60 protein-coding genes (2 of these 60 running past the window's edge) are annotated in these 57671 nt (G+C 49.7%); 14 read left to right on the forward strand and 46 right to left on the reverse strand.

The window, feature by feature from the left end:
- From rpsD to rpsJ, 26 genes are all read right to left on the reverse strand, one after another.
- Positions 1-573 carry the 5' portion of a 30S ribosomal protein S4 gene (rpsD, locus tag GV64_RS21855; protein ID WP_020582393.1) on the reverse strand. 48 nt of this gene lie to the left of the window's left edge, so only the first 573 of its 621 coding nucleotides appear in the window; the start codon lies at positions 571-573; the stop codon falls past the left edge of the window.
- 15 nt (positions 574-588) lie between these two features.
- Entirely contained in the window at positions 589-978 is a 390-nt protein-coding gene (gene rpsK, locus GV64_RS21860; RefSeq protein WP_020582394.1) for a 30S ribosomal protein S11, read from the reverse strand.
- A 63-nt stretch (positions 979-1041) separates the two neighbouring features.
- Entirely contained in the window at positions 1042-1398 is a 357-nt protein-coding gene (gene rpsM, locus GV64_RS21865; protein ID WP_020582395.1) for a 30S ribosomal protein S13, read from the reverse strand.
- A gap of 348 nt (positions 1399-1746) precedes the next feature.
- Positions 1747-1860 (reverse strand): 50S ribosomal protein L36, encoded by a 114-nt coding sequence (gene rpmJ, locus GV64_RS24520; RefSeq protein WP_081622108.1) that lies wholly within the window; start codon positions 1858-1860, stop codon positions 1747-1749.
- Between the two features lie 31 nt (positions 1861-1891).
- Complete coding sequence (gene secY / locus GV64_RS21870) at positions 1892-3214, reverse strand: preprotein translocase subunit SecY (protein ID WP_020582396.1); 1323 nt, start codon at positions 3212-3214, stop codon at positions 1892-1894.
- Positions 3215-3649, reverse strand: a complete 435-nt coding sequence (gene rplO, locus GV64_RS21875) for a 50S ribosomal protein L15 (protein ID WP_020582397.1) — start codon at positions 3647-3649, stop codon at positions 3215-3217.
- Position 3650: 1 nt separating this feature from the next.
- Positions 3651-3836, reverse strand: coding sequence for a 50S ribosomal protein L30 (gene rpmD / locus GV64_RS21880; RefSeq protein WP_020582398.1), 186 nt, complete (start codon positions 3834-3836; stop codon positions 3651-3653).
- 3 nt (positions 3837-3839) lie between these two features.
- A complete protein-coding gene (rpsE, locus tag GV64_RS21885; protein WP_020582399.1) occupies positions 3840-4349 on the reverse strand; it encodes a 30S ribosomal protein S5 in 510 nt (169 codons plus the stop codon).
- Between the two features lie 11 nt (positions 4350-4360).
- Entirely contained in the window at positions 4361-4711 is a 351-nt protein-coding gene (gene rplR / locus GV64_RS21890; protein ID WP_020582400.1) for a 50S ribosomal protein L18, read from the reverse strand.
- Positions 4712-4725: 14 nt separating this feature from the next.
- On the reverse strand, positions 4726-5259 hold the full coding sequence (gene rplF / locus GV64_RS21895) for a 50S ribosomal protein L6 (RefSeq protein ID WP_020582401.1): 534 nt from the start codon (positions 5257-5259) through the stop codon (positions 4726-4728).
- 12 nt (positions 5260-5271) lie between these two features.
- A complete protein-coding gene (rpsH, locus tag GV64_RS21900; protein WP_020582402.1) occupies positions 5272-5664 on the reverse strand; it encodes a 30S ribosomal protein S8 in 393 nt (130 codons plus the stop codon).
- Between the two features lie 29 nt (positions 5665-5693).
- Positions 5694-5999 (reverse strand): 30S ribosomal protein S14, encoded by a 306-nt coding sequence (gene rpsN / locus GV64_RS21905; RefSeq protein ID WP_020582403.1) that lies wholly within the window; start codon positions 5997-5999, stop codon positions 5694-5696.
- A gap of 16 nt (positions 6000-6015) precedes the next feature.
- A complete protein-coding gene (gene rplE, locus GV64_RS21910; RefSeq protein ID WP_020582404.1) occupies positions 6016-6555 on the reverse strand; it encodes a 50S ribosomal protein L5 in 540 nt (179 codons plus the stop codon).
- Between the two features lie 10 nt (positions 6556-6565).
- Positions 6566-6883, reverse strand: coding sequence for a 50S ribosomal protein L24 (gene rplX, locus GV64_RS21915; RefSeq protein WP_020582405.1), 318 nt, complete (start codon positions 6881-6883; stop codon positions 6566-6568).
- Positions 6884-6895: 12 nt separating this feature from the next.
- On the reverse strand, positions 6896-7264 hold the full coding sequence (rplN, locus tag GV64_RS21920) for a 50S ribosomal protein L14 (protein ID WP_020582406.1): 369 nt from the start codon (positions 7262-7264) through the stop codon (positions 6896-6898).
- 127 nt (positions 7265-7391) lie between these two features.
- Positions 7392-7655: a 30S ribosomal protein S17 gene (gene rpsQ / locus GV64_RS21925; protein ID WP_020582407.1), complete on the reverse strand. Its 264-nt coding sequence runs from the start codon at positions 7653-7655 to the stop codon at positions 7392-7394.
- Position 7656: 1 nt separating this feature from the next.
- A complete protein-coding gene (rpmC, locus tag GV64_RS21930; protein ID WP_020582408.1) occupies positions 7657-7848 on the reverse strand; it encodes a 50S ribosomal protein L29 in 192 nt (63 codons plus the stop codon).
- Positions 7848-8261 carry a 50S ribosomal protein L16 gene (gene rplP / locus GV64_RS21935; RefSeq protein WP_020582409.1) on the reverse strand — a complete coding sequence of 138 codons (414 nt, stop codon included), beginning with the start codon at positions 8259-8261 and terminating at the stop codon, positions 7848-7850. The genes rpmC and rplP overlap by 1 nt, the downstream gene beginning before the upstream one ends.
- 11 nt (positions 8262-8272) lie before the next feature.
- Positions 8273-8974 carry a 30S ribosomal protein S3 gene (gene rpsC / locus GV64_RS21940; protein WP_020582410.1) on the reverse strand — a complete coding sequence of 234 codons (702 nt, stop codon included), beginning with the start codon at positions 8972-8974 and terminating at the stop codon, positions 8273-8275.
- An 11-nt stretch (positions 8975-8985) separates the two neighbouring features.
- Complete coding sequence (gene rplV / locus GV64_RS21945) at positions 8986-9321, reverse strand: 50S ribosomal protein L22 (RefSeq protein WP_020582411.1); 336 nt, start codon at positions 9319-9321, stop codon at positions 8986-8988.
- 12 nt (positions 9322-9333) lie between these two features.
- Entirely contained in the window at positions 9334-9612 is a 279-nt protein-coding gene (gene rpsS, locus GV64_RS21950) for a 30S ribosomal protein S19 (protein WP_020582412.1), read from the reverse strand.
- Positions 9613-9630: 18 nt separating this feature from the next.
- Complete coding sequence (rplB, locus tag GV64_RS21955) at positions 9631-10458, reverse strand: 50S ribosomal protein L2 (RefSeq protein WP_020582413.1); 828 nt, start codon at positions 10456-10458, stop codon at positions 9631-9633.
- 11 nt (positions 10459-10469) lie between these two features.
- Entirely contained in the window at positions 10470-10766 is a 297-nt protein-coding gene (gene rplW / locus GV64_RS21960) for a 50S ribosomal protein L23 (RefSeq protein ID WP_020582414.1), read from the reverse strand.
- Entirely contained in the window at positions 10763-11365 is a 603-nt protein-coding gene (rplD, locus tag GV64_RS21965; protein ID WP_034844459.1) for a 50S ribosomal protein L4, read from the reverse strand. Before rplD ends, rplW begins: the two co-directional genes overlap by 4 nt.
- Before the next feature lie 12 nt (positions 11366-11377).
- A complete protein-coding gene (rplC, locus tag GV64_RS21970) occupies positions 11378-12025 on the reverse strand; it encodes a 50S ribosomal protein L3 (RefSeq protein WP_033402997.1) in 648 nt (215 codons plus the stop codon).
- A 103-nt stretch (positions 12026-12128) separates the two neighbouring features.
- A complete protein-coding gene (rpsJ, locus tag GV64_RS21975) occupies positions 12129-12464 on the reverse strand; it encodes a 30S ribosomal protein S10 (RefSeq protein ID WP_020582417.1) in 336 nt (111 codons plus the stop codon).
- Between the two features lie 634 nt (positions 12465-13098).
- Here rpsJ and mbhE point away from each other — a divergent pair.
- The 7 genes from mbhE to mnhG are packed head-to-tail and all read left to right on the forward strand — an operon-like array spanning position 13099 to position 18764.
- Positions 13099-15369 (forward strand): hydrogen gas-evolving membrane-bound hydrogenase subunit E, encoded by a 2271-nt coding sequence (mbhE, locus tag GV64_RS24050; RefSeq protein ID WP_201772508.1) that lies wholly within the window; start codon positions 13099-13101, stop codon positions 15367-15369.
- On the forward strand, positions 15369-15761 hold the full coding sequence (locus GV64_RS25665) for an MnhB domain-containing protein (protein WP_201772509.1): 393 nt from the start codon (positions 15369-15371) through the stop codon (positions 15759-15761). Before mbhE ends, GV64_RS25665 begins: the two co-directional genes overlap by 1 nt.
- The gene (locus GV64_RS21985; protein WP_020582418.1) at positions 15761-16114 is read left to right on the forward strand and encodes a Na+/H+ antiporter subunit C; all 354 of its coding nucleotides are present in this window, start codon (positions 15761-15763) and stop codon (positions 16112-16114) included. Before GV64_RS25665 ends, GV64_RS21985 begins: the two co-directional genes overlap by 1 nt.
- Positions 16111-17667 carry a proton-conducting transporter transmembrane domain-containing protein gene (locus GV64_RS21990; protein ID WP_020582419.1) on the forward strand — a complete coding sequence of 519 codons (1557 nt, stop codon included), beginning with the start codon at positions 16111-16113 and terminating at the stop codon, positions 17665-17667. Before GV64_RS21985 ends, GV64_RS21990 begins: the two co-directional genes overlap by 4 nt.
- The gene (locus tag GV64_RS21995) at positions 17664-18140 is read left to right on the forward strand and encodes a Na+/H+ antiporter subunit E (RefSeq protein ID WP_020582420.1); all 477 of its coding nucleotides are present in this window, start codon (positions 17664-17666) and stop codon (positions 18138-18140) included. The genes GV64_RS21990 and GV64_RS21995 overlap by 4 nt, the downstream gene beginning before the upstream one ends.
- A complete protein-coding gene (locus GV64_RS22000; protein WP_020582421.1) occupies positions 18133-18462 on the forward strand; it encodes a cation:proton antiporter in 330 nt (109 codons plus the stop codon). The genes GV64_RS21995 and GV64_RS22000 overlap by 8 nt, the downstream gene beginning before the upstream one ends.
- The gene (mnhG, locus tag GV64_RS22005; RefSeq protein ID WP_020582422.1) at positions 18459-18764 is read left to right on the forward strand and encodes a monovalent cation/H(+) antiporter subunit G; all 306 of its coding nucleotides are present in this window, start codon (positions 18459-18461) and stop codon (positions 18762-18764) included. Before GV64_RS22000 ends, mnhG begins: the two co-directional genes overlap by 4 nt.
- Positions 18765-18880: 116 nt before the next feature.
- Here the strand turns inward: mnhG and GV64_RS22010 are convergent, their stop codons facing one another.
- From GV64_RS22010 to GV64_RS22050, 8 genes are all read right to left on the reverse strand, one after another.
- Positions 18881-19981, reverse strand: coding sequence for a hypothetical protein (locus tag GV64_RS22010; protein WP_152554157.1), 1101 nt, complete (start codon positions 19979-19981; stop codon positions 18881-18883).
- A gap of 245 nt (positions 19982-20226) precedes the next feature.
- Positions 20227-22455 carry a 4-alpha-glucanotransferase gene (gene malQ / locus GV64_RS22020; protein WP_020582425.1) on the reverse strand — a complete coding sequence of 743 codons (2229 nt, stop codon included), beginning with the start codon at positions 22453-22455 and terminating at the stop codon, positions 20227-20229.
- A 77-nt stretch (positions 22456-22532) separates the two neighbouring features.
- A complete protein-coding gene (locus tag GV64_RS22025) occupies positions 22533-23663 on the reverse strand; it encodes an ABC transporter ATP-binding protein (protein WP_020582426.1) in 1131 nt (376 codons plus the stop codon).
- A gap of 255 nt (positions 23664-23918) precedes the next feature.
- Entirely contained in the window at positions 23919-24809 is an 891-nt protein-coding gene (malG, locus tag GV64_RS22030; protein ID WP_020581752.1) for a maltose ABC transporter permease MalG, read from the reverse strand.
- Between the two features lie 10 nt (positions 24810-24819).
- Positions 24820-26373, reverse strand: coding sequence for a maltose ABC transporter permease MalF (malF, locus tag GV64_RS22035; RefSeq protein WP_020581753.1), 1554 nt, complete (start codon positions 26371-26373; stop codon positions 24820-24822).
- An 85-nt stretch (positions 26374-26458) separates the two neighbouring features.
- Positions 26459-27652: a maltose/maltodextrin ABC transporter substrate-binding protein MalE gene (gene malE, locus GV64_RS22040; protein ID WP_020581754.1), complete on the reverse strand. Its 1194-nt coding sequence runs from the start codon at positions 27650-27652 to the stop codon at positions 26459-26461.
- A 313-nt stretch (positions 27653-27965) separates the two neighbouring features.
- Entirely contained in the window at positions 27966-28985 is a 1020-nt protein-coding gene (locus GV64_RS22045) for a LacI family DNA-binding transcriptional regulator (RefSeq protein ID WP_160171823.1), read from the reverse strand.
- A gap of 143 nt (positions 28986-29128) precedes the next feature.
- Entirely contained in the window at positions 29129-30499 is a 1371-nt protein-coding gene (locus GV64_RS22050) for a maltoporin (RefSeq protein WP_020581756.1), read from the reverse strand.
- A 448-nt stretch (positions 30500-30947) separates the two neighbouring features.
- Here GV64_RS22050 and GV64_RS22055 point away from each other — a divergent pair, with 448 nt between their 5' ends.
- From GV64_RS22055 to GV64_RS22065, 3 genes are all read left to right on the forward strand, one after another.
- Positions 30948-31997, forward strand: a complete 1050-nt coding sequence (locus GV64_RS22055) for a MalM family protein (RefSeq protein ID WP_157236955.1) — start codon at positions 30948-30950, stop codon at positions 31995-31997.
- Positions 31998-32109: 112 nt separating this feature from the next.
- A complete protein-coding gene (locus GV64_RS22060; protein ID WP_020581758.1) occupies positions 32110-34548 on the forward strand; it encodes a glycogen/starch/alpha-glucan phosphorylase in 2439 nt (812 codons plus the stop codon).
- Positions 34549-34676: 128 nt separating this feature from the next.
- The gene (locus GV64_RS22065) at positions 34677-35129 is read left to right on the forward strand and encodes a ferritin-like domain-containing protein (RefSeq protein WP_020581759.1); all 453 of its coding nucleotides are present in this window, start codon (positions 34677-34679) and stop codon (positions 35127-35129) included.
- A gap of 468 nt (positions 35130-35597) precedes the next feature.
- Here the strand turns inward: GV64_RS22065 and GV64_RS22070 are convergent, their stop codons facing one another.
- Complete coding sequence (locus tag GV64_RS22070) at positions 35598-36305, reverse strand: SapC family protein (protein ID WP_020581760.1); 708 nt, start codon at positions 36303-36305, stop codon at positions 35598-35600.
- A 277-nt stretch (positions 36306-36582) separates the two neighbouring features.
- On the opposite strand from GV64_RS22070, the gene GV64_RS22075 reads away from it, so the two are divergent.
- Complete coding sequence (locus tag GV64_RS22075) at positions 36583-37245, forward strand: class I SAM-dependent methyltransferase (protein ID WP_026258155.1); 663 nt, start codon at positions 36583-36585, stop codon at positions 37243-37245.
- 67 nt (positions 37246-37312) lie between these two features.
- Here the strand turns inward: GV64_RS22075 and GV64_RS22080 are convergent, their stop codons facing one another.
- The 5 genes from GV64_RS22080 to rpsL form a co-directional block, all read right to left on the reverse strand.
- Positions 37313-37741, reverse strand: a complete 429-nt coding sequence (locus GV64_RS22080) for a GNAT family N-acetyltransferase (protein ID WP_020581762.1) — start codon at positions 37739-37741, stop codon at positions 37313-37315.
- 84 nt (positions 37742-37825) lie between these two features.
- Complete coding sequence (gene tuf / locus GV64_RS22085) at positions 37826-39022, reverse strand: elongation factor Tu (RefSeq protein WP_020581763.1); 1197 nt, start codon at positions 39020-39022, stop codon at positions 37826-37828.
- Between the two features lie 161 nt (positions 39023-39183).
- Positions 39184-41286 carry an elongation factor G gene (gene fusA, locus GV64_RS22090; protein ID WP_020581764.1) on the reverse strand — a complete coding sequence of 701 codons (2103 nt, stop codon included), beginning with the start codon at positions 41284-41286 and terminating at the stop codon, positions 39184-39186.
- Positions 41287-41304: 18 nt separating this feature from the next.
- Entirely contained in the window at positions 41305-41775 is a 471-nt protein-coding gene (gene rpsG / locus GV64_RS22095) for a 30S ribosomal protein S7 (protein WP_026258156.1), read from the reverse strand.
- 179 nt (positions 41776-41954) lie between these two features.
- Entirely contained in the window at positions 41955-42329 is a 375-nt protein-coding gene (gene rpsL / locus GV64_RS22100) for a 30S ribosomal protein S12 (protein ID WP_020581766.1), read from the reverse strand.
- A gap of 538 nt (positions 42330-42867) precedes the next feature.
- Between rpsL and glpX the strand changes: the two genes are divergently transcribed.
- Positions 42868-43878 carry a class II fructose-bisphosphatase gene (glpX, locus tag GV64_RS22105; protein ID WP_020581767.1) on the forward strand — a complete coding sequence of 337 codons (1011 nt, stop codon included), beginning with the start codon at positions 42868-42870 and terminating at the stop codon, positions 43876-43878.
- A gap of 92 nt (positions 43879-43970) precedes the next feature.
- Entirely contained in the window at positions 43971-44234 is a 264-nt protein-coding gene (locus GV64_RS22110) for a YihD family protein (protein WP_020581768.1), read from the forward strand.
- 107 nt (positions 44235-44341) lie between these two features.
- On the opposite strand, the gene GV64_RS22115 is transcribed toward GV64_RS22110, so the two are convergent.
- Entirely contained in the window at positions 44342-45799 is a 1458-nt protein-coding gene (locus tag GV64_RS22115; RefSeq protein ID WP_020581769.1) for a protein kinase family protein, read from the reverse strand.
- 162 nt (positions 45800-45961) lie between these two features.
- On the opposite strand from GV64_RS22115, the gene GV64_RS22120 reads away from it, so the two are divergent.
- Positions 45962-46357, forward strand: coding sequence for a hypothetical protein (locus GV64_RS22120; RefSeq protein WP_020581770.1), 396 nt, complete (start codon positions 45962-45964; stop codon positions 46355-46357).
- Positions 46358-46523: 166 nt separating this feature from the next.
- Here GV64_RS22120 and GV64_RS22125 read toward each other — a convergent pair whose 3' ends face one another.
- The 5 genes from GV64_RS22125 to GV64_RS24930 all read right to left on the reverse strand — a co-directional run.
- A complete protein-coding gene (locus GV64_RS22125; protein ID WP_020581771.1) occupies positions 46524-47282 on the reverse strand; it encodes a TlyA family RNA methyltransferase in 759 nt (252 codons plus the stop codon).
- Positions 47283-47336: 54 nt separating this feature from the next.
- Complete coding sequence (locus GV64_RS22130) at positions 47337-48515, reverse strand: hypothetical protein (protein ID WP_020581772.1); 1179 nt, start codon at positions 48513-48515, stop codon at positions 47337-47339.
- A 274-nt stretch (positions 48516-48789) separates the two neighbouring features.
- Positions 48790-53001 carry a DNA-directed RNA polymerase subunit beta' gene (gene rpoC / locus GV64_RS22135; protein WP_020581773.1) on the reverse strand — a complete coding sequence of 1404 codons (4212 nt, stop codon included), beginning with the start codon at positions 52999-53001 and terminating at the stop codon, positions 48790-48792.
- 87 nt (positions 53002-53088) lie between these two features.
- Positions 53089-57165, reverse strand: a complete 4077-nt coding sequence (gene rpoB / locus GV64_RS22140; protein WP_020581774.1) for a DNA-directed RNA polymerase subunit beta — start codon at positions 57163-57165, stop codon at positions 53089-53091.
- A 419-nt stretch (positions 57166-57584) separates the two neighbouring features.
- Positions 57585-57671 carry the 3' portion of a hypothetical protein gene (locus tag GV64_RS24930; protein ID WP_152554158.1) on the reverse strand. 132 nt of this gene lie beyond the right edge of the window, so only the last 87 of its 219 coding nucleotides appear in the window; its start codon lies off the right edge, out of view; the stop codon is at positions 57585-57587.

Raw genomic sequence — 57671 nt, forward strand, 5'->3', positions numbered from 1 at the left:
CAGATCACTCCGCTCGGGCAGCACCTTGAAGACGCCTTCTTTCTTAGTGGCATCAACTTCTACCCATGTGGAAAAACCACGCTGAGCAGCAAGTTCAAGGGCTGCATTGATACGCAGCTGGTTTTTAGCCTTCTCACGAATGGCAACTACGTCACCGGGGGCAACCTTGTAAGACGAAATATTTACAGTCTTACCATTAACCGTGACAGCTTTGTGGCTGACCAGCTGGCGTGCTTCTGCACGGGTAGAACCGAATCCCATGCGGTAAACCACATTATCAAGGCGAGACTCGAGAAGTTGCAACAGGTTTGAACCCGTAGCACCCTTCAGACGGTCAGCTTCCTTGTAGTAGTTACGGAACTGCTTTTCCAGTACACCGTAGATACGACGAACTTTCTGCTTCTCACGAAGCTGTACACCGTAGTCGGAAAGACGACCACGACGCTGGCCATGCTGACCAGGCGCATTTTCTGCCTTGCACTTTGACTCGAGCGCACGAACACCACTCTTCAGAAAGAGATCGGTGCCTTCACGACGAGACAGTTTGCACTTAGGACCTATATATCTAGCCATTTACCGGTCTCCTGCTTATACACGACGCTTCTTGGGCGGACGACAACCATTGTGTGGGATCGGGGTAACATCAGTGATGTTATTGATCTTGAAACCACAAGCGTTGAGCGCGCGTACAGCGGATTCACGGCCTGGACCAGGCCCTTTAACATTCACGTCCAAATTCTTCAGACCGAACTCAGCGGCAGCACGTCCAGCACGCTCAGCTGCAACCTGGGCAGCGAACGGGGTGCTTTTACGGGAACCACGGAAGCCAGAGCCTCCGGCAGTAGCCCAGGACAATGCATTACCCTGGCGGTCGGTAATTGTCACGATAGTGTTGTTAAAAGAGGCGTGAATATGGGCAATGCCATCCACAACCGACTTTTTAACTTTCTTACGTGTACGAGTACCTGGCTTTGCCATATCAGAACAAATCCTGTATTAAAAAAGATCGTTGCTCAATTTCTTTAAAGAAATGCAACGCTCTTACTTACGAATCGGTTTACGCGGACCCTTACGAGTACGAGCATTGGTCTTCGAGCGCTGACCACGAACCGGCAGACTGCGACGGTGGCGAAGGCCACGGTAGCAACCCAGGTCCATCAGGCGCTTGATGTTCATGCTGATTTCGCGACGCAGGTCACCTTCAGTGTTAAGGTTTGCAACCTCACCACGCAGGGCTTCCAGCTGGTCTTCGCTCAGATCAGATACTTTGGCAGACGGGTTAACGCCTGTAGCAACACACAACTGTTGAGCAGTGGTCTTACCAATACCAAAGATGTAAGTCAACGAGATAACGGCATGTTTGTTATCTGGAATGTTGACGCCAGCAATACGGGCCATTCAATCGTCTCCGTTATTACATTTAACCGTGCATCAGCTATTAAGTGGTCACTTTGATTCTTTACAAAGCTTCAAAAAGAGCACTAATTGAACCGAAGCACGTCACCATAGCAGAGAACAAAGTAACCTTTGCAATATCCCTGAGATGGCTGCTTTCATACTGACAGAACCATTTTGATCACAACAAAGCACCAAAACACTTCCATCAGGTCGAAAGGCGGAAATTGTAATCCTCCTTTCGATAAAACACAACCGCTCACGAACAAATTCATGAACGGTTGTTTTTAGCTAAGGTCACATTAGACCAGAGTCTGGGTCATTAAAGAATCCGTAGATTCCTAAAAATGATTAGCCCTGACGCTGTTTGTGACGTGGCTCCTGACAGATCACGCGCACATTACCCTTACGCTTAATGATCTTACAGTTGCGGCAGATTTTTTTAACCGACGCACGTACTTTCATAACTAACTCCACAACCGTTGCAGAACCAGGATCAGCGGATCAGACCACCACCATAGCCCTTAAGATTGGATTTCTTCAGCAGCGACTCATACTGATTCGACATGAGATGCGACTGCACCTGCGCCATGGTATCCATTACCACGACTACCACGATCAACAGACTGGTACCACCCAGATAGAATGGCACGTTTGCCGAAACTACCAGGAACTGTGGCAACAGACATACTGCTGTCATATAGAGAGCACCGAACATGGTCAGGCGAGTCAGGACACCATCGATATAGCGTGCAGATTGCTCACCAGGGCGAATCCCGGGGATAAATGCACCTGACTTCTTCAGATTATCTGCCACATCTTTTGGATTAAAGACCAGGGCAGTGTAGAAGAAGCAGAAAAAGATGATGCCTGCCGAGAACAGTACGATGTTCAACGGCTGACCCGGACCCATCGCCAGAGCAATTTCCTGCAACCACCCCATACCTTCACCCTGACCGAACCACTGCGCAATGGACGCAGGGAACAACAACAGGCTTGAAGCAAAAATAGCTGGGATAACACCGGCCATATTCACTTTCAAAGGCAGGTGACTACTTTGAGCCGCAAACACCTTACGCCCTTGCTGACGCTTGGCATAGTTCACAGTAATCCGGCGCTGACCCCGTTCGATAAAGACCACAAATGCGATAATCGCAACCGCCAGAACAGCAACGGCCAGCAACATCAGGATATTAACATCACCCTGACGTGCGGACTCGAAAGACCGCACAATCGCACTTGGAAGACCAGCGACAATACCTGCAAAGATGAGAATCGAAATACCGTTACCGATCCCCCGTTCAGTCACCTGTTCACCCAGCCACATCATAAAGACAGCACCAGTGACAAATGTAACAACGGCAACAACATAAAAGCCGATGTCAGTACTGAACGCGACACCCTGATTGGCCAGACCGACAGTCATACCAGTACCCTGAACCAGGGCAAGGATTACGGTCAGGTAGCGGGTGTACTGGCTGATCTTGCGACGTCCGGACTCACCTTCCTTCTTGAGCTGCTCCAACTGCGGACTCACTACGCTCATCAACTGAACAATAATGGACGCCGAAATATAAGGCATGATACCAAGGGCCAGCACCGACATTCTCTCCAGCGCACCGCCAGAGAACATGTTGAACAGACCCAGAATGGTGCCTTCATTTTGTTGAAACATCCGAGCCAGCGCATCAGGATTGATGCCCGGCACAGGGATGTGCGCACCGATCCTGTATACCAGGATCGCCAGAAACACGAACTTAACACGAGACCAAAGCTCGTTTAAGCCGCTTTGATTCCCAACAGGTAATGTCTTAGCCATTTAGTCCTCGATCTTACCACCGGCAGCTTCAATCGCAGCACGGGCGCCTTTGGTAACAGCCAGACCTTTAATGGTGACTGCTTTAGCCAATTCGCCAGACAGTACCACTTTCGCACGCTGGATGCTACCGCCGACCAGGTCAGCAGCTTTCAGTGCTGTCAGGTCGATAACATCAGCCTCTACCTTGCTCAGTTCGTGCAGACGAATCTCAGCAGTGAAGCGCGCTTTGCGGGAAGTGAAGCCGTACTTTGGCAGACGACGCTGCAGTGGCTGCTGACCGCCTTCGAAACCAGGCTTGACAGAACCACCGGAACGGGACTTCTGGCCTTTATGACCACGACCACAGGTCTTGCCCAGGCCGGAGCCAATGCCACGACCTACGCGCTTACCCTCTTTGCGGCTACCTTCAGCCGGGCTCAGAGTATTCAAACGCATATTATTCTCCTTCTACCCGGACAAGGTAGGAAACCTTGTTGATCATGCCACGAACCGCTGGAGTGTCTTCCACTTCAACAGTGTGTCTGATACGACGCAGGCCCAAACCCCGTACGCAAGCCTTATGGCTTTCGAGGCGACCGCTGGTGCTCTTCAAGAGCGTCACTTTGATCATCTTCTTAGCCATGACTTACCCCAGGATGTCCTCAACCGCTTTGCCACGCTTGGCAGCAATACCTTCAGGAGAACGCATATCGCGCAGACCATTGAAAGTAGCACGAACCACGTTTACCGGATTGGTAGAACCGTAGCACTTGGCCAGTACGTTGTGTACACCAGCAACTTCCAGAACCGCACGCATAGCACCACCGGCGATTACACCAGTACCAGCAGATGCAGGCTGCATGTAAACCTTGGAAGCACCATGACGCGCCTTCACTGGGTACTGCAGGGTGTCGCCATTCAGGTCAACATTAATCATGTTGCGACGGGCAGCTTCCATAGCCTTCTGGATTGCAACTGGCACTTCACGGGCTTTACCGCGACCAAAGCCAACCTTACCCTTACCGTCACCAACAACAGTCAGCGCTGTGAAGCCGAAGATACGACCACCTTTCACCACTTTGGCTACTCGGTTAACCTGTACCAGCTTCTCAATCAAACCTTCGTCGTTGTTACTTTTACGATCATCTCTTGCCATGACGCCTACCCTCAGAATTCCAGTCCGGCATCACGGGCAGCATCGGCAAGCGCCTTTACACGACCGTGATATTTGAAACCAGAGCGGTCAAACGCCACCTTGGTCACACCTGCAGCCTTGGCGCGCTCAGCAATCAGAGCACCCACTTTTTTGGCAGCATCAACATTACCGGTAGCATCGCTACGCAGCTCTTTTTCAACAGTGGAGGCAGTTGCCAACACTTTGTCGCCCTGTGGAGCGATGACCTGCGCATAGATGTGGCGAGGCGTACGATGGATGCTCAGACGAACAGCACCCAGTTCACGCATCTTAACCCTTGCACGAAGGGCACGACGCAGGCGAGAAGATTTCTTATCCATCATGATCTCACCCTACCTTATTTCTTCTTGGCTTCTTTGCGACGAACACGTTCGTCAGCATAGCGAACACCCTTGCCCTTATAAGGCTCAGGACGACGGAATTCACGAATTTCCGCAGCAACCTGCCCTACCAACTGCTTGTCAATCCCTCTTACCAGGATTTCAGTCTGGGTAGGCGTTTCTGCTGTCACACCCGCCGGCAGAGCGTACTCAACCGGATGAGAGAAGCCCAGGTTCAAAGTCAGGGTGGTACCCTTAGCCTGTGCACGATAACCAACACCGACCAGCTGCAGCTTCTTCTCGAAACCTGCAGTAACACCAGTCACCATGTTGTTAACCAGTGCACGGGTAGTACCCGCCAAAGCACGAGAGTGCTTAGCACCATCACGTGGAGCAAACGTCAGAACGTTTTCTTCCTGAGCCACTTCGACATTAGCGTGAACGCTAAGTTCCAGTTGCCCCTTAGATCCTTTGATTACCAGGATCTGGCCATTGCGCTTAATCTCTACACCAGCAGGGATAGCAACAGGGCTTTTGGCTACTCGAGACATATTACCCCTCCCTTAGAACACAGTGCAGAGAACTTCACCACCAACACCGGCTGCACGAGCAGCACGATCGGTCATTACACCTTTGTTGGTAGAAACAATAGCGATACCCAGACCACCGTTAACCTTTGGCAGTGCTTCCTTGCCAGCGTATGCACGCAGACCTGGACGACTAGCACGCTTCAGGTTTTCGATGACAGGTCTGCCTTCGAAGTATTTCAATTCAATGACCAGCTCAGCTTTAGTTTCACCGGCAACTTTATAGTCAGCGATAAAACCCTCATCCTTCAAAACCGCTGCTACTGCAGCCTTGATTTTGGAAGATGGCATGCTGACAGAGGCGTGCTCTGCCATTTGGGCATTACGGATACGAGTTAGCATATCTGCTAACGGGTCCTGCATACTCATTATCTATATCTCCTGAAGATGAAATGCGCTTACCAGCTGGCCTTAACCAGACCTGGAACATCACCACGCATGGCGGCTTCACGCAGCTTGATACGGCTCAGGCCGAACTTGCGCAGAACGCCATGAGGACGACCAGTAATGCGGCAACGGTTACGCAGACGCGCCTTGCTGGCATCACGTGGCTGCTTCTGCAGTGCAACCTGTGCATCCCAACGCTCATCTTCAGTGCTGTTAGGATTCTTGATCACAGCTTTCAGCTGTGCACGCTTTTGCGCATATTTAGCAACGGTTTGCTGACGCTTCAACTCCCGCTGCTTCATGGATATCTTTGCCATAAAACTCGTACCTGCTTCAGTTACGGAATGGGAAGTTGAAAGCCTTCAGCAAAGCGCGGCCTTCATCGTCATTCTTGGCAGTAGTGGTCAGAGTAATGTCCAGACCGCGAAGAGTGTCGATTTTATCATAATCAACTTCTGGGAAGATGATCTGCTCTTTAACACCCATGCTGTAGTTGCCACGACCGTCAAAAGACTTAGGGCTCAGACCGCGGAAGTCACGTACACGTGGCAGAGCAATGTCAACCAGACGCTCAAGAAACTCATACATGCGATCGCTACGCAGAGTCACTTTAACACCGATTGGCCAGCCTTCACGGACCTTAAAGCCTGCAACAGAGTTACGCGCTTTAGTCACTACTGCTTTCTGACCGGCAATTTTTTCCATATCAGCAACAGCATGCTCGATGACCTTCTTGTCACCGATCGCTTCACCCACACCCATGTTCAGAGTGATTTTAGTGATGCGAGGTACTTCGTGAACATTCTTCACACCCAGCTCTTCTTTGAGCTTAGGCAGAATTTCTTCACGATATTTGGTTTTAAAATTCGCCATTTTTCACCCCTTACGCGTCAACAGGCTTGCCGTTAGACTTGAATACGCGCTGTTTTTTACCTTCTTCAGAGATGGTAAAGCCAACACGATCAGCCTTGTTGGTTTCAGGGTTCAGAACCGCAACGTTAGAAGCTTGGATAGCAGCTTCTTTCTCAACGATTCCACCAGGGGTGCCCAGCATCGGGTTAGGCTTCTGATGCTTCTTCATCATATTGATGCCAGAAACAATCAGCTTGCCGTCAGCACGAACGGTTTGCACTTTACCGCGCTTACCCTTGTCCTTGCCGGCAATTACGATGACTTCGTCATCACGACGGATCTTTTTCATGATCTGCTCCCGTTACAGTACTTCTGGGGCCAGTGAGATAATCTTCATGAACTGCTCACCGCGCAGTTCACGAGTCACTGGTCCAAAGATACGGGTACCGATAGGCTGCAGGTTAGCGTTCAGAAGAACGGCCGCATTGCTATCGAATTTGATCAGGGAACCGTCTGGACGACGAACACCTTTACGGGTACGAACAACAACAGCGTTCATCACCTGGCCTTTTTTGACCTTACCGCGAGGAATTGCTTCCTTTACGGATACTTTGATGATGTCACCGATGTGTGCGTAACGGCGATGGGATCCACCCAGCACCTTGATACACTGAACTCGACGGGCGCCGCTGTTATCAGCGACTTCGAGTTGACTTTCTGTCTGGATCATTGCTTATTCTCCAAGCCCAAACTGCAGACGGGTACTTGCCGGCTTTCATAGAAACAGCCGATCCTGCAGACCGATTAACAGCCTGCCGGACCGGCCATCATTAACTCAAGCCCAAAGCACCAATGCCTTAGATCTGAGTGGCACGCTCATCAATAGATACAAGCGCAAACGTCTTGCTCTTTGACAGAGGACGCGTCTCTTTGATGGTTACAACGTCGCCCATACGGCATTCGTTGTTTTCATCATGAGCGTGCAACTTGGTGGACCGCTTAACGATTTTACCGTAGAGCGGATGCTTTACCCGGCGTTCAATGAGAACAGTGACGGTTTTATCCATCTTGTCACTCACGACCTTACCGGTCAGGGTACGGACCTTCTTGTCTTCAGCCATCTTATGCTCCTGCCTTTTGGTTCAGGATGGTTTTCACACGAGCGATGTCGCGCTTAACCTGCTTCAGCAGATGGCTCTGACCGAGCTGGCCAGTAGCTTTCTGCATACGGAAGTTAAACTGATCCCGCAGCAGAGAGAGAAGCTCAGTATTGAGCTCCTCTACAGACTTTTCACGCAGTTCAGCAGCTTTCATCACATTACGCTCCGCTTAACGAAGGCAGTTTCCAGCGGCAGCTTGGCTGCAGCAAGAGCAAAAGCTTCACGAGCCAGCTCTTCGGACACACCTTCCATCTCATAGAGAACGCGACCTGGTTGAATCTGGCACACCCAGTATTCCACGTTACCCTTACCTTTACCCTGACGAACCTCAAGAGGCTTACCGGTAATCGGCTTGTCAGGGAAGACGCGGATCCAGATTTTACCGCCACGTTTAATGTGACGGGTCATGGCACGACGAGCCGCCTCAATCTGGCGAGCTGTTATACGTCCACGACCGATTGCTTTCAATGCGTATTCGCCGAAGCTAACCTTGGAGCCGCGGAGTGCCAGACCACGATTGCGGCCTTTTTGCTGCTTACGAAATTTCGTACGCTTAGGCTGTAACATTTCCGCGCTCCTTAGCTCTTAGCCTGACGTTTCTTAGGACGACGAGCTGGCTGCTCTTTAGGGGCCTCAACGGTTGGCGCCATGCCACCGATAACTTCACCCTTAAAGATCCAGACCTTCACACCCAGAATACCGTAAGTGGTCAGCGCTTCGTAATGTGCATAGTCGATGTCTGCACGCAGAGTGTGCAGTGGAACACGACCTTCACGATACCATTCAGTACGCGCGATTTCAGCACCACCAAGACGACCGCTCAACTGAATTTTGATGCCCTTGGCACCCAGACGCATTGCATTCTGCACAGAGCGCTTCATAGCACGACGGAACATCACACGACGCTCCAGCTGGCTAGCGATGCTCTGGGCTACCAGCATGGCATCCAGTTCAGGCTTACGAATCTCTTCAATGTTGATATGCACAGGTACGCCCATCATTTTGGACACAGCCTGACGCAGCTTTTCAACGTCTTCACCCTTCTTACCGATCACAATGCCCGGACGAGCAGTGTGGATGGTAACGCGAGCGCTTTGCGCTGGACGCTGGATATCAACACGACTAACTGAAGCATTTTTCAGCTTCTTCTCAATGAAACTGCGCACTGCCAAGTCGGCATTCAGCTTGTCAGCGTAATCGCTGCCATCTGCAAACCAGACTGAACGGTGGGGCTTTACGATGCCCAGGCGAATTCCATTAGGATGTACTTTCTGACCCATCTGATCGCTCCTTAGACTTCTGCAACCTTAACCGTAATATGGCAAGACCGCTTCAGAATGCGATCAGCGCGTCCCTTGGCACGAGGACGAATACGCTTCATGGTCATGCCTTCGTCAACGAAGACAGTGGACACTTTCAGCTCATCGATATCCATGCCGTCATTATGCTCAGCGTTTGCAACAGCAGACTCAAGCACTTTCTTAATCAGAACTGCAGCTTTTTTAGGGCTGTAGCTCAGAAGATCCAGCGCATCGCCAACTGCCTTACCGCGGATCTGGTCAGCGACCAGACGCACTTTCTGGGCAGAAATGCGAGCGCCTTTATGCATAGCAGCAACTTCTTTCATTTCATAACCCTCTTAGCGCTTCTTGGCCTTTTTGTCCGCCGCGTGACCGCGATAGGTGCGGGTGGCAGCAAACTCGCCGAGCTTATGGCCAACCATGTCTTCAGTAACAAAGACTGGCACGTGCTGACGACCGTTATGAACAGCCAGAGTCAGACCAACCATGGTTGGGATAATCATAGAGCGGCGCGACCAAGTTTTGATCGGACGCTTGTTGCCGCTATCAGCCGCTTCTTCGACTTTCTTCAACAGGTGAAGATCGATAAACGGGCCTTTTTTCAAAGAACGTGGCACTGTCGAATCCTCTTAGGCTTACTTCGCGCTGCGACGACGTACGATCATTTTATCAGTACGCTTGTTGGAACGAGTCTTACGACCCTTAGTCGGAACACCCCATGGCGTCACAGGATGACGTCCACCGGAAGTACGACCTTCACCACCACCGTGTGGGTGATCTACCGGGTTCATGGCAACACCACGAACGGTCGGACGAACACCACGCCAGCGCTTGGCACCAGCCTTACCCAGAGAGCGCAGATTGTGCTCACTGTTGCAGACTTCACCCAGAGTGGCACGACAGTCAGCCAGAACTTTACGCATCTCACCGGAACGCAGACGCAGGGTGACATATGCACCATCACGAGCGACCAGCTGAGCAGATGTACCCGCACTACGGATCATCTGAGCGCCTTTGCCAGGTTTCATTTCTACACAGTGAACGATGGAACCCTGGGGGATATTGCGCAGTGGCAATGTATTACCCGCCTTGATAGGGGCATCAACACCGGAGAAAAGCTCATCACCGGCTTTCACACCTTTAGGTGCAATAATGTAGCGACGCTCACCATCCATGTATTTCAACAGGGCGATGTGCGCAGTACGGTTTGGATCGTATTCCAGACGCTCAACGATAGCTGGAATGCCATCCTTGTTGCGACGGAAATCTACCAGACGGTAGTGCTGCTTGTGACCACCACCACGATGACGGGTAGTGATACGACCAGCATTGTTGCGACCACCAGTTTTGCCTTTCTTTTCCAGCAGAGGCGCGTAAGGACGGCCTTTGTGGAGGTCAGGGTTAACTACCTTGACAACGAAGCGGCGACCTGGAGAAGTCGGCTTGCATTTGATAACTGCCATTCTCTAGCTCCTTATTCCGCGTCCGCGAAGTCAATTTCCTGACCTTGCTCCAGGCTGACGTAGGCCTTTTTCCAGTCTGAGCGTTGGCCCATACCAAAACGAGTGCGCTTAGTCTTACCCTTAACAACGGCAGTCCTGACAGCTTTAACGCTGACTTCAAACAGCTGCTCAACAGCTTTTTTGATCTCGAGCTTGGTTGCGTCCTTAGCTACCTTGAAGACGTACTGATTGTGCTCTTCAGCAACGACAGTGGCCTTCTCGGAAATGTGCGGACCAAGCAGAACTTTATAAATACGTTCCTGGTTCATCCCAGCATCTCCTCGAACTTCTTGATGGCAGCTACAGTCATCACAACTTTGTCGTGAGCAACCAGGCTAACCGGATCAATACCCTGCACATCACGAACATCCACATAAGGAATGTTACGAGCAGCCAGATAGATGTTCTGATCCACTTCTTCAGACACGATCAACGCGCCGTTAGCGTTCAGTTCATTCAGCTTGGCAACAACCAGCTTTGTCTTTGGAGATTCAACAGAGAACTGCTCAACCACCACCAGACGCTCCTGACGAACCAGCTCAGACAAGATGGAGCGCAGTGCTGCGCGGTACATCTTCTTGTTCAGCTTTTGAGCATGATTCTGTGGTTTGGCAGCAAAAGTCTTGCCGCCCCCGCGCCACAGTGGGCTACGGATGGTACCGGCGCGTGCACGACCGGAACCTTTTTGACGCCAGGGCTTACGACCACCGCCACTTACGTCGCTGCGGTTTTTCTGAGCTCTGGTACCCTGACGCGCACCGGCCATAAATGCAACTACTGCCTGGTGAACCAGGGTTTCGTTGAATTCAGTACCGAACGTCACGTCTGAGACCTGAACAGCCTCTGCACCGTTTACCTTCAGTTCCATCGTCTAATCCCCTCAGGCACGAGCTTTAACTGCTGGACGAACAACTACGTCAGCACCGGTAGCACCAGGTACTGCGCCCTTAATCAGCAGCAGGTTACGTTCGCCATCAACACGAACGATTTCCAGAGACTGTACGGTCACTTTCTCAGCGCCCATATGTCCAGCCATTTTCTTGCCTTTGAAGACCCGACCAGGCGTCTGACACTGACCAATAGAGCCAGGTGCACGGTGAGACAGAGAGTTACCGTGAGTCGCGTCCTGCATACGGAAGTTGTAGCGCTTGATTACGCCCTGAAACCCCTTACCCTTGGACTGACCAGTAACATCTACCATCTGACCCTGTTCAAACAGGTCTACTCCGATCACGTCGCCCGCTTTGTATTCAGCGTCAGCGTCGATACGGAATTCCCAGAGACCAGAACCAGCTTCAACGCCTGCTTTGGCGAAGTGGCCAGCTGCCGGCTTACTAAGACGACTGCTTTTCTTGCTACCAGAAGTCACCTGAATCGCTGCATACCCATCGGTTTCCAGGCTCTTAACCTGAGTAACGCGGTTTGGGTCTACTTCAATTACGGTAACTGGAATGGAAGCACCGTCTTCGGTGAAAACACGGGTCATACCGCGTTTCTTTCCGACTAAACCAATTTTAGTTTTAGTCATTTCATCCTCTCTCGTGTACGGGGCTAATACCCACTATGGCCGCTCATCTTCAGAGCTGTTACACAAAAGTGTGCACACTTTGATATGGCGCCCGTGGCCGCAATCAACCGAGACTAATCTGCACTTCAACGCCGGCTGCCAGATCCAGCTTCATCAGTGCGTCTACAGTTTTTTCGGTGGGCTCGATAATGTCGAGAAGACGCTTATGAGTACGGATTTCATACTGATCACGCGCATCTTTGTTTACGTGAGGAGAAATCAGAACTGTAAAACGTTCTTTTCGGGTTGGCAGAGGGATTGGACCACGCACCTGGGCACCAGTTCTCTTCGCAGTATCAACGATTTCCTGCGTAGACTGATCAATCAGGCGATGGTCAAAAGCTTTCAGGCGAATGCGAATCTGCTGCGCCTGTCCGGATTGCTTTGATTGTTGGCTCATCTTGTTCTAACCATGGCATCTATAAAGAACAAAGTCCGGCGATCAATGTCACCGAGACAAAAGGACGCGAAATTCTACTAACCACAAAACCCGCTGTCAACACAAGCGTTCAAACAAGTTTTTGCTATTTGGAAATGTAGAATGTCATTTTATCTGGCGGGCATCATACCTTTCACCAGTCGGTAAAATGTATAAGGAGTATCTGAAGTTAAATGAGCAGGATGCTTACCCAGAATCATGCAACCCTCGCCAACTCAAAGCATTTATACAAGGAACAAGGCAGGTTGATAGATATTAACGCGAGCTCAATGTTCATATAGCCATTGGCAAATCTTCTGTGGTGCAGTAACGACTGCTGTAGGGAATATAGCCAGCCTATTAATTTGCACCAAAGTACTCCAAACAGTAATCGCAAAAGATGCCGCTGTACACTCGACTAACCACTTTTATTAGCTTCTTTATCCGGCTCATCGAGATGCTCAAACCATATCCCAATAAAGAGCAGCATCATACTACCTGTTCCCCCCCCCTTATGGGCAACATAACTTTTATATATAGTAGCGCGGAAGTGTCATTATAATGCCCGATATTAACTTCGGCTTTCTCATCAAAACGGTATTTACGGCCTCATTTCATGCCAAATCCAATACTCAAACTCTGGTTAGCGTTCTGCACACTGCTACCGCTTGGGATTTTTCTGCTGATAGGCGCCAGCTATAAACCACCGGAGACTCTGCTGTATTGGCCCTGGATTCCATCACTGGATATTCCGTTTTCGCTCCGCCTCGATGGCCTCAGCGTCTTGTTTGCCAGCCTGATCAGCGGCGTTGGGTTTCTGGTTCAACTGTATGCCATTGCCTACATGAAACCCTATAAAGGCCGCGCAGCGTTCCACCTGTATTTGACCCTGTTTATGCTGGCCATGCTGGGATTAGTACTGGCCGACAATCTGCTGCTGCTGTTCGTATTTTGGGAATTAACCACACTTACGTCTTATTTGTTGATTGGCTTTAACCACGAGAAAGAAGGATCACGCAAGAACGCCCTGCAGGCCATGCTGGTCACCGGCACTGGCGGTCTGGCGATGCTGGCTGGCTTGATTATGCTGGGTGAAATGGCAGGCACCTACAGTATCAGCGCCATCATCACCCAAGGGGCTTCACTGGCTCAGCAGCCATGGTTTACCCCATCACTGCTACTTATTCTGCTTGGCGCATTCACGAAATCGGCACAGTTTCCCTTTCATTTCTGGCTACCGGGCGCCATGGCTGCCCCCACCCCCGTCAGCGCCTATCTGCACTCGTCCACCATGGTAAAAGCGGGCGTATACCTGCTGGCGAGACTGCTGCCCGTGTATGGCGATAGCACGTTATGGTTCACACTGCTGTGCAGTGCCGGTGCCTTCACTGCCCTGTGGTGCGCCATACAGGCCTACCGCCAGACCGACTTAAAGCTGATGCTCGCCTTCAGCACCAATGTCATTCTTGGCCAACTGGTCATGCTGATCGGCATCGGCAGCAGTTATGCCGTCACTGCTGCACTACTATTGATTGCCGCCCATTCCTTTTATAAGGCAGGGCTATTTATGGTGGTCGGCAATATCGATAAGGCCACCGGCACCCGTGAATACCATGAGCTGGCCGGCCTGCGTGCAGTGCTGGCCATCAGCTTCACCGCCGCTTTGGTAACCGCCGCTTCCAAGGCTGGCCTGCCGCCATCGTTTGGCTTCCTGTCCAAGGAATACCTTTATAAAGCAGGCCTCGAATTTGGCTGGGTGCTTTCCGGTACCATGCTGCTGGCTAATGCCATTATGGTCGCTCTGGCATTGCTGATCCTAATCAAACCTTTTTTAAAACCTCATCACCCAAAAGCTGCGCCGATGAAAGCCGTTGAGCATAATCAGCTGCTGTGGTTGCCACCCATCGTTCTGGCGCTGCTGTCAGTTATTGTGCCGGTGGCACTGCTGAACTGGTATCAGGGTGTGATAATTGATCCTGCTGCCTCGGTAATGCTGGCAACCCCTCAGGTGAAAACGGTCAAACTCTGGGAAGGCTTAAATCTGCCACTGCTGTTAAGCGCACTCACGCTGTTACTTGGTATTCTGCTCTATGTCGCTTATCCACGTTTGAAGCCACGACTTGACCAGCTCTTGTCTGGGTTGCCCTCCGGACCAGCGGTTTACCAGCACCTGCTGAATGCAGTGGTTAAACTGGCGAACTGGCAAACCCGTGTGTTGCAGCATGGCCACCTCACCCAATACAGCCTGCAGTTCTTCCTGGTGCTGCTGGCTTTTCTTGGAACGGTTCTTGGTGAAGCGTTCTGGCAAATACACCCACTGCCCTCTATTGAATGGGATCTGTATTACTACGACGTCGTACTTGCGGTGTTTCTGGTCATCGCCGCTTTTGTGGTGGTTAAAGCCCGTACCCTGCTATTGGCGGTTGCCGCACTTGGCACGATCGGTTTTCTAACCACCATGGTGTTTCTGGTATACAGCGCACCGGATGTTGCCAAAACACAGCTGCTGGTCGAAACCCTGCTGGTCGTCTTTATCGCCATCGTATTGCGCCACTTATCCGCTGTCAGCTCTGTCCCCCGGCATTCAACCTCTCGTCGTATTATTCACGCCTGTGTTGCTGCGGGTATCGGTATCAGCATCACTCTGGCGCTGTGGATTATCACTGCCGTCCCCATGAATCAGGAAATCTCCGAGTTCTATGCCCAAACCAGCGTCAGTGGTGGTAAGGGACGCAATATCGTCAATGTTATCCTGGTGGACTTCCGCGCTTTCGACACCCTTGGTGAGGCCGTTGTGGTGGTGATTGCCGGACTGGCCGCCGTCGCCGTATTGGCCGGTAAACGGATCAACAAGCTGGTCTCTGAAACCGACAAGGAGCACCGTTAATGTCATCGATTATTTTTCGTACCAGTGCCCATTTCGTCACGGTGCTGATGCTGGTGTTTTCCGTCTATCTGCTGTTGCGCGGCCACAACAATCCGGGCGGTGGGTTTATCGCAGGCCTTATTGCAGTGATCGCCTTTGCCCTGTTAATGCTGGCCGAAAATATTGACTACGTGCGCGACCGCCTGGTCTACCCACCAGCGGTCTTTGCTGGTTCAGGTGTGTTAATCGCGCTTCTGGCCGGACTGCTGCCACTGTTCTTCGGGCAGCCTTTTCTCTCCGGCCTGTGGTGGGGCAAAATCGGCAGCCCACTGCTGTTTGACATCGGCATCTATCTCGCCGTCATCGGCTCCGTGCTGATGGTTCTTCTGAATGTGGAAGAGGAGTTAAGTTAATGGAATTTCTCTGGTGTCTGGTCGTTGGCCTGATGACTGCCTGTGGTGTTTTCCTGATGCTGGAGCGCCATATCGTGCGCTTTCTGTTCGGTATGATTCTGGTCAGCAATGCCATCAACCTGGCCATTTTTGTCGCCGGTCGATTAACCCGTGGCAATCCACCGCTGATTGCCAGTGACGCTTTACTCCCTGCTGCCGGTTACGCGAACCCACTGCCTCAGGCACTCATTCTTACGGCTATCGTGATCGGTTTCGGCCTGCTGTTATTCACCTTATTACTGGCCTATCGCGCCATCAAAGAGCTTGGCACTGCTGACATGGATAAAATGCAACACGCGGAGGCCGAGCAATGACGCATTGGCTGCTGGTTATGCCTATTTTTATTCCGTTGCTTACCGCAACGGCCTGCGCCTTCAGCTTTCGCGCCCGCTCACTGTCGTCTGTGATCAGCTGGTGCGGTGCGATCGCTAATCTGTGTGTCGCCATATTGCTGATGCAACAGGTTATCTCAAACGGACTGCAGGTGACCGCTTTTGGGGACTGGAAAGCCCCCTTCGGTATTGTCTTTGTTGCCGACCTGCTGTCCGCCAGCATGGTGCTGATTACCGCCATTATCGGTATCGCCATTGTGCTCTACAGCACCGCCGATTTGCGCAGCAAACCGTTCTATGCCATTTACCACAGCCTGATTCATGCCCTGCTGGCCGGTGTTATGGGCAGCTTTTTAACCGGCGACATCTTCAACCTCTATGTGTTTTTTGAAGTCATGCTGATTACTTCATTTGGTTTGATGGTGCTGGGTGCGAATAAAGAGCAAGTGGATGCGGCGGTGAAATACGTCGTACTCAATCTGATATCCACCATGGTTTTCCTGCTGGCCATCGGTCTGCTTTATGGCGCTACCGGCACATTGAACATGGCCGACCTGCACGCCAAAGTTGCACAGCTACCGGACACCACCATGATGCTCATTTCCGGGCTGTTTCTCTTTGGTTTTGCCATCAAAGCATCGGCGTTCCCGGTCTTCTCCTGGCTGCCAGCATCCTATCACCATCTGCCCAGTGCCATCGTTGCCCTGTACGCTGCTCTGCTGACCAAGGTTGGCGTTTACGCCTTGATGCGTGTCTTCACTATCGTGTTCGACCTGGTGGACAGTGGTTACCAGCCGTTGTTGATTGTGATTGCCGGCCTGACCATGCTCACAGGTGTTCTTGGTGCTGCCAGCCAGTTCAATATTAAACGCATACTGTCGTTTCATATTATCAGTCAGATTGGGTATATGCTGATGGGACTGGCCATCTATACACCACTGGCCATTACGGGGGCGATTTTCTACATCATCCATCACATTATTGTTAAGGCTAACCTGTTCCTGATTGGCGGCTTTCTGAAACGCAAACAGGGCAGCGACAACTTGCGTGAGCTGGGTGGTGCCTATAGCGCCATGCCCTGGCTGGCGCTGCTGTTTTTGATTCCGGCTTTTTCTCTGGCCGGCTTTCCACCACTGTCCGGTTTCTGGGGCAAGTTTCTGGTGATCAAGGCAAGCCTGCTCACTGAAGACTATTTACTGGCAGCAACCGCATTATTTGTTGGTCTGATGACCATTTACTCAATGACCAAAATCTGGGCGGAAGCGTTCTGGAAACCACTGCCAGAGAATGCAGCAGCACCAGCCTCTCTGACGTGGAAGGAAAACTGCCTGTACATCACACCTATTGCGGTACTGGCGGTGATTACCGTTCTGATCGGTTTGATGGTCGAACCCATTTATCAGCTGGCAGAAACCTCGGCAACCAACCTGCTCAACCCACAGCCTTACATTAATGCTGTGCTTGGCGGCGACGGCTCTCCCTACGCAGCGTCACTCTCCATACCTGCCGCACCTGCAGGAGGAATGCAACAATGAACTTGTTTTTATTAAACATTCTCCTGGCGTTTGGTTGGATGCTGCTGAACGGCAACTACGGCAGCACTGACTTTACCATTGGTTTTGTGGTTGGCTTTTTTGCTCTGCTACTGACGGAGCCGTTCCGGAATAAACCCAATTATGGCCGCAAGTTCTGGGCAGCCCTGAAACTGCTGGCAGTTTTCCTCTACAAACTACTGACCAGTAGCCTGCAGGTAGTGTGGGATGTCATCACCCCGACTCACCTGAGTCATCCGGCCATCATCAACGTGCCACTGGAGGTAGAGTCTGACTTTGAGATTATGTTATTGGCCAATATCGTATCGCTGACGCCGGGATCGCTGAGCCTGGACGTCAGTGAAGATCGTAAGTATCTGGTCATACATGCCATGTTCAGCCAGGACGAGCAGTCGGTGATCGACGACATTAAAGAAACATTGGAACGCCGTATTCTGGAGGTGACCCGTGACTGACATTATGGCTTTTGCGACTAACTTCGCCTTTGCCGGTTTGTTAGCCGGTCTTGCCCTGGCATTCATCCGACTGTGCAAAGGCCCCTCACTGGCCGATCGTGTTATCGCCCTGGACCTGATCGCCTTTATCACTATTGGTTTTATTGGCGTCTTTACCATTTACAGCAACGCCACCGCATTTATGGATATAGCCATTACTCTGGCACTGGTTGCGTTTCTCAGTACGATTGCCTTTGCCCGCTTTATTATGCGCGTGCCACTGAGTCAGTCGGATGCAGACTCGGGCTCAAACTCAGGTTCAAAGCCAGGAGAAGAATTATGATGGAGTGGGTGGTCGCCAGCTGTTTAATCATCGGGGTACTGTTCAGCTTTTTCTCTGCGTTGGGTATTTTACGAATGCCCGATGCCTATATACGCATGCATTCGTCTACTAAGGCGGGCACCATCGGGGTTGGATTGATTATGGTGGCTGTTGCGCTGCACTTTCACGATACGTCCGTCATTTCACGGGCAATCGGCATTATTGCATTTATCCTGATGACAGCCCCTGTCGCAGCACAACTGTTGGGTAAATCGCTGTTGATGAATAATTACAAGATGTGGCGTGGGCATCAGCAGGACTAACCTTTCCAATACCGAAGCAGGCCTGTAGCATCAGGCCTTTTACTCAAAAATGAGACATGCAGCCCTTCCCACATCCGAGCTGCACAGCAATCAAATCTACTTTCCAATTTGCCCCCTCACTGTTTAAGTTCAACTCTTTCATAAGAATAATAAAACCGGCGCTCACTTATCTCCGAAATTACATCCCGACCAACCTCACTACCATCTACAGGCTCATTCCAGGACTCAACCGCTGCTGGCATGACACGCACTAATGCTGACTCATTGTCTACGCAAGGCGCATAATACCTGCATTCAAAAGGGGATCTCCGAATTGCTGCCAGATCAGGAGGAAGTTTAAATTCATACTTTCGAACAGAACCGAGGATAGGCTCATCGTCTAAAGCCCTATGAATGAAAACTTCATCCAGCTCTTCAAGAAAAGTCCCTTCTTTTTGAACTACCTTGTTTTCACACACTTCAGGACGTATCTTTCCATTAAGCCCATCTATCATTTCTCTGATCAACGGAACAGCCACTAAGGTTACTAACTTAGCATCTTCCACATCCCTACCTTTTCTATTGGTGTAATCATCCGGTACTGGCGAAAAATAGTTAATGCTTTGTATAGCCTGATTGCTATGTAATGTGCAGAGACCCAGCCTTTTCTCAGGATTATACAATCCATAATCCCGGTGAATCAGAATGGGAAAATCAAAAGACTCCAATGTTTCCAGCTCTTCTTTAACCGCTGAAAACCCAACACCCCTATCACGGCAATAATCCTCCAATTTCTGTTTTGCTGACTTGTCATGACCTTTCAGAACTTCCTCAGATATATCCAGAAATAATGTATCCGGATTTAATACCACCTCCATCACCAATGCTCTCGAAGGGTTTATTTCAACATTCTGAGCATAGTGCCTTGCTGCCACCATATCCTGCGTTAAACACAATCCATGTTTGACCCCTCTGGCTCCCGAAAAGATGAACTTATTTCCAGGATAAGGCTCCCCCCCCTTCAACATATTTAGCGCTGGTTCAAATGAAATATCACCAATAGTCCCTCGGTAGAAGCGCCGTCCCCAACTTTCTTTATTCTTCTCCATATACTCTTTACAGACTTCAACGACCTGACACTTCCTATATGTATCCGTTGTACCTCGCCGATCAGGTTGCGCACTTGTATAAGCAGATAAATTTGGCTCTGCCGCTAATGAAGCTGAAGGTGGCTGCATTGTTCTTCCCAATAGTAGGGTTTTCATACCTTAGAAAAGAGCATCACGTATGGACATCTATTTTCACAGAACTCTTTATTTCGAGTTCTGACCTAAATAAATGCAAACAGTTCCAAAGCAATGGAAAGAAACATGGAAGGTTATCTAGAGAAAAGCTTTACGGGGACAAGCTGAAAAAAACCACCTGATTCAGCGAAGAAAGATCAAGTGGTTAAATAAATTAACCACTTGATCTTCATTTATTGCTAAACCTCTACCCGTTCAGCTCCACGAATAATATTTACATTTTTGAGAAACTGCTCTATCTCCTCTCGCTCAACCAATTCAGACACATCACTGATCAGTCGACGACGCCAGTTCGGGTATTCCTCACAAGTTCCCGGAACATTCACCGGCGTATCCAGCATCATGCAATCTTCCAGCTGAATAACGGTGATCAGTGCATTGGAGCGAACCAGATAATAATGCAGACGTTCCATCAACTCGCGGGAAAAGGCCATGGTCTCCATCCGCTCAGGATCCATACCCGGTGGTAGTTCACCAATATCAGCCAGCGTGTTCAGCAATGCCACCTTGGCGACATGACGCTCGTTCTTTTCCCGCTCACAGCGCTCTTCATCATAAGTGCCCAGCTCACGCCAGAGGTCAAGGTCCAGACAGTTCCACCAGGCATTCAGCGTAGGAATGTCATGATTGGACATGCAGGCCAGCGTTCTGCCCGGATAATCCACTGGCGCGGTAAACCGATCCTCTTCCAGCTTCTCAAATATCCCTACGGTGTTGGAGTAGAATTTTGCTGGCGGCAGGCTTTCGGAAATTTCTTCAGGTACCGTGCCGAGGTCTTCACCAAACACCAGACTCTGATGGCGCTGACTCTCCAGTTTGATAATGCCCAGCAGGTCCTGAAGCGGATAGCGAACGTAACACCCGAAGTCTGCGGTCTTGCCGTTTGGACACCACCACAGTCGCAGTAATCCCATCACATGGTCAATGCGCAGTGCACCGCAGTGATCCATATTGGCACGAACCATCTCAATAAATGGCTGGTAAGCGGATGCTTTCAGCGCTTGGGGATTAAATGGTGGTAAACCCCAGTTCTGTCCCTGTGGGGCAACACCATCAGGCGGCGCACCGACACTAGCATCCAGACAATAGAGTTCACGATCGGACCATACATCCGCCCCACCACTGTCAACGCCAACCGCCAGGTCACGATAGAGTCCAACCATCATGCCGGACTGCTCCGCTGCCTGCTGGGCATCTTCCAGCTGACCATCGGCCACCCACTGAAGCCAGGTGTAAAAACGAACCCGCTCTTTATGCTCTTTGGCAAAAGCTTTGGTTTCTGAACTTTCCGGATTCTGCAGAGCCTCTGGCCAATGGCGCCAACCCCAGGCATCGGCATCCTGCTTAAGATGATGCTCAAAGAGCGCATCATAAAGCGCCTGACGATCCAGACTCTCACCCCGCGTTTTGCAGAATGCCTTGAACTGTTTACCCCGTTGGGTCTTTGCTTTCAACTCTCGACTGACAAAGGTGTCATAGAGCTTTTCCAGCACAGCCATCTTCAGCTCAGCCACCGCAGGATAGTTCACATGGGTTGCCGATCTCGCTTCGGACAGTTTGATTTGAAAAGTCTGATCATCCATCAACCGGCGGGCATCATCACTGAACTCAAACTCCGCAACCGCTTCTACATCGATATAAAGAGGGTTCAGAAAGCTCCGGCTGGAAGGACTGTAAGGGCTGCAATGCTGAGGTCCCGCAGGGTACAGTGCATGAATGGGGTTCAGTCCAACAATATGAGCGCCTTTTGCAGCCAGTGCCGTTACCGTTTCCTTAAGATCGGTAAAATCCCCCATCCCCCAGTTTCTTGCGGAACGCAGCGTGTAGAGCTGAATAGCCGATCCCCAGATTTTCTGGCCTTTGGCCAGTGCTTCCGGTTCATAGCAGGTTTCTGGAGCAATGATCAACGCGCAGGTTTCACCCCCTTCGGGCTTTTTATCGCCCTTCTTCTTTTTTACCGCCTGCAGTTGCAGCTGATGATAACCCTCTGGCAGATCATCAGGCAGGAGCGCATTGATCCTGACGATGGTTGTCCGCCCATGTTTATTGCGGGCCACCTCTTTGTACTGCCCTTCTTTTCCAGAGAGCTCCAGCAGTCGCTGTTTGCCATTTTCCAGAGTCAGGTTCAGCTTGATCGTATCTTTCAGTTTACTGGCCGGTAAGTGCAGCTCCAGTTCAAAAGGACTGCCTTTATGCAGCACAGAAACACCGGGTAAAACGGATTGCCAGCGTTGCTTTTCTACGTCTTCAATCTGCTGGTCAATCAATTGGTCGGAATCCAGCTGAAGGCCCATGGCCTCAAGCATTGGAATCATTTTCTCAACGGGTACCTTAACCGGATTACCAGCCCAGTCGTTATACTCCCCACTCAGGCCATAACATGCGGCCAGGCGCTCAATCCGTTGCATATCCACTGTTAAACACTCTCCCTCTCACTTTATAAGCTCGTCGTATCCAGGTTCTTCAGAATGGTAAAGCCGACTGATTAAAAATCGGTGACACGGGTGCGGCGAAAAGCCAGGCCATCGGCATCAAAGAGATGACAGTTCTCAGCCGGTAACTTCAGTGTCAGTACATCGCCTTCATGACGGGCCTTGGAGTCTTCAACCCGGACGGTCAGGCTTTCATGGATATCTGGATGGGCGAAATAAATAAACGACTCCGTACCCAGGCGCTCAAGCGCTGAAACCGTTCCCTCAATGGCATTCCCCTGAGACTCAACCAGATGGATATCCTGGGGACGTATCCCCAAAACCACTTTATCGCCTGCTTTGCCGCTGACTGCATTAACGGCAACCGAGATTTCGCTGCCGGAGTTCAGTCGCACCCGGCTGTACTCCTCACCACCTTCCAGTAAGGTGCCATCAAAGAAGTTCATCTTGGGAGAACCGATAAACCCGGCAACAAAAATATTTCTCGGATGGTGATACAGCTCAAGTGGAGCACCCACCTGCTCAAGGTTACTTTCTGCACCATCAGCCAGGGGACTCAGCACCACCACCTTATCCGCCAGAGTCATCGCCTCTACCTGGTCATGGGTTACATAAATGGAGGTGGTTTTCAGACGGCGATGCAAACGGGCCAACTCCTGACGCATCTGCACCCGCAGAGAAACATCCAGGTTAGACAACGGCTCATCAAACAGAAACACCCTTGGTTCCTGAACAATGGAACGGCCAATGGCTACACGCTGACGCTGGCCTCCGGACATCGCTTTTGGCTTGCGATCCAACAGGGGCTCAAGCTGAAGAATCCTGGCCGCCTCATCGACTCGCTGGTCAACGGTCTTTTTATCCGCTTTTGCCAGCTTAAGGCCAAAGGCCATGTTTTCCCGTACCGTCATATGGGGATAAAGCGCATAGGACTGAAACACCATGCCGACCTTACGCTCATTGGGCGGCATATCATTGACACGCTCATCCCCAATGGAAAGGTCACCTTTAGTAATTTCTTCCAGACCACAGATCATGCGCAATAGCGTGGACTTACCACAACCGGATGGCCCAACAAAGGCCACAAACTCGCCATCCGCAATGGAGAGGTTTACGTTTTTCAGAACCCAGGATTTTCCCTGGTCATAACTTTTGCTGACATCGACCAGAAATACTTCAGCCATTCTTGTCACTCCCACCCAGCCAAACGACATTGGCTCACTGTATTGGTAATTGGTTACGGTGACCTGGGAGCCTGTCGGACTTAATCGACCGTAGCGAGAAAAAGTTCGGTTTGAGCCAGTTTTTATGCTGATTTGAGGCGAATAGTGGTTCTATTCAACGAAAAGCAGCATAAAAAATGGCCAAATCCGGCTTTTTCGCAGTAGGTCTGTGTTAAGTTCGACAGGCTCCTATGGTCTGGACCACCGTTTGAATTCTTATCCCTTAACGCCACCTGCTGTCAGACCACCGACAATCCAGCGCTGGGATAACAGGAACACCAGGGTAATTGGCAGACCGGACAGCACGGAAGCTGCGGCAAAGTCGCCCCAGAGGTAATTCTGTGGATTCAGGTACTGACGCGAGCCAACCGCCAAGGTCAACTTATCCACATCCTGAAGGAGCACCGATGCCACCGGGTATTCACCCACAGAGGCGATGAAAGCCAGAATAAAGACCACCGCCAGAATCGGAACAGACAACGGCAGCAGTACATAACGAAATGCCTGCCAGGGCGTGGCACCATCGATAGCGGCAGCCTCTTCCAGGGAACCATCGATGCTCTCGAAATACCCTTTAATCAGCCAGATATGCAGAGTGACACCACCCAGTGAGGCAATCACCACCGCACCATGGGTATCCAGACCCAGCCAGGGCACATAGTTCCCAAGGGTGTTAAAGATGCTGTAGATCGCAACCAGAGCCAGCACCGCCGGGAACATCTGAAAGATCATCATGGCGGTCAGCATGTGCTCACGAAAACGGAAGCGGAAACGGGCAAATGCATAAGCGCCAGTTGTGGATAACATCAGAATCAGCGTAGAAGAGATAACCGCAATCTTGATGGAGTTCCACAGCCAGGTAAGCACCGGAAATGGCGGTAATGAAATACTGCCGTCCACATTGGTCCAGGGAATACCAAACGCCAGGGACCAGTGCTCCAGTGTTGGGTTTTCCGGGATTAAACTGCCCGTTGCAAAGTTACCCGTTCGGAAAGACACGGAAATGATCATCAGAAAGGGCAGCATGATCATCAGAATAAACAGGATCAGAAATATCCGGGTTGCCCAGACACGGTATTTCAGGTTTCTTGGTTGTACCATTGCCATAACCGCCCCCTTAACTCTCCTGTAGTTTCTTGGTGGCCCGCAGGTTGAGCCAGGAAATAACACCCACCATCAGGAAGATAATGGTGGCAATGGCGGATGCCAGACCGAAGTCCTGTCCATATTGGCCAAAGGCGATCCGGTAGGTGTAGCTGACCAGCAGATCCGTTGATCCAGCAGGTGTGGTTGCCCCAATCATGTCTGGACCACCGCCGGTAAGCAGTTCGACCAGAACAAAGTTATTAAAGTTGAAGGCAAAGCTGGCAATCAATAAAGGCGTCAATGGTTTAATAATCATTGGCAGCGTGATACGCATCAGGTTATCCACAGGGCCCGCACCATCAATCGCAGAGGCTTCATACAGATCATCTGGAATCGCCTTCAGCAGTCCCATGCAGAGAATCATCATGTAGGGATAACCCAGCCAGGTATTCACGATCAGCAGCATGGAACGGGCAAGCCCTTCATCACTGAACCACTCTGGTCGAAGGCCAAACAGGGCATTCAGCACCATATTGATTTCACCAAAGTTCTGATTGAACAATCCTCGGAAAATCAGAATGGAGATAAAGGCGGGCACAGCGTAAGGGAGAATCAGAAACAGGCGATAGACGCCATTGCCCTTCAATGGCTCCCACTGCATCAGACAGGCCATCAGCAGGCCGACGGCGAGCGTGAAAACCACAGTCAGCGCAGAAAACGACACTGTCCAAACAAAGATCTTGAGGAAAGGTTCCTGAACCCCTTCATCGGTGGTTACCCGAATAAAGTTGTCCCAGCCTGTGTAAACGGTAAAACCGGGAGAAAGACGCTCACCACGCTCATCGATATAAAAGCCAGTGGCATGATCCGGTGTCAGTACTGCACTACTGCGACTGTCAATTAATGTGTCGTTATCTCCCACCTGATAAACCGGTGCAATCGCTCCAAAAGAACGCAAACCCGTCATGGCCAGACCGGTTCCATCGGGCAGTGTTATCTGAACTTTCTTCAAACCCTGCCGAAGCTTGATCAATTCTTTGATCGCCAGTTTTTCACCTACAGGCTCTGATGAACCGTCAAGGGTAGTGACCTGAATAGCGTCCAACCCTTCGGCGCCCATCAGGTAAAAATCTTCCGTGGTGTAGGAATGCTTATTGTCACCCTTGCCCTGCAAGTTCAGCTGATAACTTTCTCCGTTCTGATAGAGGGAGAAGCCATAACTGCCACCGCCAGTTTCATAGGTTTTGGCAAGGTGAATCTCTTTAACCCGCTGCAGACTCAACAGGTTGGTAGAACTGTAATTGGTAAAGGCAATATTGACGGTATAAATCAGTGGAAAGACCACAAAAACCAGTACGCCAACCAGGGCAGGAAACACATAGCGGTAACTGTACGCCTTACTGCTGAGAAAAACCCAGTTAGCCGTTGCCGTAATAATCAGCACCAGCAAAGCAAAGGCCATCTCTCCCTGGGCATACATCAGGGTCACGCCGTATAAAAGAAGCAGGTTAATGGCTGCTACCAGCGCCCATTTAAGGCCATTGCCGATTCGGTTGGTGCCGCTCCCCAGCACAACATCACTCATTGAACACTCCAGAAAGCACAATGGTCAAAAAAAGAGGCAGCCGGTTTATCCCAATGGAAAAACCGGCAAGTTGGCTCAATCAGAATTAATTAACGATGCGTGATGCCGCGTCGTTCAATGCCGCATCAGCAACCTGGCGACCACTGGTGATATTGCGCAGCGCAGATTCCATGGCAGACCAGAACTTGCCCATTTCCGGAATGTTTGGCATCAGCAGACCGGCTTCAACGTTCGCCCAGGTAGCGGCAATACGTGGGTCCTTCTGCAGTTCAGCCATCAGTTCCCTGTTCGCCACCGCACCCAGTGGAACATCAGCGTTCATGGTTTTCAGACCATCGATGCTGAGCAGATAGTTTTCCAGGAACTCGGCAGACAAAGCCTGATTCGGACTGGCGTTGTTCAGAGCTGCGCCCCAGACGCCAACAAATGCACGGGATGGGCTGCCATCAATAGACGGCAGTGGAGCCACACCATAGTTAATGCCACTCTTGTCCAGGTTGGACCAGGCCCATGGGCCAGTGATCATCATGGCGACTTTGCCATTGTTAAAGGTGGACTCCATGACACCGTAATCCACACCGCGCGGCAGAACATCAGCGTCGATCATTTTGGTGATCATCTGAGCACCTTTCATGGCGCCATCGTTATTTACACCGGTCTTCTTGATGTTGTAACTGCCATTCTCATAGGCGAATGGGTAACCGCCATTAGCTGCCAGCATTGGCATGGTGAAATAAGGCTGGACCTGATCCCACATGATGGTTTTTATGTCTTTTTTCGCCAGCTTGTTATTCAACTCAAACATTGCTTCAAAAGAGGCTGGTGCTTCAGGAATGATATCCTTGTTATAAATCAGGCTGATGGACTCCATGGAAATGGGGTAACCATAGGTTTTGCCTTTAAAGCTCATGGCTTCCCAGCCTTTTTCTACGACATCCGCCTTAAACTCTGCCGATGGGCTGACTGGCGCCAGCAAGCCACTGGCAGCCCACTCACCATAGCGGTCGTGAGCCCAGAGCATGATGTCAGGCCCGGCACCGGTAGAAGCTGCCTGCTGGAAGCGGTCAGTGATGTTCTGAGGAATCTCAACCTTCACCTTAATGCCGGTTTCTTCCTCGAAACGCTTGCCGACTTCACGAATACCGTTGTAAGCCTTATCGCCCCCTACCCAGATAACCAGCTCGTCTTCACTGAAAGCCTGAACACTGCCGGCAAACAATGTGGATGCAGCTACAGCCGCCGCCAGAGTTTTTACGAAAATATTATTGGTTTTGCTCATTTCCCCACTCCTGGAACATCGGATAACACAGCTAGTATTCGGTCGCTGATCTAATTGTTATGAATATCAGGTTAACTCAGTGCCTGTTTCCTGAATCAATTAAGAAAAACTGATTATCAGAGGCACAACCTGACCATTCCTGTGGAACCGGGGAAAGTATTCATCGGTCACGTTTTTAAGATGATGATTTAAATCAATCTGTAAGCGTTTCCAGAAATTTTCTGTTAACTTTTCTTTAACAACGTTATTTAAAGAACAGGTTTTATTTGATGTGAATGTGATTGTTTGTTAAGGCAGCAAATAGCCATATTGATTATATGGCTATTGATTTATGAGGGCGGGTGGTTTTTCCAGCGGTAAGGCTGACATCAAGAGAGCGACCTTTCATCTCACCGCTTTTCATAGCATCAATTAAGAGTTCTGCAGCACTGTCTGCAAGGCCATCAATGTCCTGCCGAATAGACGACAGATCTATATTTCCGTATCCAACAATACCGTCATAGCCGATCACTGACAGGTCATCCGGTATCTTCAAGCCAAAATCACTGGCAGCTGAGCAGGCACCTGTGGCCAGAGTATCCGCAAAACAGACAAAGCCATCCGCCTTAAGACCTGCCTGGAAAAGCCGGGTCAGTGACCGGTAGGTATCCAGTGCCGGTGTGCCTGCATCGTCACCAACGGCAATCGGTTCATAGACCGTCAAGCCCTGTTGTCTGATGGCATCCAGATAACCGTGATAACGGAATCGCGATACCCTGTGCTTTTCATGCAGACAGATAAAATGAATATCACGGCAACCGGATTCGATCAGGTGCTGAGTGGCCAGATACCCACCCTGCTGATCATTCGATGAAACCCAGAGTCCACTTTTTCTTGCCTCACCAATATCCAGAACAATAGAGGATGAATTGTGCATGACCTCATAGCGGGGATCAGACTCGTGCAACCCGATCGTTATGTAGCCTGCAGACGTATCCTTTAATTTGCCATTCTTCAGGAACTGAGCCTGCCGTGCCCGGTAGCCTCGCTGCTGGAACGATGCTTGCAGAGACTCATAGACTTTCATGGCAAAGGGTGTATAGGTCCCCGCATCCTTGCCCAGTACGACGCCAATCGAGAACTGCTTCTGCCGATGCATCTGCCGAGCAACGTAGTTCGGCTGATAATTCAACTCACGAACCGCCTCCATGACTTTCTGCCGCGTTTTCTCTGAAACGTACTTTTCACCATTCAGCGCCCGGCTGACACTGGCAATGGATAACCCTGCACAGGCTGCAACGTGATGAATGGTTACCTGAGGGGTCTGGGAAGACTCATCCTGCTCTGTCGACATACGGCTTTCCGACGAGACCTTACTGAAATCGGGGAGAAGAAAAAAATCACCGGCCATGTTATTGCATATATGGAGTTAAAAAAAGACCGCCCGGAGGCGGCCATAGCAACACGAGGGAGTTTCAGGAGATTTTCAGCCGATTATTACCACCAGGCTTCCATCTGGACACCGAAGGTAAATCCGTCAGTATCATTGGCAAATGCTTCACCACCGATCTGGCCTTTGGAATCATCATTCCAGTTGGCATAGGTGCCGAATACACGGATCTGAGGACGTGCCCAGTACCCGCGGCCAGCAGACCACTGCTGGGCAACCGTCAGCTTGGTCAGCTTGGAGTCTTTCCAGTCACCGGCATCGGTTTTGAATGCATTATCAACCTGGTCATAACCCAGCTCTACAGCAGTGCTCATGATGTCATTCCAGAAATAAACTGGACGAACGCCCAAGCTTATCCAGGTCTGATCAGGCTTGCCTGCTTCTTTGAAAGACAGGTTGTTGTAGCTGGCCAGGTACTGCATTTCAACGTTTTCACCCAAACCTACAACACCGTGATCCATGATGCGATAGAAGTCGTTACCATCGAGGTTATCGGAAGTCAGCGCAGAAACGCCCTGCCCATTTGAACCCAAACCATGGGCAGTCATGGCATCTGTCGCATACTGAACAACAAACTTGTTGAAACCACCAAAGAACTCACCCTGGGTGTGTTCAAGGGTCAACATATATCCAGTGTCGTCCATATCAGACTCAGCAATTGGATCTATTTCCGCGGCCTGCCCGTTACCGCCGGCATCATAACCATCTGCTTTCCAGCCACCACCAAAGGAGCCTGAAGGATTACCAAAAGCGTAGTCAACGCCAACGGTTAACGAACCATTAGGATTGACTGAAATATTTTCCAGACGGAAATCAAGAATATTCTGGTCAATATCAAAAGACTTAACATCATTTCGATTCTTTGCATCGTTTTCAGAGGCATAATAATCAAAAGAGGTGCTGCTCTTCACCCAGGCAAAACTGAAGTCACCAAACCCAAGGTCAATGCCTTCTACACCAGCGCCTGGTCCAGAAACGTTCCAGTAGTAGAAGTCGGACATATGAACGTCATGACGCTTGTAGAAGCGCTTACCAGCCCAGAGGGTAGCCTCTGGAGCAAAGCCCAATACACCTTTGCCCTTGACGTTGAACTCACGAAATGCCGGATCAGTGCCTTCCCAGTCATTGGCCTGATCAACACTGAATGCCATGTTGCTGTCCAGGTAAAAAGACTGTTCGCCGTTATTGAACAATTCAGAACCCAGCTTGATTTCGCCGTAGGTTTCGGTTTCGTTACCAAGACGGTATTTGGAACCCGCACCCACAGCACCAAACGCTTCCTGGTCACCACCACCAGCGGAAGCACCAATACCGGAACGAACATAACCATGAAAATCAACAGTGGCTGCCATGGCGGAAGAGGCCATCAGTGCAGCAGCAATAGCACCGGCCAGCGGAAGACGCTTCAAGTTTGACATTGATTTACTACTCAGGTGTTTGTGTTTTTGTTAATCCGGTCAATCCTGCCCATTAGCTCCCCTAAGCCGGGCAGAACAGCCTGTTCTGGCAAAAACAAATCAGTACCCACTGCGCTGTTAGCAAAGTTGCTTAGCTGTGACTTACTGTTTGCTTATGGGAGAAATACTATAAAAAATCCGATGCAAGATAATTGTGATTTAAATCAATCTGTAAACGTTTACCGAAATTAATCGGTATTTTTATTTTTTTTCTGATAAAAAGTGTTGATTGTGATTCATATCAACATGTAATCGTTTACAGAAATTTAATAATTTATTTTTAACCCTGTTGTATTTAAAACAATCAACGTAATATTTAACATATTCATTCAATACATTGTTTATTTATTAGACAAATAATAAAACAACGAATGATGAACCAAAAATGAAAGCTCGGGGGCGAAATACAGTGAAGTCTATCCTCTGGATAATACCGTTAACGCTGCTAGGTGGCTGCACAGCCATTGATAAAGGGAATCACCCTGAACAGCCATCCTTTGCCACTGTTCAGCCATCCATCATCAATAATATTTCGGATGTTCAATACCAGACGCTGAACCTTGGCTCAGAGAAAAAGCTAACCAGAACTATTAATGAAGCAATGCAAAGGATGACTCTTTATGGTGGTGTTACACCGGTCATTGGTTATCAATTGCCTGAAGAAGCCCCTTATACGGTAGAAATTGCCAGCCTGGTTTCCCGGACAATGAATAATGGTTCTGTCTTTTATCCGGAAGTACTGATTCTGGATGAGAAATACCAGACAGTTAATCGACTGACAGCGGAAGAGATGACCTATCACCCCAGACATTTCCTGTCCCCTGAAAATATCAGCACAACCCTGCAGGTTAATCCCGGCGACAGCGCTCAATACCTGCTGGTTTACACTACAGATCAGCTACGCCAGGAAAAGACGCCCCTTTTTAATGAAGCCAAAGCCTATGCAGAAGCCAGAGGGCAGGTTCCACCGCCTGTTGCAGATATTGAGGCCATACATACCAACCATGGTGAGCTTCAGATCAAGCTAACCCCCATCACACCGGAAACTGTCAGAGCACGACAAAGCATGGAAGTGGACAGTAAACTCCGAATGGTGCCAACGGCTGCCCACAAGGCCATCAAAAGTGACCGTAATGTGGAGGTAATGATTGATGAAGCCATTCGTCATATCCAGTCTGAGCTGGAAAAGGGCAATACTGCTCAGGCCATGCAACTCCGCCAGGAAACCTTGACCACGGCCAGCCAGGCTGAGCAAACCTTCATCAATACCTATGGTCAGGATAAAACGACATTGAAACTACCGGCATCTCCTGCCGATAACGCCAGTGCTGCAGAAAAAGTCCGTCACTACTTCAACTTCGGCATTATTAACGCCCTTATGTCCGGTGATACCAGTCGAGCACTTCTCCTGGTTGACGAAGCCAGGCGCTTCGCCAATGAGATGGACAGAGCCTTTTAAGCAGCAATAAGCCAATAATACCGCCAGCCCTAAGCATAGCTTTAAAAATTACTGGCGTTTTTTGAGCAGCCAGGAGGCTGTCCGAGAACCACCATTATCAGGGATCTTATTTGTGAGTAAGAAAAAGAGCGAAACAACCCTAATGGACAACAACTCATTTACTGTAGAACTGGAAAAGCACCTGCGTCGTGAGCTGGGTACAAGCCCCAAGCGGGCAACAGCCCATGACTGGTGGCAGGCACTGTCACTGACCTTGCGAGACATCAACCTGGATCAGCTGCAACAAAGCGGTTTGGATGAAAACCAGGAAGAGCGGCATGTCTGCTACCTCTCCATGGAATTTCTAATGGGTCGCCTGCTGGGTGACGCCCTGATGAATCTTGGTCTTTATGAAACCGCAGCCACCTTGTTGCAATCCTACGGCGTCCGCCTGTCTGACGTACTGGATCAGGAGCGGGACATGTCGCTGGGCAATGGTGGTCTGGGTCGTCTGGCCGCCTGCTTTATGGACTCTCTGGCCAACCGGAATATTCCAGCCACCGGTTACGGTATCAACTACCGTTATGGTCTGTTCCGTCAGGTCTTTGTGGATGGTTACCAGAAAGAAAAGCCAGATGTCTGGCGTGAATTTGGCAGCCCCTGGGAAACCTGCCGTCCATCAGAAACCGTAGAAATTGGCCTGTTCGGTCATATGGAAATGGATCACGATGGCAATAATCGCTGGGTACCAAGCAAAAAACTCTTCGGTGTGCCATGGGATATCACCATTCCATCCTTTGGTGGCCAATATGTAAACCGCCTGCGTCTATGGGAAAGTCTGGTCGGTGCCTACCCGATTGATCTGGACAAGTATAACCAGGGTGAGTACCTGGAAGCCTGCCGCAACCTGGTGGATGGCGATACCATTTCCGGTGTTCTCTACCCAGAAGACTCAACGCCACAGGGCAAGGACCTGCGGCTGATCCAGCAGTACTTCTTCACTGCCTGCTCCCTTAAAGACATTATCCGCCAGCACAAACAGCGTGGCCTGCCAATGGGCAGTCTGGCAAAACACTACGCCCTGCAATTGAACGACACGCACCCGGCCATCGCCATTCCTGAATTGATGCGTCTGCTGATGGACGAAGAGGGCATGGTCTGGAATCAGGCCTGGGCCATCACCCAGGAAATGTGTCACTACACTAACCATACCCTGTTGCCAGAAGCCCTGGAAAAATGGTCCGCGTCCCTGCTGGGTCGCATTCTCCCAAGACACCTGCAGATCATTGAGATGATCAACTATGTCTTCCTGAACGGCGAAGCCAAAGAGCAGTGGGGAGATAATCTCGAGATCATCCAGAAAGTCAGTATCTTCGAAGAGCTGGACAATGGTGATCGCATGATCCGCATGGCCAACCTGTCTGTGATTGGCAGTCGCCGGGTCAATGGCGTTGCCGCGCTGCACAGCGGACTGGTAAAAGCCAATCTGTTCCCCGAGTTTGATGCGCTATACCCCGGCAAGCTGGTAAACGTTACCAACGGTGTCACCCCAAGACGCTGGCTGGCTCACTGTAACCCGGGCCTGGCACGACTGCTGGACCGCAATATCGGCACCGACTGGCGTACTGACCTTGATCAGCTGGAAAAACTGACGCCTCTGGCTGAATCTCCAGACTTCCTGGATGCATTCGCCAACGTACGCTTCAAAAACAAGGAACGGCTTGCACGGTTGATTGAGAAAGAGTGTAAGGTCACCGTTAACCCGAACGCACTGTTTGATGTTCAGATTAAACGACTGCACGAGTACAAACGTCAGCAGTTAAACCTGTTGCACATCATCAGTCTGTATCACGAAATGCTGGATAACCCGGATGCAGACCATACCCCAAGGGTATTTGTCTTTGGCGCCAAGGCAGCACCCGGCTATGTACTGGCCAAGCAGATTATTCTGGCCATCAACAAAATCGCCCAGGTTATCAATAACGATCGTCGTTTGGATGACCGTCTGAAAGTGGTATTCCTGCCGGATTATCGCGTCAGTCTGGCGGAGCAGATTATTCCTGCTGCTGACCTTTCCGAGCAGATCTCCACTGCAGGCTTTGAAGCCTCCGGTACCGGAAATATGAAGCTCGGCCTGAATGGCGCGCTGACCATCGGAACCCTGGACGGCGCCAACGTGGAAATTGCCGAAGCGGTGGGTGATGACAATATCTTTATCTTCGGAAAAACCGTTGATGAGATTGCCGCGCTGCAACAGCAGGGTTACAACCCGTACCATTACTATGAGAGCAATCCTGTACTGAAGCGGGCCATTGACTCCCTGATGAATGGCTCCTTCTGCCAGCACAAACCCGACCTTCTGAAGCCCGTTGCTGAAGACCTGATGCACCGTGATCAGTTTATGGCGCTGGCTGACTTTGAGAGTTATCGAGAAGCTCAGCAGAAAGTGTCTGAAACTTTCCGTAAGCCAAGGCTCTGGTGGCGTAAGGCAGTGCTGAATACAGCTCGACTGGGTGGCTTTTCTTCTGACCGGTCAATCGCTGACTATGCAGAAAAAGTCTGGGGAGAATAGGGGTCACTAAAAAATGGAAACTGGCTTATCCAGGTCAGTTTCCATGACTACCCGCCCCTGCACCACCATCCATAATGACTCCGCCATCTATAATAATACTTCGACCTGTAGTCAGAATCGGAGTATCTATGACTGATAACAAACAAACCATTGTTGCCAAGCTTAATACTATTCTCGAACATGAACTGGCCGGTGTTGTTCGTTATACCCATTATAGCTTTATGGTGTTTGGCTACAGTCGTATTCCTATCGTTGGCTGGCTGCGAAGTGCTGCCACAGAAACACTGACCCACGCCCATGAAGCAGGAGAGATGATCACCCAGATGGGAGAACACCCATCACTGGGTATTGGTGAGCTGCTGGAAACATCGAAGCATGATATTCACGATATTATGATTGAGTCTCTGGAGTTCGAGAAATCAGGAGTAAGACATTACTACGAATTGCTGCAGCTAGCCGAAAAATCTCACCTGATTGTTGTTGAAGAGTATGCCCGTCGGCTGATTACAGAAGAAGAGCAGCATATTGGTGATATCGACAAAATGCTGCGCAAGCCGGGTGAGATTGCCAGTGTCGTCTGACTGTCAGTCTATAAAGTGACAGGTAATACGGGCATACAGGCTGGTATTATCTGTAAGTCCATCAAAGATCTGTATATAAATCCATCAGTAGCCTTGCTATGAATTTCTCTGGACCTTGAGAAGCTCTGCATTCATTTCATCAATTCATCAAGCTTTCAAGCGGCTCCTCAACGTCAGACTCTGTTGTTCAATCCTCTGTCTAACTTACTTACCTAGAATCTGTTTATCTTCCAGGAGGCGGGTCTTGTAAGTTTGCCAGTCAGCGTTACAGTGGTAGCCTATCTTTAAACGTGCCAACCACTTTAGAAGCTTCTACAGTTTCATTTCTGCCCATTGCTAAAAAGCACCATAAGTGGACTTACTGACTAAGACTTTTATATTTCTTCATTGCAACTTAACCTGCTGATAAATGCTGAAAATAAGTTTCAATGGCCTTCAAATGAAAGCCCAAAATAATACTCAAAACTGTTACGGACGATCTTTCTGCCGCTTAACCAAGCGGTTTAGCGCACCTAAAGAGTGCAAGTGGGCATAAGTCCAGGCCAACCAGCCCGAACCAAACCAGGCATTCACTTTTTCTTCAGGAATGGATGTCAGTTTTTTCTCATCGATAACAAATAACCCTTCAAGCCTTAAGGGTTTATCTTTTTCTAAAAGAATCTGGAGATTAAACGGAGATAACAGATTAAGCGCTTTCAATTCCTCACAATAATCAAGGGTATTCTTGTATTGCTGATCATAATTATTAAGAAACTGAATAATATTATTCAATGTTTCAGTATTCTCCCCCGCGTCATCAAATAATTTCTCACCCTCATCACTATCAAACTGGCTGGCTTTCTGATCAAAGCAAACTGCTCCCTCATCCGTCAGAGCAAAAGGGTAGCGACGAACAAATGCAGGGATATAACTATCATTCCAGCTGCCAGCATCGCCCAAATGCTTATGCCCTGAGTCCATTAACGAGAGCAGAGCCAACGGGAAGAAATCACCCTTATCATCCTTACTGAAAAGCACAGGCATATCACGACTTGCTTCAAAAAACTCAATACCCGTCAGCGGTACAGAGTTTACATCTTCCGTAAATGAATAGTCCGGAGATGCCTTGAACTTGAGCGTTTTATGCACCTCACGATTTAGAAATGCTGGCTCATTATAAAACAGTAATGTTGTCATAATTAGGGTCCGCCTCTCTTACTTTTCACCTTCTTGTTTCAATAGACAAGGTAACTTTATCGAGCTGCACTGAGCTTAAAATTCTCACACAGGCATTAAAAGGGATCAACAAATATAATTTTATATGCTTGTAAAGGATTCATCATTACCATAAAAAGAATAAGTACACAGAATAATAAATCTCACTCTCAAACTTTTAATTCTGACTTTGTAGTCAGTAACTCAAGAAATATTCTTGCATTATTTTCTTTCACAAAACAAAAGGGTCATTACAATAATGTCAACTGAAACCCTACAACTAAACGACACTATCTATCAGTATCTGTATTCCGTAGGTCTCCGGGAGCACTCCGTATTAAAAGAGCTACGCGAAGTCACGAGCCATCACCCTCACCGGACAATGCAAATTTCTGCAGAACAGGGACAGCTCATGGCGATGCTCACAAAACTTTCCAATGCTAGTAGAGCGATTGAAGTTGGTGTTTTCACGGGCTACAGCGCTCTCTCTGTAGCTCTTTCACTACCTGAACATGGTGAGCTGATTGCCTGCGACATCAATAGTGAGTACACCGACATAGCAAAATCTTACTGGGAAAGAGCCGGGGTATCTGATCGGATCAAACTACACTTAGCCCCTGCATCTGAAACGCTCAAACAACTGATTGAACAAGGTGAACAAAATCAGTTTGACATGGCCTTTATTGATGCCGATAAAACGGGGTACAACACTTACTATGAACAGTGCCTGCAACTGATTCGCCCTGGAGGACTTATTCTTATTGATAACGTCTTATGGAGCGGCAGAGTAGCGGATGATAATACAAGTGATGAAAATACTTCAGCTTTGAAAAGGTTGAATAAGAAGATTCACCAAGACAACCGTGTAGATATGATGCTGCTGCCTATTTCTGATGGGCTTTCTATTGCTATAAAACGTTAACAGTGCTTGGGTCTTACCACACTGAGTGTGGTAACTGAGAGTTAATAAACATCTTAATCATGCTCATTCAGAGCACCATATGAAGGATAGGAAATGGCTTTCCCTGGGAATCCAGAGGAGAGCGAGACTCAATCACAAACCCACAATGCTGATAAAAACCAACCGCCAGTGGATTTTGCTCGTTAACATCCACCTTGTTACAACCTAAGGTGTCAATAGCGTGACTCAGCAGCTGCCTGCCGATTCCACGCCCCCGAGCGTCATTACGGAGAAACAACATTTCTATTTTTTGCCCATAGACTCCGACGAAGCCCTGAATCACCCCATTACTTCTAAGGCAACACAGCTCCACCGCAGGAAAAGCCTGCTCCATAATCATAGGCTTAAAGGACTCAATATCGTCCTCTGTAATAAAGTCATGGGTAGCACGTACAGAGTCTTCCCAGACCCTCAGCAGCTCCGGGTAATCCTCTGATGCTGCAACTTCAACACTCACTTACTTTCCTTCCTAAACGAGAAACCCCGGCAAAGGCCGGGGTTTCTATGGGGTTTCGCTTATAAATTTTCGATAGAAAATTTATTATTCGAAGATTTTAGCAACAACACCAGCACCTACGGTACGGCCACCTTCACGGATCGCGAAGCGCAGACCTTCTTCCATCGCTACTGGGTTGATCAGAGTAGCAACGAAGTTGATGTTATCACCAGGCATTACCATCTCAACGCCTTCGTTCAGTTCTACAGCACCAGTTACGTCAGTAGTACGGAAGTAGAACTGTGGACGGTAGCCCTTGAAGAATGGAGTGTGACGACCGCCTTCTTCTTTGGACAGGATGTACACTTCAGCTTCGAACTTGGTGTGAGGAGTAACAGTTCCTGGCTTGATCAGACACTGACCACGCTCAACGTCTTCACGCTTGGTACCACGCAGCAGGGCACCGATGTTCTCACCTGCACGACCTTCGTCCAGCAGCTTACGGAACATTTCAACACCAGTAACGGTAGTCTTGGTAGTGTCTTTAATACCAATGATTTCTACTTCGTTACCAACGTTGATGATACCACGCTCAACACGGCCAGTTACTACAGTACCACGACCAGCGATAGAGAATACGTCTTCGATAGGCATCAGGAATGGCTGATCGATAGCACGCTCTGGCTCTGGGATGTACTCGTCCAGAGTTTCTACCAGCTTCTTAACAGCAGAAGTACCCATTTCGTTGGTGTCTTCGCCGTTCAGAGCCATCAGGGCAGAACCGATGATGATTGGAGTGTCGTCACCTGGGAACTCGTAAGTATCCAGAAGTTCACGAACTTCCATTTCAACCAGTTCCAGCAGCTCTTCGTCGTCTACCATGTCTGCTTTGTTCAGGAATACAACGATGTATGGTACACCTACCTGACGGGACAGCAGGATGTGCTCACGAGTCTGTGGCATGGGGCCATCAGCAGCAGAACATACCAGAATAGCGCCGTCCATCTGAGCAGCACCGGTGATCATGTTCTTAACGTAGTCAGCGTGTCCTGGGCAGTCTACGTGCGCGTAGTGACGATTTGGAGAATCGTACTCTACGTGTGCAGTAGAGATGGTGATACCACGCTCACGCTCTTCAGGAGCGTTATCGATCTGGTCGAACGCACGAGCTGTACCTGTACCCCAAGTCTCAGCACATACACGAGTCAGTGCAGCAGTCAGGGTAGTTTTACCGTGGTCAACGTGACCGATGGTGCCGACGTTTACGTGCGGCTTCGAGCGTTCAAATTTTTCCTTAGCCATGTCTCTTAACCTTTAGCTATAGATAGTTCGATTTCGGGGTAGTGATACCAAGCAGGGCATTCTAACAGCCATTTTCACCGGAAAGAATTTCTCATGATAAAAAAACATAAAAAATTCTGCCATTTCCGATAACTCAGACGGTTAGAACCCCCAGTTCAATATCAACCCTGGTTTTTAATGACCGCTTCAGCAATGCTGGCGGGCGCTTCGGCATACTCATGGAATTCCATGGTGTATGTTGCACGCCCCTGAGTTGCTGATCGCAGGTCGGTAGCGTAGCCGAACATTTCACCCAGCGGCACCTGAGCGTTAATCACTTTACCGGAAGAACGATCTTCCATGCCCTGAACAATACCGCGACGACGGTTCAGGTCACCCATAACGTCACCCATGTAGTCTTCTGGTGTTACCACCTCAACCTTCATCATAGGCTCCATCAGCACTGGGTTGGCCTGTGGCGCGTATTTCTTCAGTGCTTGCGAAGCAGCGATTTTAAACGCCATTTCGTTAGAGTCAACATCGTGGAAAGATCCATCGTACAGACGAGCTTTCAGACCCAGTAATGGGTAACCGGCAATAACGCCGTTCTTCATCTGCTCTTCGATACCTTTCTGGATGGCTGGGATGTATTCTCTCGGAATAGCACCACCCACGATTTCGTTGATGAATTCCAGACCTTCTTCGCCAGCATCGGCAGGTGAGAATTCAACAACAACGTGACCGTACTGACCACGACCACCAGACTGCTTGGCAAACTTGTGGTTCGCGTCAACAGAGCCCTTCAGCTTCTCACGGTAAGCAACCTGAGGCTTACCAATGTTGGCTTCTACCTTGAACTCGCGACGCATACGGTCAACGATGATGTCCAGGTGCAGCTCACCCATACCGGAGATAATGGTCTGACCACTTTCTTCGTCGGTATGTACACGGAAAGATGGATCTTCCTGAGCGAGTTTGCCCAGTGCGATGCCCATTTTTTCCTGGTCAGCTTTAGTCTTTGGCTCAACAGCAACGGAGATTACCGGCTCTGGGAACTCCATGCGTTCCAGAGTGATAATGCTGTCCATCGCACACAGCGTGTCACCAGTAGTTACATCTTTCATGCCGATCAGGGCAACGATGTCACCAGCCACACACTCTTTGAGCTCTTCACGGTTGTTCGCGTGCATCTGCACCATTCGACCAACACGCTCTTTCTTGTGCTTAACCGGGTTGTAAACCGTATCACCGGAGTTCAGAACGCCGGAGTAGTTACGGATGAAGGTCAGTGTACCCACGAACGGGTCAGTCGCGATTTTGAACGCCAGCGCAGAGAACGGCGCTTTGTCGTCAGCTTCACGAGTTGCCACAGTACCTTCAGCGTCATCCAGAACACCTTCGATCGCTTTAACTTCTTTTGGAGAAGGCATCAGCTCGATCACGGCATCCAGAACAGCCTGTACACCCTTGTTCTTGAAGGCAGAACCACCAAAGACAGGAATGATCTCGTTAGCAAGAGTACGGGCACGGATACCGGCCTTAATCTCTTCTTCGGACAGATCACCTTCTTCGAGGTACTTTTCCATCAGCTCTTCAGTGGCTTCAGCAGCGGCTTCAACCATGTACTCACGCATTTCTGCGCAGAGCTCTTCCATATCGGCAGGAATGTCTTCGTATTTGAAGGTCATGCCCTGGTCTTCTTCGTTCCAGATGATGGATTTCATCTTCACGAGATCAACCACACCTTTGAAATCATCTTCAGCGCCGATGGTCATCTGCATTGGTACAGCGTTAGCACTCAGGCGCTCACGCAGCTGGCTGACAACCATTTCGAAATCAGCACCGGTACGGTCCATTTTATTTACGAAGACCATACGAGGAACTTCGTACTTGTCAGCCTGACGCCATACGGTTTCAGTCTGTGGCTGAACACCGGAAGAGCCACACAGTACAACGACCGCGCCATCGAGAACACGCAGAGAACGCTCTACTTCGATAGTAAAGTCAACGTGTCCTGGGGTATCGATGATGTTAACGCGGTGCTCATCAAACTGAGCATCCATACCGCGCCAGAAACAGGTAGTTGCTGCAGAAGTGATGGTAATACCACGCTCCTGCTCCTGCTCCATCCAGTCCATGGTAGCAGCACCATCATGAACTTCACCAATCTTATGGCTCAGGCCGGTGTAAAACAGTACACGCTCTGTAGTAGTTGTCTTACCCGCGTCAACATGGGCACAGATACCAATGTTGCGATAGCGGTTGATCGGGGTTTTACGGGCCACGATTCAATCCTCTGATACTTAGAAACGGTAGTGGGAGAATGCCTTGTTGGCTTCAGCCATACGGTGCACGTCTTCACGCTTCTTAACAGCCGCGCCCTTGCTTTCGGCAGCATCCATCAGTTCTCCAGCCAGACGGAGCTTCATGGACTTTTCACCACGCTTACGCGCAGCGTCTACCAGCCAACGCATCGCCAGAGCGGTACGACGAGCAGGACGAACTTCAACAGGCACCTGGTAAGTCGCACCACCGACACGGCGGGACTTAACCTCTACCATTGGAGCGATAGTTTCCAGAGCTTTTTCGAACAGCTCCAGAGGCTCCTTGCTGGTGCGTTCCAGAACAACGTCCAGAGCACCATAAACGATCCGCTCAGCGACAGATTTCTTACCGCTAACCATCACGTGGTTGATGAATTTAGTGAGTGTTTTATTACCAAACTTAGGATCTGGCAATACGTCGCGCTTAGCGACTACGCGTCTTCTTGGCATTGATAAGCCCTCTACGTCGGTCTTCAGGTAATCCAGGATCATCAGTAACTTTAAACTAAGAAAGCACTCTGACCTGGCCTTACTCTCATCAACCTGATATTAAATTCTGACTCTTTCGAGTGTTTTGCCCATATCGCTCTTTCAAGCATTACAGACGGAAACTTAAGCTAATCAGGCGATTAAGACTTAGGCTTCTTGGTACCGTACTTGGAACGGCCCTGCTTACGGTCGTTAACACCCTGAGTATCCAGGCTACCGCGAACGGTGTGATAACGAACACCTGGCAAGTCTTTTACACGACCGCCACGGATCAGCACAACACTGTGCTCCTGCAGGTTGTGACCTTCACCACCGATGTAGGAAGTCACTTCAAAGCCGTTAGTCAGGCGCACACGACATACTTTACGCAGCGCAGAGTTAGGCTTCTTAGGGGTAGTGGTGTACACACGAGTACATACGCCACGACGCTGAGGACAGGCCTGCAGCGCAGGCACGTCCGTTTTTCTAACCTTGCGCTTACGGGGCTTGCGCACCAGCTGGTTAATTGTTGCCATTCAGCAAACTCCAATCTCTATTCGAGAACCGTTTCTAAGTGTTGAGTCTGAACTGTCAGAGGAATTAGCAGTCCAAACTCCTGCTTTAAACAGCAAAAGCCGGCACTAACCGGCTTATGCAGCGCCCCATCACTACTTGTTCACAAGCTGCTCACAAGAAGTGGACCAAGGGCAAAATAAAGCGCAGAAATTTTACGGATCAGAGAAAGCAACGTCAAGTAGGGGATTCAGCCATAAAACACGCGGAATCACCCAATATTTGATAAACAGGCCATTTATTCGGAGTAATTCTTTAAACAACCAGCCTCAAAGTAGCCTGAAAAAGAGGAGAACAGTATTAAATCTAAAGATCAATCACCTGTAAAAAATAACATATTCGCTTCAAAAAACACAGATAAACCAATGACTAACAACAATTTTTTCGATTTCATAAATCGTAAAAAGACACACCTGATAGCAACCGTACCAGTATCTATGCCAGTGCATCCGCAGATATGCTAAAGTCGCCTCCACACTCACCTTTAAAGTTTAAAACTCAATGAAACGCGAACTGGCAATCGAATTTTCACGAGTCACCGAAGTTGCTGCCCTGGCAGGTTATAAATGGCTTGGCCGTGGTGATAAAAATGCAGCTGACGGCGCAGCTGTCGAAGCGATGCGCACCATGCTGAACAAGGTTTCCATGAACGGTGAGATCGTGATCGGCGAAGGTGAAATCGATGAAGCCCCAATGCTCTATATTGGCGAAAAAGTGGGCACAGGAACCGGCGAACACATTGATATTGCTGTAGACCCGATTGAAGGCACACGCATGACCGCCATGGGGCAAAATAATGCCATAGCGGTACTTGCTGCTGGCGAGAAAGGCTCCTTCCTGAAAGCCCCTGATATGTATATGGAAAAGCTGGTCTGCGGCCCAGGAGCCAGAGGCGTTATCGATCTGAACCTCGGATTGAAGGAAAATATCCAGAATGTTGCCCGCGCCCTGCACAAGCCCATTGAGAGCCTGGTCGTTATCACTCTTGCCAAACCTCGACATGATGCGGCTATTAACATGATGCAAAACATGGGGGTCCGAGTATTTGCCATCCCTGACGGCGACGTAGCCGCCTCTATTCTAACCTGCATGCCAGACAGCGACGTTGACCTGATGTACTGTGTTGGTGGAGCCCCTGAAGGTGTTGTTTCAGCTGCCGTAATCCGTGCCCTGGGTGGTGATATGCATGGCCGGCTGGTCACCAGAGATCAGGCCAAGGGAGAAACACCTGAGAACATTGAAGCCGGCAAGCTGGAGGCTGAACGGTGCAGGGAGATGGGGGTTGAGCCAGGCAAAGTACTCAAACTGAATGATATGGCCAGCTCCGATAACGTTGTCTTTTCTGCAACCGGCATAACCAAGGGCGACCTGCTGCAAGGCATCATGCGCAAGGGTAATATCGCGACAACTGAAACTCTGGTAGTTCGCGGCAAATCCCGTACAATTCGCCGCATTCAATCCAGCCACTACCTGGATCGCAAGGATGACGACATAAAAAACATCATCCTTTGACTCTATCCGCTAAGCAGCATCGTATTTAAAACGATGCTAACCATAAGCAGCCTTCCCCCAGGCTGCTTATGCCATTTGTTGAGCACTGATGTATGAGCTGTCACAGAATTAACGAACTGATTGAACTCCTCACCCCTGAGTGGCAAAAGCAGGGCCACCTGAACCTGGTTCAGATCATCGAAACCCTGGCTGTAGAAGCTGGCCATAAAGCCCCCCTGAATGAAGTGACGGATGATCTATTGATCTATCATTTAAAAATGAAGAATGAAGCACCGGACGCCATGATCCCCGGTATTGCCAAGGATGTGGAGGTTGATTTTAAAGAGGCTTTACTGAAAGCCCGCGGATTCAAGTAAACCGACCCTGAAATTGGCAGCCGACGATCTTACACAGAGTGTCGGCTCACGCCATTGAATGTCATGACAACCTATCCGCCACCGGTGTAAAGGCGGCGTTCTCACGCTCACTTTATTTCACCCAGCTTCTTATACACACTTTCTGCACTGGGACGCTTCTTAGGATCAGGGCCTGTACAGTCTTTTGCCAGAGCAACAAGTTGACTGAGTTTTTCAGCATTGCCTGGTAACCGTATTGTATCATTCTGTTCAGGCAGCCATCCCTGTTTAGGCAGATTCAGTTCCAGCAGGTTTCGCTTATCTGACAGGAATTTTTCACAGCCCTCATGAAAGACTCCGGCACTAAATTGGCCAGACGCAGTCATATAATCAGACAGTGATAACTGCAGCACTCCCTCTTTCTCCAGCAAAGCCTTCCCCCCCGGGATACGACAGATCGTTACCGCCAGTAAAACACCGAAAGACCAGACATCTCCCTCTTTGGTTGCGGGCGTATACTGCCAAGGCTTGAATATTGTCTTTTTGACCAGGCTCTCTCTCTGAAAACGGCATTCCGGTTCCGACCAGACATGTTTATCATCGACCTCTCCCGGAAAACGCAACTCTGGTGCATGCCAGGCATTATTATAAAAAGTAAACCGTTTTTCTCCCAGCTTATTAGGCCCTGGCTGCCCTCCAACCACGCTAAAGCGTTCAGGAGCAGCCAGCCCCAGAACGCCATCTACCCTCCTGAGATTACTCAGCTTGATATCTCCATGAGCCCATTGCTTATCATGCATAGATACCATCGTTCCTATCACCGCTTTCATATCAGCGACGATTTTTGTCACTGATACCGGCAGTGCGTCTTTTCTGGCAGAGTATTGCTCTCCCAGCCCGCTCAGCAGAGGCCACCCATTGATCAACCCGGGAAGAGTTTCCTTCTCTACCAGCTTTGGCAGTCCATTTATTTTATGTTCATAGATGTAGGACTGCCTGGCCGTGATGGCTATCATCTCGATCAGTTGGTGGATACTTTCATCACTTTCAAAATCCACAGCATCAGAACTCCGGGGGCTGCACGAAGCCGTAGGCGTTACCGCCCGACAGACAGCAAACAGCCTTCGAGTAGCCGAGGACAAAACAGAAAGACAAGAGCCAGAAGTACGAGGGTTATTTTTCTTGAGTAACTGAACTTTCTCTGGGTTCACCATCATTAAGGTGCCCACTCTTTCTCCGGTTAACCTGCCTTTTTTTATAGAAATCTGCCCCGCCTCAGCAAACCATGAGTATTTTTCTGGTGTGATAATAATCCTCTCCCCGCTGAAACCAGACTTAAGCTTTCCAGAAGTAAACAGAGCCAATGTCCACCGCTCACCCGAATCCATGTCTTTTCTAGTTTTGCTACGGGTTATTTCATAAGTTGCCATTCCAGAGCGTTCTTCACTCAGCTTAATCATCAAACCATCATCCGGCTCCGTCATGCCGACACGTCTGGCAAAAGCCTTCTGCACTCTGTTATTTTCATCACGCAGGAAAGCCTGAAAATGACAGCCAGTATTATCTCCACTTATTGGCAATGTCATACGCCACCTCAGTTAAGCCTTAAAATCAGGCGCAGCTTAGTTCACCAGGACGTAAAGCACAGTGACACCACGGTCAGTCACACTGACAACACACTTAACCGCTTGGTTTTCTGGCCGTATATGCCGATATGGCTATCATCACAAACAGTCTGGGACCGATGGATGACCAACAAAGACAGCCTTCGATTCTGGTACAACCTGATAAAAGTCAGCTCGATACTTCTGCTCATCACAGGCCATGGGTCGACATGGGCCGCACCAGTTGAGGCTTGGTACCAGAATGTCTGGTGCAGGGGAATGAAAGGAAAGGTCGAGGTACGCATGGACGATGGCCGCCGCATTGATTGCCTGACCGACACCCATGCCATCGAAATTGAATTTGCCAGAAAATGGCCGGAAGCGGTTGGCCAGGCACTGGATTACAGCATGCTGACCAGCAAGCAAGCCGGTATTGTCCTGGTATTAAAGCATGCTCAAGACGAGACCTACTGGCAGCGACTGAAAGCGGTGGTCAACCACTATCGGCTACCCATCCGGCTATGGAGGCTGGGGCCATGAATTCACTGCCCGCAAAATATAAGCCAAAATATTGCGGGCCAAGGACTTCACAGTATTTCCCGACCTGAATAAAGCATAAATCTTATTTGTGACGGACTCATCACAGGGTGGCTATTCCGAAACTCCCGGGGTTGCTTTTGCGGGAGGCGGGCAGCGAAAAGCGGTGTTAATGCCGTTCCGCCCAGATAAAAAACTCCCGATTACCATCACCACCAGTAATTGGGCTAGCGAAGTACCCACAAACTTTCAACCCAAGCTCTATGCAACAGGTTTTGATAGATTGCTCAACCTCTGGATATAGCTTCTCATCCCTGACAATCCCACCTTTACCCAGACCACCGGGGCCAACTTCAAACTGTGGTTTGACCAGACTGAGCAATTGACCGCCTTTCTTTAGCAACGGCACCAGCGAGGGCAATATTTTGGTCTGAGAGATAAATGACACATCCATAACCGCAAGATCAAACCCCTGCTGCTGGTCCGTATATTCAAGAAGGCTCACAGGCAATGCACGGGCATTCATTCCTTCAAGACAAACCACACGCGGATCGCTACGTAGAACCTCAACCAATTGGCCATGCCCGACTTCAATACCAACCACCCTGGCCGCTCCAGCCTTTAAAGCACAGTCTGTAAATCCACCGGTAGATTGGCCTACATCGATAATTGTCGCTTCAGCCAGAGACAAGCCTGAAATCTCCAGCGCACCGGCCAGCTTCATCCCTCCTCGGGAAACAAAGTTATCACGCTCATCCTGACAGATATCAACCTCAACCCAGTCGGGATATTTTTGCCCCGCTTTGACTGGAATCTCCCAGTCGCTGGATTGCCGGACCTTCACTTTGCCTTCACTAATTAGACGCTGGGCTCGACTTCGAGAAGAAACTTTACCCTGATCCACAAGAATAAGATCGAGTCTGCGCATAAATAAAATACGTCACCAAACAATAGCTACTGACCCGTCATTATACACAACCCACTAACTTGTGGAGCTCTGCCTGCTATGTGTTCGCTGCCTTAAGTTGCCACTTGAAGATCCATCAGCAACTGGGGCTGATAGTGAACCGTATGCACTGTCTGTAACTATATGAGCAGCCTCGACACCTCGACTTAACGCTTTTTTTAACATTTGGCAATCATTAAATAGCAATTTTTTCATGTTTTCTTTTGCGACAGAAACCTGCTGACCTGGCACATCCCAACCGCGTGTAAATAAATTAAGAAGAAAAGCTTGGGTTTCTGGCGTTTTCAAGAGCTCTGAGCCCATAACAGAGTCCTTGGCATAAGTGAGAAAGTACTTCGCCAGCTTTTCATAATCAACCTTCTGAGAATCACATATTCTGGAAAAATGAGCACCTCTCTTAACCTTTAGAGTATCTCTATAAACCGTATCAGCAATATTTGTATCTGATGACTGGAGCTGCAGCAATGTCACAAAAAACGAAGCCTTCAAAGCTTTTCTTGCCTGGACTATCTGGCGCTCTTTTATTTCTGGAACACATGCTCTTTTCTCATCTTTGTATAAAGAATTAACCGTACTAATAGAATACGTCTCCGCCAGATCATCAGCCATCTCAACCAAATCCAAAATGTTTTTTAGAAGACATCCAACACCTTCCATCATCTTTGAGGCTGTTTGTTCGGAACCTCTTTCAGATAAAGTATCTCGTTCTGTTTCCAGTAATTTTGATGAATCAGGAGGGCGAGAATCAGCAACACCAAGAGCTCGTAAGGAACTACCTTCATTATGATTGCCCGCTCTGAGCAGGACATCTCTTGTAGCAGCTGGCTCAGCAATTACTTCAGGGCTTACTTGAGGACTTATAGCACGAGCTGAATTATTCGGCTGTGTAAATCGGTGCCCCACATACATAGCAGGCACCACCGGTGCGACGGACCAAAGCATAAATGACCATGATCCATAACAGAGCCAGAGAGTACCTCCAATGCCGGCTAATACCGCCGCACCAGTATTTGCCCATCTATAATTCTCAGCGTATGACTCCTCTAATTTCCGTGCCATTGGCTCCACTAAGTTCAAAGCCTTAGTCACCATCCCCTTAAAGCTGCCATATCCCTTATCATGTATGTACTGGAATGTATCAGTAACCTCATTTGTGACAGTGCTCTTACTGGTCACCCCACTCGAGTTTGACATTACTTCACACCTGAAAAGCCATAGCCCATTTCTCTCAACTCTGATTATTTATTGAAATATCAGAATCAGACCTGACTTTTAGAGCAAAAACAGAATTTCTGGTTCCTTTATTCCATTGTAAAGAACGTAATGTCTGAATCACCCCTCCACATCATAAAGCCAACAAAATAAAACCCTACACTCCAGTTCCGCCAGCCATAAAAAAAGCCACCATAGCGGTGGCTTTTTATGAGTTAGTTAGAGAGGGAGGGAATACCCCCTCTTTACTCAACGATCAAACTTCTCCGAAGTTCAAAGCATCGGACAGAGCCTGTTCAACTTCTGAAGCAGATACCTTGACAGGCGTTTCGAACTCAACTTCTTCACGACCTTTACGACGCTCAGCATGGTAAGTCAGACCTGTACCTGCAGGAATCAGACGGCCTACAACTACGTTCTCCTTCAGGCCACGCAGGTAATCGCGCTTACCGTGAACGGCTGCCTCAGTCAGAACACGGGTGGTCTCCTGGAAGGAAGCCGCCGAAATGAAGGACTCAGTCGCCAGAGACGCTTTCGTGATACCCAGCAGGACACGGTCAAACTTAGCCGGGAAGCCGTTTTCACGAGCAACACGGTCATTCTCTTCCAGCAAACGGTTGTACTCAAGCTGGTCACCACGGATAAAGCTTGAATCACCGGTATCGGTAATTTCTACCTTACGCAACATCTGACGCAGGATGGTCTCAATGTGCTTATCGTTAATCTTTACACCCTGCAGACGGTATACGTCCTGGATTTCGTTAACGATATAGCGAGCCAGTTCACTGACACCCAGAAGACGCAGTACGTCATGAGGGTTAGTAGGACCGTCAGAGATAACTTCACCCTGAGTGACCTGTTCACCTTCAAACACGTTGAGGTGACGCCACTTCGGAATCAGCTCTTCATAGGGATCAGTACCGTCAGTCGGAGTGATGACCAGACGCTTCTTACCCTTGGTCTCCTTACCAAAGCCGATGGTTCCGGAAATTTCCGCCAGAATCGAGTGTTCTTTTGGCTTACGGGCTTCAAAGAGGTCGGCAACTCGCGGCAGACCACCGGTGATGTCCCGGTTACCGGAAGATTGCTGAGGAATACGGGCAAGAACCGCACCCACTTCCACAGTGGCACCATCCACCAGGTTCACCAACGCGTTAGCTGGCAGGAAGTACTGGGCAGGAACATCAGTACCTGGCAGCTTCAGCTCGTTACCATTCGCGTCTTTCAGCTGCATGGCAGGACGAATATCCTTACCGGCAGATGGACGATCCTTCGGATCCATGATCTCAATATTGGACAGACCAGTCAGTTCATCCGTCTGAGTCTTAACGGTAATGTTTTCATCCATACCCTGGAATTCAACAATACCGGCAGTTTCAGTGATGATCGGGTGTGTGTGTGGATCCCACTTGGCTACGGTCTGACCCGCTTCAATCTGATCACCGTCTTTCACCGAAATCATGGCACCGTAAGGCAGCTTGTAACGCTCACGCTCACGGCCAAACTCATCAGCAACCGCCAGTTGACCGGAACGGCTGACAGCCACCAGAGTGCCATCTTTACGCTCAACAGACTTCAGGTTTAACAGACGAACAGAACCCTTGTTCTTAACGGTAACACTGTCTGCTGCTGCGTTTCTGGATGCCGCACCACCGATGTGGAAGGTACGCATCGTCAACTGTGTTCCAGGTTCACCAATGGACTGGGCAGCGATTACACCGACAGCCTCACCCTTGTTAACCAGGTGTCCACGACCCAGATCTCGGCCATAACACTTGGAACAGATACCGTGACGAGTCTCACAGCTGATTGGCGAGCGCACACGCATCTCGTCAACGTTCATGGTTTCGAGACGCTTCACCCACATTTCATCGATGAGGGTTCCGGCCGGTACGGCGATTTCGCTGTCGCTGCCTGGCTTGAGTACATCTTCAGCTACCACACGACCCAGAATACGCTCACCCAATGGTTCTACTACGTCACCACCTTCAATGTGCGGTGTCATCAGCAGACCATCGCTGGTGCCACAGTCGTCTTCCGTTACTACCAGATCCTGGGCAACGTCTACCAGACGACGAGTCAGGTAACCGGAGTTCGCTGTTTTCAGAGCGGTATCCGCAAGACCCTTACGAGCACCGTGAGTAGAAATGAAGTACTGGAGTACGTTCAGACCTTCACGGAAGTTCGCTGTAATTGGCGTTTCAATGATGGAACCGTCTGGCTTGGCCATCAGACCACGCATACCCGCCAGCTGACGAATCTGTGCTGCACTACCCCGCGCACCGGAGTCCGCCATCATGTAAACGCTGTTAAAGGATTCCTGCTCTTCTTCCTTACCCTGCTTGTTAATAACAGTGTCGGATTTCAGGTTATCCATCATCCGCTTGGCCAACATTTCGTTAGCACGGGACCAGATATCGATTACCTTGTTGTACTTCTCACCAGCCGTTACCAGACCGGAAGCAAACTGATTCTCGATTTCTTTAACTTCTTCGTTGGCGTCATCGATGATGCGGGCCTTCTCAGGAGGGATAACGAAGTCGTTAACACCAATGGAAGTACCGGAAATCGTTGCATACTGGAAGCCCAGATACATCATCTGGTCAGCAAAGATAACGGTTTCTTTCAGACCAACATTACGGTAGCAGGCATTCAACAGACCGGAGATTGCCTTCTTCTTCATCGCCTGGTTAACCAGCGAGAAAGGCAGGCCTTCTGGCACGATATCCCACAGGATCATTCGACCTACAGTGGTATCGGCCAGGAACTTGTTGTCGTGCTCCTTACCTTCTCCGTCTCTGTACTTCTCATGCACGCGCACTTTAATACGGGCATGCAGGTCAACAGCCTTGGTACGGTAGGCACGCATAACTTCGTCGATATCAACGAAAGCCATGCCCTCACCCTTCGCATTGATGCGATCACGGGTGATGTAGTACAGACCCAGTACAACGTCCTGAGAAGGAACAATGATTGGCTCGCCGTTCGCTGGTGCCAGGATGTTGTTGGTCGACATCATCAGGGCACGAGCCTCCAGCTGCGCTTCCAGAGTCAGAGGTACGTGTACCGCCATCTGGTCACCGTCAAAGTCGGCGTTGTAAGCCGCACACACCAATGGGTGCAACTGAATCGCTTTACCTTCGATCAAAACCGGTTCAAACGCCTGAATACCCAGACGGTGCAGAGTCGGCGCACGGTTCAGCATGACCGGATGTTCACGGATAACGTCCGCCAGAACGTCCCAAACCTCTGGGGTTTCACGCTCAACCATTTTCTTGGCAGCTTTGATCGTGGTTGCCAGACCTTTGGCTTCCAACTTGCCGAAAATAAATGGCTTGAACAGCTCCAGAGCCATTTTCTTAGGCAGACCACACTGATGCAGACGCAGAGTAGGACCTACGGTAATAACCGAACGACCAGAGTAGTCTACACGCTTACCCAGCAGGTTCTGACGGAATCGACCCTGTTTACCCTTGATCATGTCAGCCAGGGATTTCAGAGGACGCTTGTTGGAACCGGTGATGGCACGACCACGACGACCGTTATCCAGCAGTGCATCAACAGACTCCTGCAGCATCCGCTTTTCGTTACGGACGATGATGTCAGGCGCGTTCAGATCCAGCAGACGCTTCAGACGGTTGTTACGGTTGATCACTCGACGATACAGATCGTTCAGGTCAGACGTCGCAAAACGACCACCGTCCAGTGGCACCAGCGGACGCAGATCAGGTGGCAGAACTGGCAGAACAGTCAGGATCATCCACTCAGGGTTGTTGCCTGAGTTATGGAAAGCTTCCAGCAGCTTCAGACGCTTGCTCAGCTTCTTCAGCTTGGTTTCAGAGTTGGTCTGTGGAATCTCTTCACGCAGCGTATTGACTTCGTCTTCGATGTCGATATCCGCCAGCAGACCTTTGATGGCCTCTGCACCCATACGGGCATCAAAGTCATCACCAAACTCTTCCAGAGCTTCGTAGTATTGTTCATCAGACAGCAGCTGGTTTTTCTCCAGCGTCGTCATGCCTGGATCAACAACAACGTAAGATTCGAAATAGAGCACCCGCTCAATATCACGCAGGGTCATGTCAAGCAACAGACCAATACGGGATGGCAGGGACTTCAGGAACCAGATGTGAGCAACCGGGCTGGCCAGCTCAATGTGACCCATGCGCTCACGACGCACTTTAGCCAGAGCAACCTCAACGCCACACTTCTCACAGATAACACCACGGTGCTTCAGTCGCTTGTACTTACCACACAGGCACTCGTAGTCCTTCACTGGTCCAAAAATTTTGGCACAGAACAGACCATCACGCTCAGGCTTGAACGTACGGTAGTTAATAGTTTCCGGCTTTTTTACTTCGCCGTAAGACCATGACCGGATCATATCCGGTGAAGCCAGAGAAATCCGAATAGCGTCGAATTCGTCCGTCTGGCCCTGTGTCTTGAGCAGATTCAACAAGTCTTTCAAGATCGTATCTCCTCGCGGTGCAAGGCGCCCTATTCTCGTCTAAAAAAGTCTACCTACAAGAATAAGAGCACCCTGGCCACACGTTCGTTATTCGGTTTCCAGTTCGATGTCGATGCCCAGTGAGCGGATTTCCTTCAACAATACATTGAAGGACTCCGGCATACCGGCTTCCATTCTGTGGTCGCCATCCACGATGTTTTTGTACATCTTGGTACGGCCAGCGACGTCATCGGACTTCACAGTCAGCATTTCCTGCAGAGTGTAGGCAGCACCGTATGCTTCCAGTGCCCATACCTCCATCTCCCCGAAACGCTGACCACCGAATTGTGCCTTACCACCCAGAGGCTGCTGGGTAACCAGAGAGTAAGAACCAGTAGAACGTGCGTGCATCTTGTCGTCTACCAGGTGGTTCAGCTTAAGCATGTACATGTAGCCAACTGTGACCGGACGCTCAAAGAACTCGCCAGTACGACCGTCAAACAGTTTAACCTGACCACTGTCATCCATGTCCGCCAGACGAAGCAGGCGCTTGATTTCAGTTTCCTTGGCGCCATCAAACACGGCAGTTGCCATCGGCACACCGCCACGCAGATTTCGAGCCAGCTCAAGTACTTCTGTATCGCTGAACGACTCAATCTGCACAGGGCTGGAGCCCGGAATACCGTTGTACACCTCATCCAGGAACTTGCGCAACTCGGCCATGCTCCGCTGGGCTTCCAGCATCCGATTGACCTTCACGCCCAACCCTTTAGCTGCAGCACCCAGGTGAGTTTCCAGCACCTGACCAACGTTCATTCGAGACGGTACACCCAGAGGGTTCAGTACGATATCAACCGGGTTACCTTCTTCATCATGCGGCATGTCTTCTACCGGCATGATAATAGAGATAACACCTTTGTTACCGTGACGGCCCGCCATCTTGTCACCAGGCTGGATACGACGCTTGATGGCCAAGTAAACCTTAACGATCTTCAGCACACCAGGCGCCATGTCGTCGCCAGTCTGAAGCTTTTTCTTCTTGTCTTCGAAACGCTCATCCAGCTGTGCACGACGTTCTTTAAGCTGCTCTCTGGACAGGTCAAGCATCTCATTGAGCGCTTCATCTGCCATGGACAGTTTGAACCACTGCTCATGTTCCAGGCCATCCAGATAGCTGTCGCTAACCAGATCACCCTTACCCATTGCTGGAGCACGGACAACAGGTTGGTTACGCAGAGCCCCACGCAGACGGGCAAACGTATCATTCTCTACCACACGGAACTCTTCGTTCAGATCCTTGCGGTATTCATCCAGCTGCGCCTTTTCAATAGAAAGTGCACGTGAGTCCTTCTCTACGCCATCACGGGTAAAGACCTGAACGTCAATAACGGTGCCTTTCACACTGGTCGGTACACGCAGAGACGTATCTTTAACGTCAGACGCCTTCTCACCAAAGATGGCACGCAGCAGTTTTTCTTCAGGAGTCAGCTGGGTTTCACCTTTCGGGGTAACCTTACCCACCAGAATGTCACCAGCGCCGACTTCAGCACCCACATAAACGATACCGGCTTCATCCAGCTTGTTAAGAGCTGACTCACCTACGTTTGGAATATCGCCGGTGATCTCTTCTGAGCCCAGCTTGGTGTCACGAGCCACACAGGTGAGTTCCTGAATGTGGATAGTGGTAAAGCGGTCTTCCTGAACGACACGTTCAGAAATGAGGATGGAGTCCTCAAAGTTGTAACCGTTCCAAGGCATGAACGCGACACGCATATTCTGGCCCAGTGCCAGCTCACCCATATCAACAGAAGGACCGTCCGCCATGATGTCGCCACGAGCGATCTGATCCCCTGCCTTCACCAGTGAACGCTGATTAATACAGGTATTCTGGTTAGAACGTGTGTATTTGGTCAGATTGTAGATATCTACACCAGCTTCACCCGGCTGAACTTCATCATCATTAACCCGGACAACAATACGAGCAGCATCAACGGTATCAATAACACCGCCACGCCTTGCAACCACACAAACACCGGAGTCAGAAGCCACATTGCGCTCCATACCAGTACCGACCAGGGGCTTTTCAGCTCTCAGAGTCGGTACGGCCTGACGCTGCATGTTTGATCCCATCAAGGCACGGTTAGCGTCATCGTGCTCAAGGAATGGAATCAAAGAGGCTGCCACCGATACCATCTGCTTGGTAGACACGTCCATATACTGGACTTTATCTGGCCCCATCAGTGTCGCTTCACCACGGTAGCGCACAACAACCAGCTCTTCAGTCAGCTGCTTGCTTTCATCCATTGCTGCGGATGCCTGAGCGATAACATACTCACCTTCCTCAATTGCAGAAAGGTAATCCACTTCGTCAGTTACCCGACCATCAACTACACGACGGTATGGCGCTTCAAGGAAACCATAATCGTTAGTACGAGCGTAGGTTGCCAGAGAGTTGATCAGACCGATGTTTGGACCTTCAGGCGTCTCGATTGGACATACACGACCGTAATGGGTTGAGTGTACGTCGCGAACCTCAAAGCCGGCACGTTCACGAGTCAGACCGCCTGGGCCCAACGCAGATACACGACGCTTATGGGTAATTTCAGACAGCGGGTTGTTTTGGTCCATAAACTGTGACAGCTGACTGGAGCCAAAAAACTCCTTGATGGCAGCTGCAACCGGCTTGGCATTGATCAAGTCCTGAGGCATCAGGCCTTCAGACTCAGCCAGACTCAGACGTTCTTTAACTGCACGCTCAACACGCACCAGACCAACACGGAACTGGTTTTCAGCCATTTCACCAACAGAACGTACGCGACGGTTACCCAGGTGGTCGATATCGTCACAGATACCCTTACCATTTCGGATGTCAACAAGGATTCTCAGCACATCAATGATGTCGGAGTTATCCAGAACACCGGATCCGGTATCCTCATCACGACCCAGACGACGGTTGAACTTCATACGACCTACCGCTGACAGGTCATAACGCTCAGTTGAGAAGAACAGGTTCTGGAACAGCGCCTCTGCTGCATCCTGCGTTGGTGGTTCACCAGGACGCATCATACGGTAAATTTCAACAAGCGCTTCCAGACGATTCGTTGTCGTATCTGCACGCAGTGTGTCAGAAATAAACGGACCACAATCAAGCTCATTGATATAAAGCGTTTCTACTGATTTGATACCTGCTGACAACAGTTTCTCATAAACTTCAGGTGTAACTTCAGTGTTGCACTCAACAATGATTTCACCGGTAGATTTATGAATAACGGTTTTGGCAAGAACACGACCGTAGATGTATTCAATTGGCGCATCAAGGCTCTTAATGCTGGATTTTTGCAGATCGCGGATATGACGTGCAGTTACACGACGCCCTTGTTCTACAATGACATTGCCATCATTATCGTAGATATCAAAACTAGCTGCCTCACCTCTCAGGCGATCAGCAACGAACTCAGTACTGACATTTTCAGAACCGATTTTGAACTCAACAAAGTCAAAGAAATTTTCAAGAATTTCTTCATTGGAAAGCCCAATAGCTCTCAGAAGGATAGTTGCTGGCAATTTACGACGACGGTCGATACGAACAAAAAGCAGATCTTTTGGATCAAACTCAAAGTCCAGCCAGGAGCCACGGTAAGGAATTACACGGGCAGAGTAGAGCAGTTTACCGGAAGAGTGAGTCTTACCCCGGTCATTATCAAAGAACACGCCCGGAGAGCGGTGCAGCTGAGATACGATAACTCGTTCTGTACCATTAATAACAAAGGTACCGTTATCGGTCATGAGCGGAATTTCGCCCATGTACACTTCCTGCTCCTTGATATCCTTGATTGCCTTGTTTGACGATTCTTTATCGTAGATAATCAGACGCACCTTAACACGCAGAGGTACTGCGTAAGTGACGCCTCGCAGCTGGCATTCCTTGACATCAAACGCAGGAGCGCCCAGTCTGTAGCTAACATATTCAAGTGCCGCATTGCCGGAATAGCTTACTATAGGGAAAACGGATTTAAAGGCTGCGTGAAGCCCAATATCTTCCCTTGCTGCCGGCTCTTTATCTGACTGCAACAGCTTGTGATACGAGTCAAGCTGAATCGCCAGCAGATACGGCACATTCATGACACTCGGCAGCTTGCCGAAGTCCTTGCGGATGCGTTTTTTCTCAGTATACGAGTATGCCATCAGCGTTCCCCAGCTTGGTTACCTGTTTTCTGGCCTCAGGCGGCATCGCCTGGCCATAGTAGGTTAGTTCGAGAGCGGGTGGCTCCCTGTCAAAACCAATAAATTTTCGACTATTCGACTACTAGAGTCGTTGTAGATACTCTCAATGTCGTTTTAGACACTGTAACCGTTGTATGAGCTTTAGCGCCTGGGCAGAAAGCTATCTGATACTACTGTTCAGATTTACTACCCTGCTTTCACGGCAATACCGCTCACATCACACAAAGCAATGAAAGCGGTATTATTTAGGCTGCCCAACACTTATCAAGCAACATTATGTATTTCAGCTCGGATCAAATCGGTTAGATTCTGAATTCTTTACAGCAATCTGCTATCATCTCACAGCTTAATGCGAAGCGGAACCAATCTACCAAAAAAGTTCAAGTAACGAACCGCTCAACACCACCACACAACGTTTGAAAAGCGCAACGCCTGAAGCACAGAGCCACGGAAAAACCATCCAGCTT

The sequence above is a fragment of the Endozoicomonas elysicola genome (assembly GCF_000710775.1).
Taxonomy (GTDB): Bacteria; Pseudomonadota; Gammaproteobacteria; order Pseudomonadales; family Endozoicomonadaceae; genus Endozoicomonas; species Endozoicomonas elysicola.

Bases quoted from the DNA above. Each gene is read 5' to 3' on its own strand.
- rpsK (WP_020582394.1), bottom strand. From the start codon at position 978: ATGGCAAAGCCAGGTACTCGTACACGTAAGAAAGTTAAAAAGTCGGTT.
- rpsM (WP_020582395.1), bottom strand. From the start codon at position 1,398: ATGGCCCGTATTGCTGGCGTCAACATTCCAGATAACAAACATGCCGTT.
- rpmJ (WP_081622108.1), bottom strand. From the start codon at position 1,860: ATGAAAGTACGTGCGTCGGTTAAAAAAATCTGCCGCAACTGTAAGATC.
- secY (WP_020582396.1), bottom strand. From the start codon at position 3,214: ATGGCTAAGACATTACCTGTTGGGAATCAAAGCGGCTTAAACGAGCTT.
- rplO (WP_020582397.1), bottom strand. From the start codon at position 3,649: ATGCGTTTGAATACTCTGAGCCCGGCTGAAGGTAGCCGCAAAGAGGGT.
- rpmD (WP_020582398.1), bottom strand. From the start codon at position 3,836: ATGGCTAAGAAGATGATCAAAGTGACGCTCTTGAAGAGCACCAGCGGT.
- rpsE (WP_020582399.1), bottom strand. From the start codon at position 4,349: ATGGCAAGAGATGATCGTAAAAGTAACAACGACGAAGGTTTGATTGAG.
- rplR (WP_020582400.1), bottom strand. From the start codon at position 4,711: ATGATGGATAAGAAATCTTCTCGCCTGCGTCGTGCCCTTCGTGCAAGG.
- rplF (WP_020582401.1), bottom strand. From the start codon at position 5,259: ATGTCTCGAGTAGCCAAAAGCCCTGTTGCTATCCCTGCTGGTGTAGAG.
- rpsH (WP_020582402.1), bottom strand. From the start codon at position 5,664: ATGAGTATGCAGGACCCGTTAGCAGATATGCTAACTCGTATCCGTAAT.
- rpsN (WP_020582403.1), bottom strand. From the start codon at position 5,999: ATGGCAAAGATATCCATGAAGCAGCGGGAGTTGAAGCGTCAGCAAACC.
- rplE (WP_020582404.1), bottom strand. From the start codon at position 6,555: ATGGCGAATTTTAAAACCAAATATCGTGAAGAAATTCTGCCTAAGCTC.
- rplX (WP_020582405.1), bottom strand. From the start codon at position 6,883: ATGAAAAAGATCCGTCGTGATGACGAAGTCATCGTAATTGCCGGCAAG.
- rplN (WP_020582406.1), bottom strand. From the start codon at position 7,264: ATGATCCAGACAGAAAGTCAACTCGAAGTCGCTGATAACAGCGGCGCC.
- rpsQ (WP_020582407.1), bottom strand. From the start codon at position 7,655: ATGGCTGAAGACAAGAAGGTCCGTACCCTGACCGGTAAGGTCGTGAGT.
- rpmC (WP_020582408.1), bottom strand. From the start codon at position 7,848: ATGAAAGCTGCTGAACTGCGTGAAAAGTCTGTAGAGGAGCTCAATACT.
- rplP (WP_020582409.1), bottom strand. From the start codon at position 8,261: ATGTTACAGCCTAAGCGTACGAAATTTCGTAAGCAGCAAAAAGGCCGC.
- rpsC (WP_020582410.1), bottom strand. From the start codon at position 8,974: ATGGGTCAGAAAGTACATCCTAATGGAATTCGCCTGGGCATCGTAAAG.
- rplV (WP_020582411.1), bottom strand. From the start codon at position 9,321: ATGAAAGAAGTTGCTGCTATGCATAAAGGCGCTCGCATTTCTGCCCAG.
- rplB (WP_020582413.1), bottom strand. From the start codon at position 10,458: ATGGCAGTTATCAAATGCAAGCCGACTTCTCCAGGTCGCCGCTTCGTT.
- rplW (WP_020582414.1), bottom strand. From the start codon at position 10,766: ATGAACCAGGAACGTATTTATAAAGTTCTGCTTGGTCCGCACATTTCC.
- rplD (WP_034844459.1), bottom strand. From the start codon at position 11,365: ATGGAACTGAAGGTAAACGGTGCAGAGGCTGTTCAGGTCTCAGACGTG.
- rplC (WP_033402997.1), bottom strand. From the start codon at position 12,025: ATGACTAAAACTAAAATTGGTTTAGTCGGAAAGAAACGCGGTATGACC.
- rpsJ (WP_020582417.1), bottom strand. From the start codon at position 12,464: ATGAGCCAACAATCAAAGCAATCCGGACAGGCGCAGCAGATTCGCATT.
- mbhE (WP_201772508.1), top strand. From the start codon at position 13,099: ATGCCAAATCCAATACTCAAACTCTGGTTAGCGTTCTGCACACTGCTA.
- GV64_RS25665 (WP_201772509.1), top strand. From the start codon at position 15,369: ATGTCATCGATTATTTTTCGTACCAGTGCCCATTTCGTCACGGTGCTG.
- GV64_RS21985 (WP_020582418.1), top strand. From the start codon at position 15,761: ATGGAATTTCTCTGGTGTCTGGTCGTTGGCCTGATGACTGCCTGTGGT.
- GV64_RS21990 (WP_020582419.1), top strand. From the start codon at position 16,111: ATGACGCATTGGCTGCTGGTTATGCCTATTTTTATTCCGTTGCTTACC.
- GV64_RS21995 (WP_020582420.1), top strand. From the start codon at position 17,664: ATGAACTTGTTTTTATTAAACATTCTCCTGGCGTTTGGTTGGATGCTG.
- mnhG (WP_020582422.1), top strand. From the start codon at position 18,459: ATGATGGAGTGGGTGGTCGCCAGCTGTTTAATCATCGGGGTACTGTTC.
- GV64_RS22010 (WP_152554157.1), bottom strand. From the start codon at position 19,981: ATGCAGCCACCTTCAGCTTCATTAGCGGCAGAGCCAAATTTATCTGCT.
- malQ (WP_020582425.1), bottom strand. From the start codon at position 22,455: ATGCAACGGATTGAGCGCCTGGCCGCATGTTATGGCCTGAGTGGGGAG.
- GV64_RS22025 (WP_020582426.1), bottom strand. From the start codon at position 23,663: ATGGCTGAAGTATTTCTGGTCGATGTCAGCAAAAGTTATGACCAGGGA.
- malG (WP_020581752.1), bottom strand. From the start codon at position 24,809: ATGGCAATGGTACAACCAAGAAACCTGAAATACCGTGTCTGGGCAACC.
- malF (WP_020581753.1), bottom strand. From the start codon at position 26,373: ATGAGTGATGTTGTGCTGGGGAGCGGCACCAACCGAATCGGCAATGGC.
- malE (WP_020581754.1), bottom strand. From the start codon at position 27,652: ATGAGCAAAACCAATAATATTTTCGTAAAAACTCTGGCGGCGGCTGTA.
- GV64_RS22045 (WP_160171823.1), bottom strand. From the start codon at position 28,985: ATGTCGACAGAGCAGGATGAGTCTTCCCAGACCCCTCAGGTAACCATT.
- GV64_RS22050 (WP_020581756.1), bottom strand. From the start codon at position 30,499: ATGTCAAACTTGAAGCGTCTTCCGCTGGCCGGTGCTATTGCTGCTGCA.
- GV64_RS22065 (WP_020581759.1), top strand. From the start codon at position 34,677: ATGACTGATAACAAACAAACCATTGTTGCCAAGCTTAATACTATTCTC.
- GV64_RS22070 (WP_020581760.1), bottom strand. From the start codon at position 36,305: ATGACAACATTACTGTTTTATAATGAGCCAGCATTTCTAAATCGTGAG.
- GV64_RS22075 (WP_026258155.1), top strand. From the start codon at position 36,583: ATGTCAACTGAAACCCTACAACTAAACGACACTATCTATCAGTATCTG.
- tuf (WP_020581763.1), bottom strand. From the start codon at position 39,022: ATGGCTAAGGAAAAATTTGAACGCTCGAAGCCGCACGTAAACGTCGGC.
- rpsG (WP_026258156.1), bottom strand. From the start codon at position 41,775: ATGCCAAGAAGACGCGTAGTCGCTAAGCGCGACGTATTGCCAGATCCT.
- rpsL (WP_020581766.1), bottom strand. From the start codon at position 42,329: ATGGCAACAATTAACCAGCTGGTGCGCAAGCCCCGTAAGCGCAAGGTT.
- glpX (WP_020581767.1), top strand. From the start codon at position 42,868: ATGAAACGCGAACTGGCAATCGAATTTTCACGAGTCACCGAAGTTGCT.
- GV64_RS22110 (WP_020581768.1), top strand. From the start codon at position 43,971: ATGAGCTGTCACAGAATTAACGAACTGATTGAACTCCTCACCCCTGAG.
- GV64_RS22115 (WP_020581769.1), bottom strand. From the start codon at position 45,799: ATGACATTGCCAATAAGTGGAGATAATACTGGCTGTCATTTTCAGGCT.
- GV64_RS22120 (WP_020581770.1), top strand. From the start codon at position 45,962: ATGACCAACAAAGACAGCCTTCGATTCTGGTACAACCTGATAAAAGTC.
- GV64_RS22125 (WP_020581771.1), bottom strand. From the start codon at position 47,282: ATGCGCAGACTCGATCTTATTCTTGTGGATCAGGGTAAAGTTTCTTCT.
- GV64_RS22130 (WP_020581772.1), bottom strand. From the start codon at position 48,515: ATGTCAAACTCGAGTGGGGTGACCAGTAAGAGCACTGTCACAAATGAG.
- rpoB (WP_020581774.1), bottom strand. From the start codon at position 57,165: ATGGCATACTCGTATACTGAGAAAAAACGCATCCGCAAGGACTTCGGC.